45 protein-coding genes and 2 tRNA genes (1 of these 47 running past the window's edge) are annotated in these 57,671 nt (G+C 49.7%); 12 read left to right on the top strand and 35 right to left on the bottom strand.

Going from position 1 to position 57,671, the window contains the following annotated elements; translation table 11 throughout:
- Positions 1-767, top strand: partial view of an Rpn family recombination-promoting nuclease/putative transposase gene (locus I6E38_RS00235; RefSeq protein WP_235392089.1) — the 3' portion only. Its footprint begins 139 nt before the window's first position; only the last 767 of its 906 coding nucleotides appear in the window; its start codon lies off the left edge, out of view; it ends in the stop codon at positions 765-767.
- A gap of 79 nt (positions 768-846) precedes the next feature.
- On the opposite strand, the gene I6E38_RS00230 is transcribed toward I6E38_RS00235, so the two are convergent.
- From I6E38_RS00230 to priA, 3 genes are all read right to left on the bottom strand, one after another.
- Positions 847-2,409: an ATP-binding protein gene (locus tag I6E38_RS00230; RefSeq protein WP_235392088.1), complete on the bottom strand. Its 1,563-nt coding sequence runs from the start codon at positions 2,407-2,409 to the stop codon at positions 847-849.
- Positions 2,410-2,957: 548 nt separating this feature from the next.
- Positions 2,958-4,988: a M13 family metallopeptidase gene (locus I6E38_RS00225; protein WP_235392087.1), complete on the bottom strand. Its 2,031-nt coding sequence runs from the start codon at positions 4,986-4,988 to the stop codon at positions 2,958-2,960.
- A gap of 166 nt (positions 4,989-5,154) precedes the next feature.
- Positions 5,155-7,428, bottom strand: coding sequence for a replication restart helicase PriA (priA, locus tag I6E38_RS00220; protein WP_235392086.1), 2,274 nt, complete (start codon positions 7,426-7,428; stop codon positions 5,155-5,157).
- Positions 7,429-7,574: 146 nt separating this feature from the next.
- Between priA and I6E38_RS00215 the strand changes: the two genes are divergently transcribed.
- A complete protein-coding gene (locus I6E38_RS00215; protein WP_235392085.1) occupies positions 7,575-9,692 on the top strand; it encodes a prolyl oligopeptidase family serine peptidase in 2,118 nt (705 codons plus the stop codon).
- A gap of 104 nt (positions 9,693-9,796) precedes the next feature.
- Here I6E38_RS00215 and I6E38_RS00210 read toward each other — a convergent pair whose 3' ends face one another.
- Positions 9,797-13,102 (bottom strand): glycoside hydrolase family 2 TIM barrel-domain containing protein, encoded by a 3,306-nt coding sequence (locus tag I6E38_RS00210; protein ID WP_235392084.1) that lies wholly within the window; start codon positions 13,100-13,102, stop codon positions 9,797-9,799.
- Between the two features lie 162 nt (positions 13,103-13,264).
- Between I6E38_RS00210 and I6E38_RS00205 the strand changes: the two genes are divergently transcribed.
- Positions 13,265-13,346: transfer RNA gene (locus tag I6E38_RS00205), tRNA-Tyr, on the top strand.
- Positions 13,347-13,439: 93 nt separating this feature from the next.
- Positions 13,440-14,066, top strand: coding sequence for a NanQ anomerase/TabA/YiaL family protein (locus I6E38_RS00200; protein ID WP_235392083.1), 627 nt, complete (start codon positions 13,440-13,442; stop codon positions 14,064-14,066).
- Between the two features lie 128 nt (positions 14,067-14,194).
- Here I6E38_RS00200 and asnS read toward each other — a convergent pair whose 3' ends face one another.
- From asnS to I6E38_RS00135, 13 genes are all read right to left on the bottom strand, one after another.
- Positions 14,195-15,622: an asparagine--tRNA ligase gene (asnS, locus tag I6E38_RS00195; RefSeq protein ID WP_235392082.1), complete on the bottom strand. Its 1,428-nt coding sequence runs from the start codon at positions 15,620-15,622 to the stop codon at positions 14,195-14,197.
- 144 nt (positions 15,623-15,766) lie between these two features.
- Entirely contained in the window at positions 15,767-17,242 is a 1,476-nt protein-coding gene (locus tag I6E38_RS00190; protein ID WP_235392081.1) for a pseudouridine synthase, read from the bottom strand.
- A gap of 192 nt (positions 17,243-17,434) precedes the next feature.
- On the bottom strand, positions 17,435-18,781 hold the full coding sequence (gene purB, locus I6E38_RS00185) for an adenylosuccinate lyase (protein ID WP_235392080.1): 1,347 nt from the start codon (positions 18,779-18,781) through the stop codon (positions 17,435-17,437).
- A 208-nt stretch (positions 18,782-18,989) separates the two neighbouring features.
- Positions 18,990-19,064: transfer RNA gene (locus I6E38_RS00180), tRNA-Val, on the bottom strand.
- Between the two features lie 230 nt (positions 19,065-19,294).
- Entirely contained in the window at positions 19,295-19,774 is a 480-nt protein-coding gene (gene ispF / locus I6E38_RS00175; RefSeq protein ID WP_235392079.1) for a 2-C-methyl-D-erythritol 2,4-cyclodiphosphate synthase, read from the bottom strand.
- A 154-nt stretch (positions 19,775-19,928) separates the two neighbouring features.
- Positions 19,929-21,107: a type IX secretion system outer membrane channel protein PorV gene (gene porV / locus I6E38_RS00170; protein ID WP_235392077.1), complete on the bottom strand. Its 1,179-nt coding sequence runs from the start codon at positions 21,105-21,107 to the stop codon at positions 19,929-19,931.
- 52 nt (positions 21,108-21,159) lie between these two features.
- Positions 21,160-24,711, bottom strand: a complete 3,552-nt coding sequence (gene porU, locus I6E38_RS00165; RefSeq protein ID WP_235392076.1) for a type IX secretion system sortase PorU — start codon at positions 24,709-24,711, stop codon at positions 21,160-21,162.
- A 15-nt stretch (positions 24,712-24,726) separates the two neighbouring features.
- On the bottom strand, positions 24,727-25,344 hold the full coding sequence (locus tag I6E38_RS00160) for a fumarylacetoacetate hydrolase family protein (RefSeq protein WP_235392075.1): 618 nt from the start codon (positions 25,342-25,344) through the stop codon (positions 24,727-24,729).
- Between the two features lie 132 nt (positions 25,345-25,476).
- On the bottom strand, positions 25,477-26,472 hold the full coding sequence (gene tsf, locus I6E38_RS00155) for a translation elongation factor Ts (RefSeq protein WP_235392074.1): 996 nt from the start codon (positions 26,470-26,472) through the stop codon (positions 25,477-25,479).
- Between the two features lie 143 nt (positions 26,473-26,615).
- Entirely contained in the window at positions 26,616-27,404 is a 789-nt protein-coding gene (rpsB, locus tag I6E38_RS00150) for a 30S ribosomal protein S2 (RefSeq protein ID WP_235392073.1), read from the bottom strand.
- 282 nt (positions 27,405-27,686) lie between these two features.
- Positions 27,687-28,073, bottom strand: coding sequence for a 30S ribosomal protein S9 (rpsI, locus tag I6E38_RS00145; protein ID WP_235392072.1), 387 nt, complete (start codon positions 28,071-28,073; stop codon positions 27,687-27,689).
- A gap of 10 nt (positions 28,074-28,083) precedes the next feature.
- On the bottom strand, positions 28,084-28,545 hold the full coding sequence (rplM, locus tag I6E38_RS00140) for a 50S ribosomal protein L13 (protein WP_235392071.1): 462 nt from the start codon (positions 28,543-28,545) through the stop codon (positions 28,084-28,086).
- Between the two features lie 329 nt (positions 28,546-28,874).
- Positions 28,875-29,045 (bottom strand): 4Fe-4S binding protein, encoded by a 171-nt coding sequence (locus I6E38_RS00135; RefSeq protein ID WP_007897308.1) that lies wholly within the window; start codon positions 29,043-29,045, stop codon positions 28,875-28,877.
- 203 nt (positions 29,046-29,248) lie between these two features.
- Here I6E38_RS00135 and porT point away from each other — a divergent pair, with 203 nt between their 5' ends.
- Entirely contained in the window at positions 29,249-30,004 is a 756-nt protein-coding gene (porT, locus tag I6E38_RS00130; RefSeq protein WP_235392070.1) for a type IX secretion/gliding motility protein PorT/SprT, read from the top strand.
- 8 nt (positions 30,005-30,012) lie between these two features.
- On the opposite strand, the gene I6E38_RS00125 is transcribed toward porT, so the two are convergent.
- From I6E38_RS00125 to I6E38_RS00050, 16 genes are all read right to left on the bottom strand, one after another.
- Entirely contained in the window at positions 30,013-30,480 is a 468-nt protein-coding gene (locus I6E38_RS00125; RefSeq protein WP_235392069.1) for a gliding motility lipoprotein GldH, read from the bottom strand.
- 93 nt (positions 30,481-30,573) lie between these two features.
- Entirely contained in the window at positions 30,574-31,998 is a 1,425-nt protein-coding gene (locus I6E38_RS00120) for a PSP1 domain-containing protein (protein WP_235392068.1), read from the bottom strand.
- A complete protein-coding gene (locus I6E38_RS00115) occupies positions 31,999-33,096 on the bottom strand; it encodes a DNA polymerase III subunit (protein WP_235392067.1) in 1,098 nt (365 codons plus the stop codon).
- A 221-nt stretch (positions 33,097-33,317) separates the two neighbouring features.
- Entirely contained in the window at positions 33,318-34,274 is a 957-nt protein-coding gene (locus I6E38_RS00110) for a methylenetetrahydrofolate reductase (protein ID WP_235392066.1), read from the bottom strand.
- Between the two features lie 51 nt (positions 34,275-34,325).
- Positions 34,326-35,546 carry a sugar MFS transporter gene (locus tag I6E38_RS00105; protein ID WP_235392065.1) on the bottom strand — a complete coding sequence of 407 codons (1,221 nt, stop codon included), beginning with the start codon at positions 35,544-35,546 and terminating at the stop codon, positions 34,326-34,328.
- Positions 35,547-35,680: 134 nt separating this feature from the next.
- Complete coding sequence (locus tag I6E38_RS00100) at positions 35,681-37,225, bottom strand: arylsulfatase (RefSeq protein WP_235392064.1); 1,545 nt, start codon at positions 37,223-37,225, stop codon at positions 35,681-35,683.
- A 153-nt stretch (positions 37,226-37,378) separates the two neighbouring features.
- Complete coding sequence (locus tag I6E38_RS00095; protein ID WP_235392063.1) at positions 37,379-38,341, bottom strand: hypothetical protein; 963 nt, start codon at positions 38,339-38,341, stop codon at positions 37,379-37,381.
- Positions 38,342-38,399: 58 nt separating this feature from the next.
- Positions 38,400-39,137 carry a hypothetical protein gene (locus I6E38_RS00090; RefSeq protein ID WP_235392062.1) on the bottom strand — a complete coding sequence of 246 codons (738 nt, stop codon included), beginning with the start codon at positions 39,135-39,137 and terminating at the stop codon, positions 38,400-38,402.
- Between the two features lie 57 nt (positions 39,138-39,194).
- Positions 39,195-39,692 (bottom strand): RNA polymerase sigma factor, encoded by a 498-nt coding sequence (locus I6E38_RS00085; RefSeq protein WP_235392061.1) that lies wholly within the window; start codon positions 39,690-39,692, stop codon positions 39,195-39,197.
- Between the two features lie 213 nt (positions 39,693-39,905).
- On the bottom strand, positions 39,906-41,330 hold the full coding sequence (locus I6E38_RS00080; protein ID WP_235392060.1) for a tetratricopeptide repeat protein: 1,425 nt from the start codon (positions 41,328-41,330) through the stop codon (positions 39,906-39,908).
- A gap of 69 nt (positions 41,331-41,399) precedes the next feature.
- A complete protein-coding gene (locus I6E38_RS00075) occupies positions 41,400-42,371 on the bottom strand; it encodes a PstS family phosphate ABC transporter substrate-binding protein (RefSeq protein ID WP_235392059.1) in 972 nt (323 codons plus the stop codon).
- Positions 42,372-42,509: 138 nt separating this feature from the next.
- Positions 42,510-43,340 carry an energy transducer TonB gene (locus I6E38_RS00070; protein ID WP_235392058.1) on the bottom strand — a complete coding sequence of 277 codons (831 nt, stop codon included), beginning with the start codon at positions 43,338-43,340 and terminating at the stop codon, positions 42,510-42,512.
- 34 nt (positions 43,341-43,374) lie between these two features.
- Positions 43,375-44,022 (bottom strand): ExbD/TolR family protein, encoded by a 648-nt coding sequence (locus tag I6E38_RS00065; protein WP_235392057.1) that lies wholly within the window; start codon positions 44,020-44,022, stop codon positions 43,375-43,377.
- Positions 44,023-44,025: 3 nt separating this feature from the next.
- Positions 44,026-44,646, bottom strand: a complete 621-nt coding sequence (locus I6E38_RS00060) for an ExbD/TolR family protein (protein ID WP_235392056.1) — start codon at positions 44,644-44,646, stop codon at positions 44,026-44,028.
- Between the two features lie 30 nt (positions 44,647-44,676).
- Complete coding sequence (locus I6E38_RS00055) at positions 44,677-45,516, bottom strand: MotA/TolQ/ExbB proton channel family protein (protein ID WP_235392055.1); 840 nt, start codon at positions 45,514-45,516, stop codon at positions 44,677-44,679.
- A 168-nt stretch (positions 45,517-45,684) separates the two neighbouring features.
- Entirely contained in the window at positions 45,685-46,878 is a 1,194-nt protein-coding gene (locus I6E38_RS00050) for a pyridoxal phosphate-dependent aminotransferase (protein ID WP_235392054.1), read from the bottom strand.
- Positions 46,879-47,057: 179 nt separating this feature from the next.
- On the opposite strand from I6E38_RS00050, the gene I6E38_RS00045 reads away from it, so the two are divergent.
- From I6E38_RS00045 to I6E38_RS00020, 6 genes are read left to right on the top strand one after another with little or no spacing between them, the layout of a single operon-like run.
- A complete protein-coding gene (locus I6E38_RS00045) occupies positions 47,058-47,450 on the top strand; it encodes a PH domain-containing protein (protein ID WP_235392053.1) in 393 nt (130 codons plus the stop codon).
- 44 nt (positions 47,451-47,494) lie between these two features.
- A complete protein-coding gene (gene dacB, locus I6E38_RS00040) occupies positions 47,495-48,712 on the top strand; it encodes a D-alanyl-D-alanine carboxypeptidase/D-alanyl-D-alanine endopeptidase (protein WP_235392190.1) in 1,218 nt (405 codons plus the stop codon).
- A gap of 9 nt (positions 48,713-48,721) precedes the next feature.
- On the top strand, positions 48,722-49,882 hold the full coding sequence (locus I6E38_RS00035; protein WP_235392052.1) for a mechanosensitive ion channel family protein: 1,161 nt from the start codon (positions 48,722-48,724) through the stop codon (positions 49,880-49,882).
- 45 nt (positions 49,883-49,927) lie between these two features.
- Positions 49,928-51,451 (top strand): ATP-dependent DNA helicase, encoded by a 1,524-nt coding sequence (locus tag I6E38_RS00030; protein ID WP_235392051.1) that lies wholly within the window; start codon positions 49,928-49,930, stop codon positions 51,449-51,451.
- 29 nt (positions 51,452-51,480) lie between these two features.
- Positions 51,481-52,044 (top strand): peroxiredoxin family protein, encoded by a 564-nt coding sequence (locus I6E38_RS00025; RefSeq protein WP_235392050.1) that lies wholly within the window; start codon positions 51,481-51,483, stop codon positions 52,042-52,044.
- The gene (locus I6E38_RS00020) at positions 52,041-52,706 is read left to right on the top strand and encodes a SprT-like domain-containing protein (RefSeq protein ID WP_235392049.1); all 666 of its coding nucleotides are present in this window, start codon (positions 52,041-52,043) and stop codon (positions 52,704-52,706) included. The genes I6E38_RS00025 and I6E38_RS00020 overlap by 4 nt, the downstream gene beginning before the upstream one ends.
- Before the next feature lie 198 nt (positions 52,707-52,904).
- On the opposite strand, the gene I6E38_RS00015 is transcribed toward I6E38_RS00020, so the two are convergent.
- Positions 52,905-53,972, bottom strand: a complete 1,068-nt coding sequence (locus I6E38_RS00015) for a glycosyltransferase (protein WP_235392048.1) — start codon at positions 53,970-53,972, stop codon at positions 52,905-52,907.
- Positions 53,973-54,005: 33 nt separating this feature from the next.
- Positions 54,006-55,055, bottom strand: coding sequence for a glycosyltransferase (locus tag I6E38_RS00010; RefSeq protein ID WP_235392047.1), 1,050 nt, complete (start codon positions 55,053-55,055; stop codon positions 54,006-54,008).
- 712 nt (positions 55,056-55,767) lie between these two features.
- Between I6E38_RS00010 and I6E38_RS00005 the strand changes: the two genes are divergently transcribed.
- Positions 55,768-57,450: a hypothetical protein gene (locus I6E38_RS00005; RefSeq protein WP_235392046.1), complete on the top strand. Its 1,683-nt coding sequence runs from the start codon at positions 55,768-55,770 to the stop codon at positions 57,448-57,450.
- The last annotated feature ends 221 nt before the right edge of the window (positions 57,451-57,671 follow it).

Genomic DNA, 57,671 nt, shown 5'->3' with positions numbered 1-57,671 from the left:
CGGAGCTTGTGCCCGACACGTACGTAGGCAAGAACAGTATTGTGGACGTTAGGTGTCGTGACGTAAAGAACCGACAGTTTATTGTGGAAATGCAGATGTTGTGGACTGAAGCGTTCAAGCAGCGTGTGCTGTTCAATGCTTCCAAGGCTTTCGTACGCCAGCTTGACAAGAAGCGTAAGTATGAGTTTTTGCAACCAGTCTACTCGCTCAATCTTGTCAACGAGATTTTCATGAAGGAATATCCCGATGAGTTTATACATAACTATAATGTTGTGCACGAGTTGCATAGCGATGAAGTGATAGAGGGACTGCATTTCACATTCGTGGAGCTTCCTAAGTTCCAGGCACATTCCATCAGAGAAAAGAAAATGGCTGTGCTGTGGCTTAGATTCCTGACAGAAATTGACGAACATACAAAGGAAGTGCCTCAAGAACTACTGGACAATCCTGATACATCCAAAGCCTTAAAGGCTGTAGAGGAATCTGCTATGTCAAAAGACGAATTGCTTGCTTATGAGGACTTTTGGGATAAACTCGGTGCAGAACGCTTGTTGTTTGTCGATTCTAATAAGCGAAGCATGGAGGAAGGCAGAGCCGAGGGACGTAAAGAAGGCAGAGCTGAGGGCCGTAAAGAAGGTTTGATAGAAGGTCTTGCCAAGGGACGAGCTGAAGTAGCACGTAATCTACTGAACATGGGAATGTCAGTTGAAGACATCTCTAAAGCGACGGGAATATCTAAAGACGAAATAGAGCTATATTCTTTATAGGAAGAAGAAACATCGGTCAAGCAAAGAGCTAACATTCATTGATTAGCCTTTGTTTGACCGATGTCGTTTTTATTGTCCATCACTCCACTCTCCACTCCGTGATGTTTCGTTCATCTTTTATATCAAACCCTATCCCTACTTTAATAATCTTCTTGCCGCTCATCGCGAAAGCGTCGGCATAGTGATTTGCGTTGATCTGGGCAAGAGCCTCATCGGCTGTCTTGCCGAATTTCAGTTCCATGATGTAGATGTAGTCCTCAGTCTCCATTGTTATGTCGGTACGACCCTTAGCCGTTCGCTGCTCCACAAGGATACGATAATCTGTAAGAAGAGCGAATATGATGTAGAGCATCTGCTGATAATGTCCCTCGTATTTGGTGTTCTCGCAATATGGAACAGTAGCAAGGAAGGCCTGAAGCAGATTTAATGCTCCGTCAATATCGCCATTCTTTATCAAAACAGACATTTGGGCTATGGCTACCTTTCCCTTCTGTGAACTTCGCGACAGATAGTTGGGCAGCAGACTCTTAAACAACCCTATGCGTATTTCCTTGTTAGGAATACCCAATTCATAGAGATTGGTTGCTTTGTCATAGTCCTTGATAGTAATATATCCACTCTGATAAAGCAGAGGTACTATCGATTCCATCGTTTCTGTGGGAGCGTCAAAGTCGGATACGTCAGCCATCTCTCTTTCGCCTATCTCTATTGGAGTAGTGCCAAACTTGCGCATCATCTCTATCAGGAATGTCGGGGTGCCGGAGCCGAACCAATAGGAACCTATACTCTGCTTTGAGAAACAATTCAGCAGACTGTAAGGATTGAATATGTCAGGCGACGGCCATGTGAAATGGTAACCGTCGTAGTTGTATTTCAGCATTTCGATTGTTTTCTCACGAGTCAACTCCAATTTGTCTGCAAGACGGTCAATGTCTGCCGACATCTCGCTGAGCAACTCTTCTTCTGTAATTCCACAAATGCCGGCATATCCCTCATCCATGCTTATATTGTTGATGTTGTTCAGCTCGCTGAAGATGCTGAGTTGCGAGAATTTTGTAATACCAGTCATGAACACGAAGCGCAACATCGGCTCACACTGCTTCAACGGACTGTAGAAGTTGCGCATAAGATACCGCAAACCTTCGAGCTTCTCGTCCTGATGAACCACATCAAGCAACGGAGCGTCATACTCGTCGATAAGCACAACCACTTGCTTGCCCGTCTTATTATAGACGGAAGAGATGAGATTTGCAAGGCGCACATTGGCATCCACAGCGTCACACTCTATGCCAAACCTACGCTCGTTTTCTTTAAGAATATAGTCAAGATATCTGTTCAGCTGGTCTTCTTCCTGATGCTTGCCACCCGAAAGGTCGAAATGAAGCACGGGATATTCCGTCCACTCCTTTTCCAACTTTTCCATTGCCAATCCCTTGAAGAGTTCCTTGCGACCTTCAAAATAGCTCTGCAATGTAGAGACAAGAAGCGACTTGCCGAATCTGCGCGGACGACTCAAGAACACGTATACACCATTTGTATGCACCATATTATATATGTACTCTGTCTTGTCCACATAAAAACGGTCTTCTGTGCGTATCCGCTCAAAAGTCTGTATGCCTAAAGGATATAATTTTCGTGCCATGCTCGTGGTTGTTTTCTATTACGATGCGAATATACAAAAAATATCTGATAATACAAAACGAAGCGAATAAGGCAAACAATATTTGCATTTCTAACCGCTCAAAACTGCGTGCTGAGCGCACAAAGAAATCTTTGGCTCGAAATTCTCGAGTTTTTAGCGATTTTAGTTAAACCGCTAATACTCAGAAGATTATAACGACAGACTGAAAAATCAGCAAAATACACGAACGCAAAAAAGCTACATTTCGCTGCAAAAGGACAACTTTTGCACTCCCAATGTACCCCTTTTGCATTGCAGGTGTACTCGTTTTGCAATGCAAGTGTAGTCCTTTTGGACAAGAAAGAGGCTTAGAATGATGAAAAAAGCGATGATGAAGGCTTGGAAATGCAATAAAACCGGCAATAGAAATCTCTAGAATCGATTTTTCATTTGTAACACTTTTTTACCACATGTACGATATTTGCACAAAAACGGCGGACTCCCGTAAGGAGCCCGCCGTTTCTGTTTTTAGGTTCATCCGGCATTTGGAGTGATAATGTTACTTGCTATTACCAAATCTGTGCACGCTTGTTCTTCGGGATGAAGAGCTTGTCGCTCTTCTTCACGTTGAATGCCTTGTACCAGGCATCAATCTGCGGAAGGGCAGCGTTGACACGAGCCTCAGCAGGCGAGTGAGGGTCGGTGTTGATCTGACGGTCGATGAATTCAGGACGTGCATTGCCTGCCCAAACGGTAGCCCATGACAGGAAGAAACGCTGCTCGGGTGTGAATCCGTCGATGGTCTTGGCTGCCGACGGGTTGGCCTTGAGTTCGTTCTGCAAAGCGCGGAATGCGATGTTCAGTCCACCGTTGTCGCCGATGTTCTCGCCAAGTGTAAGCTTGCCGTTGATGAACTTGCCGGGCAGAGCCTCAACCTTTGAGAAGTAGTCGACCAATACCTTTGTACGTGCATCGAAGTTCTTCTTGTCGGCTTCAGTCCACCAGTTCTTCTGGTTGCCGTACTTGTCGAACTGTGAACCCTGGTCGTCAAATCCGTGCGACATCTCGTGACCTATCACGCCACCAATACCACCATAGTTGACAGCCTCGTCGACGTTGGGGTCGAAGAAGGGCGGCTGCAGGATGGCTGCCGGGAAGCAGATTTCGTTGGTAGTTGGGTTGTAATAAGCGTTGACAGTCTGCGGAGTCATGTGCCACTCGTTCTTGTCGACCGGCTTGTTCACCTTGCGTAAGATGTAGTCGCGTGTCATAAACTCAGACACGTTCTGCATGTTCTCAAGGAGTGAGAGCGACTCGTCGATGTTGAGGTTTGTATAGTCTTTCCATGTGTCAGGATAGCCAATCTTCACGATGAAGTTGGCGAGCTTGTCCTGAGCCTGCTCTTTGGTAGCCGGCGACATCCATGTTGCCTCGCTGATGCGCTGCGACAGAGCTGTCTGCAGGTTCTTTACGAGCTTGAGCATCTTCTCCTTGCTCGAAGCAGGGAAGTATTTCTCGACATAGAGCTTGCCGATTGCCTCGCCCAGCACACCGCTTACGAGTGATGTGGCACGCTTCCAGCGCGGACGATCCTGCTGAACACCCGACATTACGCGGCTCAACTCGAAGTCAGCCTTGCGGAAATTATCGTCGAGATAGCCCGAAACGCTTGATATAGCGTGTGCTTCGGCATAAGCCTTGAGGTCGTCGAGCGGCTCGTCGGCAAGTATCTTCTCCACCTCGTGTATCGGTTCAATCTGGCTTACGTCGACGTGCGAGAATGCGGGGAAGCCCTGCATGAGGAATATGTTGCCCCAGTCGATGCCCGGGAATTCCTTCACCATTGCGGCGTAAGTCATCTTATGGTAGTTGCCTTGAACGTCGCGCAGCTCCACTTTGCCCTTGCTTGCCTTGGCTATGCGTGTCTCTATGCGCATTGTGGCATCGGCCTTGCGCTGTGCGTCGGCCTCGCTGTTGCCGGCAAGGAGGAGCACCTGCTTCAGATAATTGGCATAAGCGGCACGTACGGCCTTCACCTGAGCGTCGTCAGAGAGATAGTAGTCGCGCTCGCCCAGACCCAGTCCGCCCTGGCCTACGCTTACAAGGTTGTTGGCGGCATCCTTCATGTCGGCTCCTACGCCAACACCGAACATTGTGCAGCCTACGCCACGCATGTCGAGCTGTGCTGTAACGACCTGATACTCGCGACGGTCCTGAATGCCGTTGATGGTCTTCAGAATCGGCTTCAATGGCTCGGCTGCCTCACGGTTGCGGCGCACGCTGTCCATAGCGAGATTGTAGAGCGAACCGATTTTCTGCCCGAGCGAACCCTTGGTCTGCGGCTTTGACGAATACTCCTGGATGAGTTCGAAAATGCGCTTCTGATTCATCTCGTCAAGGTCGATGAACGAACCGTTGCGCGCATGCTCTGCATCGAGCGGATGGGCCTTGCGCCAACCACCGATAGCATACTCATAGAAGTCGTTGCCGGGCTTCACTGCCGTATTCATATAGGCAGGATTGATGCCCTTAGATGTCTGCGCTCCTGCCGACATTGCGGCTGCGAGCGAAGCTGCTAAGATTAATGTTCTTGCTTTCATTTTGTATTTTTTATTTAGTAGAGTTCTCTTTGTGTGTTACTCTTTTCACTTATTTGGTGACTCAACTCACTTATTTAGAGTGCAAAAATAATGAATTTACTACACATTAAGGCACTTTGTTAGGAATCGTTAACCTATTCAAGCCTCAGCCCTACGATTACACGGGCTACAGCGGGTCGACATCGAAGAAGACGCTCATGGCTGCATAGCGCTTGTCCTGGAGCAATGCCGTGCGCGACGCCGACATGCAACGGCGTGCAAGGGCGAGGTCGATGCCCTGCTCAAGCTTGACCACTATCTTGCGTATCGACTCGGTCTTGACGCGCGCCACGGCGGGTTTGTCGGGTCCGAGCACCCGTTCGCCAAACTGCTGGCGCAGGCGTGACGCCATCTCGATGGCTGCCGACTCTACCACAGGTTCGTTGCGATAGCGCAGATAGACATACACAAGATGATAGAAGGGCGGATAGTGGAACATACGACGCTCTTCCATCAGGTCGGAAGCGAACGTCTTGAAGTCGCCGCTCACCACCTGTTGTATCACGGGCAGGTCGGGACTCTTGGTCTGAAGTATAACGAGTCCGCGCTCGCCACGTCGTCCGGCACGTCCGCTAACCTGCGTCAGCATCATATAGGCGTGTTCGTAGGCACGGAAGTCGGGATAGTTGAGCATGGTGTCGGCATTGAGTATGCCCACAACCGTCACGCCCGAGAAGTCGAGTCCCTTGGAAATCATCTGCGTTCCGATGAGTATGTCGGTGCGACCCGACGAGAAGTCGCCTATAATGCGCTGATATGCACCTGCCGAACGTGTAGTGTCAAGGTCCATACGTGCTATGCGTGCTTCGGGAAACAGCTCGCGCACGCGGTCTTCTATCTTCTCTGTGCCATATCCTCGACCCAGAAGTTCGGTACTCTCGCAGTTGGGGCACTGATGGGGCACGGCGTATGTGTAGCCGCAATAATGGCACGTGAGCACGTTCATGGAGCGGTGATAGGTGAGCGAAACGTCGCAGTTCTTGCACTTGGGCACCCATCCGCACACCTTACACTCCACCATAGGAGCGAAACCGCGGCGGTTCTGGAACAGAATGACCTGCTTGTGCTGCTTCAAGGCGGCACGCATGGCGTCCAAAAGTTCGGGCGAGAAGGGTCCGCGCATCATCTTGCGGCGGTAAAGGTCCTTAATGTCAACCACATGTATGTCGGGCAGAGCCACGTCCTTGTATCGTGTTGTCAGGCTGACGTAGCCATACTTGCCCGTGAGCGCATTGTTGTAGCTCTCCATCGAGGGCGTGGCTGTGCCCAACAGCACCTTGGCTCCGTCGTACATGCGTGCCAGCATGATGGCAGCCGAGCGTGCATGATAGCGCGGAGCGGGGTCTTGCTGCTTGAAGGATGTCTCGTGTTCCTCGTCGACTATGACCAGTCCGAGACGGCTGAAGGGCAGAAACACAGCCGAACGTGCACCAAGTATCACGTCGTATGGCTCGTCTGATAGTTGCTTCTTCCATATCTCTACACGCTCGGCATCGCTATATCGCGAATGGTAGATACCCAGTCGCGAACCGAACACACGCTGCAATCGACGTGTCATCTGCACGGTGAGGGCTATCTCGGGCAAGAGATAGAGCACCTGGCGGCCCTCTTCGATGGCTTTCTGAATGAGATGGATGTATATCTCGGTCTTGCCGCTCGACGTGACGCCATGCAGCAGCACCACATTCTTGCCCATAAACTGCACTCCAATCTTGTTCATTGCGTCCTGCTGTGCCTCACTCAGCGGCTGGATGTTCTCGGGTGAGTATTCTCCCCCACCCCCTATGCGTCCCACCTCGCGATGATACACCTCAAGAAAGCGTCGCGACGTGAGCTGGCGCAATATGGCATCAGAGGCATTGGCGGCATTCTGCAGTTCGTCGCAAGCCACCTCCTGTATGTGCTCGGGAGGCTTCTCGCCGTCAATCTGGTTCCAGTGCGACAGTTCAAGATACTTGCAGAAGGTCTGCTGCTGCTTCAGCGCACGTGACAATGCGGTCATGGAGATGTGCAGCGAATGCTCGGAGCGCAGATTGGCAGGCAAAGTGACGCAGCGCACTGTCTTCGGGCGATAGCCGTCTTCGGCCTTCAGTCCGGCTGGAAGAGCCGCCTTGAACACGTCGCCAAGCGCACACATATAATATGTGGAAATCCATTGCCACAACCGGAGTTGGCGTTCGGGCAGCACGGGACTGTCGTCTACCACCTGTATTATGTCGCGCGTGTCAAACTCGGGTTTGTCATTATGTGTACGAACAGCCATGGCTGTGTACGTCTTGGAGCGTCCGAGTGGCACGACAACACGCACGCCCATGCGCACCTGTGGCGCAAGCGTGTCGGGTACAGAATATGTGAAGGTGCCCTCAAGCGGAAGGGGCAGAATAACGTCGACGTATAGCATAGAGTGGAAAATACATTATTGAAAGTGTATGCAAAAGTAGACAAAAATTCAATAATCTCCCAATAAATCGCTAACTTTGCACAATATGATACGAACGAAACAAATACATTCACTAATAACCTCTAACAAAACAAAAGCGTAACACTATGAACAGAAAACTGATTTTATCGATTGCAGCTGCTGCTATGCTGTCGTCGATCGACGCAGTGGCGCAAGTGACCTATCCGAAGGCTCCTAAGGACAACACTGTAGACGTGTACTTCGGCGAGAAAGTGGCAGACCCGTACCGCTGGCTCGAGGATGACATGAGCGCACAGACTGCCGAGTGGGTGGACGCCGAGAATGCCGTGACACGCAAATATCTCGACAACATCCCCATGCGCAAGAACATCCTGAAACGACTGAAGGAGACTGCCAACTACGAGAAGATTGGCATTCCGTTCAAGCGCCAGGGCAAATGGTATGTATACCGCAACAACGGACTGCAGAACCAGAGCGTACTCTACCAGATGGACAGCCCCACTGCCGACGCAAGCAAGCAGCGCGTATGGCTCGACCCCAACGCTCTCAGCACCGACGGCACCGTGGCTCTGAAGGGTATATACTTCTCGCACAACGGACGATATATGGCTTACGTTATCTCGCGAAGCGGATCGGACTGGGAGGAGATATACGTAAAGGACTGCCAGACGGGTCGCGACATCGACGACCATATAGTTTGGGCTAAGTTCACAGGCGCCACTTGGCTCGGCGACGGATTCTACTACAGCGCCTACGACGCTCCGGAGAAGGGACGCGAGACTTCTGCCAAGAACTCGGTTCAGAAGATTTACTATCACAAGATTGGAACTCCGCAGAGCGAAGACCAGCTGTTCTTCATGAACCCGACACAGCCGCTGCGATTCTACAATGTAGACATCGACCACGACGAGAAGGTGATGACGCTGAACGAGGGCGGTATGGACAACGGCAACAATCTGTACGTACGCGACCTGACCAAACCCAACTCGCAGTTCATACAGATGTGCTCGGACACCCGATTCAGATACTCTACCGTGGAGACTGTAGGCAAGAAGATGTACATCCTGACCAACGCCGGTGCACCTAAGTATCGTCTGATGGTGGCTGACGTAGACCGTCCGGGCTACAACGACTGGAAGGAAGTGGTGCCTGAGGGCGAAAGCGTGCTCACCGACGTGACATTTGCTGACGACCGCATGATTCTGCAGTACTCGAAGGACAACTGCAACCAGATGTACACCTACACTACCGACGGCAAACGAATAGGCGAAATCAAGCTGCCTACTTTCGGCTCTACTTCAGCAAGCGGAATGCGCGGACAGAAGGAAGTGTTCTACTCGTTCACCTCGTACACAATGCCTAACACCGTCTACTCGTACGACTTAAATACTGACAAGAGCACCATTTGGGCTGCACCCAAAATCAATTTCCGCTCTGACGACTACAAGACCGAGATGGTGTTCTACACAAGCAAGGACGGCACCCGCGCCCCGCTCTTCATCACATACAAGAAGGGCATGAAGCTCAACGGACGCAATCCGCTGTTGCTCTACGGCTACGGCGGTTTCAATATCACTTATGCTCCGTTCTTCGTGTCTAACTATATACCCTTCTTGGAGCGTGGCGGCATATATGTACACGCCGTATTGCGCGGTGGAGGTGAGTATGGCGAGGACTGGCACGTGGCTGGCACAAAGCTGCAGAAGCAGAACGTGTTTGACGACTTTATCGCTGCTGCCGAGTATCTCATCAACAACAAGTACACATCGAGCGACCGTCTGGCCATTCAGGGTGGCAGCAACGGTGGATTGCTTGTAGGCGCTTGCATGACTCAGCGTCCCGACCTCTATCAGGTTTGTCTGCCGGCTGTAGGCGTTATGGATATGCTGCGCTATCATAAATTCACTATCGGATGGAACTGGGCACCCGACTATGGCACGTCTGACGACTCGAAGGAGATGTTTGAATATCTGCGTGCCTACTCGCCGCTGCACACTCTGAAGCCTGGCGTGAAGTATCCTGCCACACTCGTAAGCACCGCCGACCACGACGACCGCGTTGTTCCGGCTCACTCATTTAAGTTTGCAGCACGTCTGCAGGAATGTCAGGCTGGTACAGCTCCTACACTTATCAGCATCGGAAAGGATGCCGGACACGGTGGCGGTAAGCCTCTGGCAAAGCGTCTTGCTGAGCAGGCCGACATTCTGAGCTTCACATTGTGGAATATGGGAATCAAGAAGTAAGTTAATAATTTATTAATACAAAAAAATAGGAGGCTATGGCGAAAATGCCATAACCTCCTTATTTTTTTTGCATTACTGCTAATTGATGTTGCCTTACGGTGCGATTACTTCACCGAAGGGGTGAAGCGCAATGTCACTACGTGCTCGCCAGTAGGTGTCTGATACTGTGGCAGGCATGAGTCGCCACCACATGAGCGGTTGCCAATGCCACGCTGCCAGCAGTCGAAGTGGGCAAAGATCTGACGGCTCGGTGTGAGGTCGTAAGGATGCTTGCCTCCGTAGAACACGTCGTAGTTGAACTGACGGTCGTCGATGTGCGAGAGTGAGAAGGCTACCTGACCCTCTGTCTGCACGTTGAGATTAAGGCCATTGCCCGAGAGAGTAAGGTCGCGCAGTCCCTGACGGTCGCCCATTGTCTGCGGTGCACTCTGCTCCTCAAACATTCCGGCTACGGTTGTGGTGTAACGGCCGAGCAATGAGCCGCGCTGGCGGTCGATATAGTTCGACCACGGACCCTTGGCATAATACTCTACATTCTCCAGTTCCGGAGCAAACTGCATCGTTACGCCTACACGACGTGTCTCAGTGCTTGAGTTATTGAATGCTATACGCATGTCAACACGTCCGTCAGGATAGATAGTGTACTGTATGTTGTGAGTGTCCTTGCCGTTGCTTACCGATGTCTGGGCAACCACATTCTTGCCAACACGCTTCGGAGCGCTGACGAGATTCTTGCTGCCGGTGAGAGCACCTTCCTCCTTGTTGTCATTCTCGGCAACACCACCTGTAGCTCCAAGCGAAATGTTGTCGTTGGCAATACGGCGGAATCCGTTGAAGTCGGGACCCGTGCCAGACTCAACGAGGCTCTTGCCATCGTACAGCCATTCGGCTATTGTGCCGTCATCGGCAAAGCTTATCTTGAAGCGTTCGCCCGTTACGCTGTTGCCCTTTACCTTAAGCTTGCCCTTCTCGGCAATAGCCGGCAACTGACGGTGCTGCTGCTGTACGAATGTCGGGTCGGCTACAGATACACAGCTTGCCTTGGCGTCGGCATTGAGCTTGAACTGCTGCTCTACTACAGCATATCCGCGCTTCACCCATGAGCAATCGTTCTTCAAGCGAAGGCTGAATGTGATGATATACTCGCCGTCGTTCTTCACCTCTGTAGTGTAAGGAATGCTTACGTTGCAGGTTTCGCCAGGAGCACAGTTGGGCAACTGCAGGTTGCCATGCTCTACTGAGCGTCCGTCCTTCAGAACTTCGTAAGAGAGATAGAGAAGGTCGGCAAGGTCAGTGAAGTTGTACTTGTTGCGGAGCACAAGGTTGTGGTCCTTCAGGCTCTCGAAGTTGACGTAACGATAAACGTACTTCACCTCGGTGAGCTTTGCAGTCCATTCACGTCCAGGAGTGATGATTCCGTTAGACATAAAGTCGCCCTGGAAGCCCAGATGTCCATGATTCATCTTTGTATAGTCGTAACCAGAGGTATAGTAATGGAGTCCGGTCTGTGGGTCGACGAGCGGCTGACGTGCCTTGATGCGGCGTGTGTCGTAAATGCCCTGGTCTACCCAGTCCCAAATACATCCACCGGTGATGCCGTTAGAACCCTCGATAATGTCCCAGTATTCTTGCAAGTTGCCTACAGCCTGACCCATAGCATGTGCATATTCGCAAATGAAGTATGGCTTGCCGTTGAGTCCGTCGCGGTGCTTGATTACGTTCTTGATTATAGGATACATATCCGAACCGAAGTCAGAATACTTAGCGCCGTGCTTATAGCCCTCGTAGTGAACCCATGCGTCGCGTCCGGGAAGGAGTCGCTTCACCTCGTCGTAGGTGGCCTGGAAGTTCTGTCCGCCTCCCGACTCGTTGCCGAGCGACCAGAATACTACGCTCGGATGGTTGCGGTCGCGCAATACCATGCGGCGTGTACGGTCTACATAAGCGGCCTGCCATGTAGGATTGTCAGATAGAGAGTGGTTGTTATGGCACTCAACATCAGCCTCATTCATGCAGTAGAGACCATAGTAGTCGAACATTGCATACATCTTGGGCTGGCGCGGATAGTGGCTTGTGCGCACGGTATTGACGTTGGCGAGCTTCATAAGCGTCACGTCCTTGAGCATTGTGGGCACGTCGATGGCGTGGCCGAGAAGCGGATGGATGTCCTGTGTGTTTACACCCTTGAAGTATTCGCGCTTGCCGTTGACGTAAATCAGATTGCCACGCTGCTCTACTGAGCGGAAACCGTAGAGTGTAGAGAACACCATCTCCTCCTGACCATTGTCGAGCTTCTGACGTACAATGACGGTGTAGAGGTTAGGATGTTCTGGCGACCACGGCTTCAAATTGCTGAGGTTGTCAAACTTAACATCCAACTTCTTCTCAACATCGGCTGCTGCAAATGCCAAGGCAGAGGTCTGGCTTGCCACACGCACACCGTTCTGGTCGAGCAGTTCCACCTCAACTGTCTTTGTGCCCTTCTGATGCTCGGCATTGTTGAGCGTCAACTCTACGTTCATCGAGCCTGAAGTATAGCCTTCGTTGAGATGTGATGTGATGTAGTGGTCGTTGATGAATGCCTTAGGTGTGGCAACAAGGTAAACGTCGCGGTGAATACCGGCGAGGTGCCACATGTCCTGACCCTCAAGATATGAGCCGTCCGACCAGCGGTAAACGCGTACCGAAACATTATTTTCGCCACCACGAACAAGAGCGGTTACATCAAACTCGGCATCGGTGTTGGCTCCCTGCGAATAACCAGCATAGTGACCGTTCACCCATACCATGATGGCGCTGCAAGCTCCATCGAAATGAAGGAACACGCGCTTGCCGCTCTCCCAGCCCTTAGGCAGGGTGAAGGTACGACGATAAGAACCTACGGGGTTCTTGTCGAAATTGTCGTCGAAAGCGGTGATGCGGGGAGGCTCGTTCTTGAACGGATAGCCCACATTATTATATACAGGCACATCGTAGCCAGCCATCTCCCAGTTGAGAGGCACAGCGATGTTGTCCCAACCACTCACGTCGGCCTTGTCGCCGTAGAAGTTCTGCTCCTCGGGCACGCCCTGCGACTTCCAGTCGGCTGTGTAATGGAATTTCCACTGACCGTTGAGCGACAGCCAGTCGGCATGGTCGGGAGTAAGCCAGGGGAATCGGAAATACTCGTCCTTCATCATTTCCGAAGTCGACGAGTAGGGCATAAAGGTGGCATGCGCCTTCTCTTTGCGGTCTTCAAACTTGGTCTCATCCTCGACCCACGCCACTGAAGGGCCTGCCGCCTGCACGGTGTAGGTCTTCGCTACCATTGTTTTTCGTGCCGCCTTGCGTGACTTTGACTGCGCACTGGCTCCCTGCCATGCCATCAGGCCCAACATTGCTGCGACACAGAAAATAAGATTCTTATTCATGTGAACTTAGGTTTTATGTGGTTTGTTTATTAAAATATGGCTTATTTTCTTGCAAAGATAGCGCAAAATAACTAAAAACACTACTTTTAATGCATTTTTTTAATGAAACATGCGGTAATATCCAATTTATTTCATACCTTTGCACTCGCTTTTAAGAAGCAAGGGTGGTTACCAGAGTGGCCAAATGGGGCAGACTGTAAATCTGCTGGCGATGCCTTCGGTGGTTCGAATCCATCACCACCCACTACGAACATAAAGGTGTGTCATTTAAATGGCGCACCTTTTTTCGTATAAACATATTCGAAAAGCATTTTCTAAAAACTAAAATCACAGTATTATGAACAGACTATTGACATTGATGGCAGCTGTACTGCTATCGCTCAGCGCAATGGCTCAAGGCGTGTACACACAGCCGTGCCAGAACAAAAAACTCGAGAAAAAGGCTATCAAATGGAAGAACTCCAACAAGTGGCGCAACGGATTTACGGCAGCTTCGCCTCACGAGACTGTCAACGCTGCCGAATTCTACACACAATACAAGCGCAATCCGCAATGGAAAGCCCTGTTTGCATGGCTCGCAAAGACCGACCTTATGGCTCTGCCCGCAGGCCAACACCACATTCCCGGCACAACAATGAAGGCCAATGTGGAGGATGGCGAGAACGGCGACCTTGAAAAACGTGGCACCGAGAGTCATCGTCAGTATGTCGACTTCCAATATGTCGTGAAGGGCAGCGAGCGCTTCGGACTGCTCGACCACGTTACAAGCCGAGCCAAGGCACCGTATCGTCCCGACATCATCAACTACGATTACGAGGTGGACAAGACCAAGTTTGTGGATTCTACTCCTGACAAGTTCTTCATCTTCTACCCTGGCGACTGGCACATTGCCAAAATAAAGACCGACAAGGCCGACCAGAAAATACGCGTAGTAGTAGTGAAGGTTGAGTATAAGGACAAATAAAAGCAAAAAAGCTAAAACAGCAAATAGGCTGCAAATATAAAAGCACAAAAAAAACTTCAAATTGAATGTTTCAATCCATTCAATTTGAAGTTTTTTGTGTATTTATCAGAACTATATATTCCGTTTTTTTAGAACTCTGCGCTCTTCGGTGTACGTGGGAACGGGATGACGTCGCGAATGTTCTGCATACCCGTTACGAAAAGAATGAGACGCTCGAAACCAAGTCCGAAACCAGCGTGTGGGCATGATCCGTACTTACGTGTATCGAGATACCATGTCATATCCTTCATCGGGATGTTGCGCTCCTCAATCTCGTTCATCAGCTTATCGTAGCTCTCCTCACGAACCGAACCACCGATAATCTCGCCAATCTGCGGGAACAGTACGTCGGTGCCCTGAACAGTAGCGCCGCTCTTGCCACCGAATCCAGACTCCTCAGCATCTATCTTCATGTAGAATGCCTTGATAGCCTTAGGATAGTTGGTCATGATAACCGGCTTCTTGAAGTGCTCCTCAACGAGGAAGCGCTCGTGCTCAGAAGCAAGGTCGTCGCCCCACTCGCATGGGAATTCAAACTTCTTGCCGTTCTTGATGGCCTCCTGAAGAATGCGGATACCCTCAGTGTAAGGCAGACGAACGAAATCAGAGTTCAACACACCCTCAAGACGCTCAATAAGTCCCTTGTCAATCATCTTGTTGAGGAACTCGAGATCGTCCTTGCAGTGATCCAAAGCCCAACGGATACAGTACTTGATGAAGTCCTCCTCAAGATCCATCAGACCAGCGAGGTCGAGGAATGCTACCTCAGGCTCAATCATCCAGAACTCTGCCAAGTGGCGCGGAGTGTTTGAATTCTCGGCACGGAATGTAGGACCGAATGTGTAGATGGCTCCAAGAGCTGTGGCACCAAGCTCGCCCTCAAGCTGACCAGACACAGTCAGCGAAGTCTGCTTGCCGAAGAAGTCGTCACTATAGTCAATCTTGCCATCCTCTGTCTTCTTGAGGTTGTAGAGGTTCTTGGTTGTCACCTGGAACATCTGACCTGCACCTTCGCAGTCACTGGCTGTGATGAGCGGAGTGTGGAAGTAGAAATAGCCGTGCTCGTGGAAGTATGTGTGGATGGCCATAGCCATGTTGTGACGAATACGCATTACGGCACCAAAAGTATTGGTGCGAAGACGCAAGTGAGCATACTGGCGCATATACTCGAACGACTGACCCTTCTTCTGCATCGGGTAATCGCTGCCGCAGAGTCCGTATATCTCAAGGCTCTCGCACTGTATCTCTGAGCTCTGACCCTTGCCCTGGCTCTCTACGAGAGTACCTACAGCGCTGATACAAGCACCAGTAGTAATCTGCTTGAGTTGCTCAGCATCGAACTTAGCAGGATCAACAACAATCTGTATGTTCTTGATGGTAGAACCGTCGTTGAGTGCAATGAAGTCAACAGCCTTTGAGCTGCGGTGGGTACGTACCCATCCCTTCACGTTGACGGTAGCGCCAAAGTCGGTGCGCTGAAGAGCGTCAACAATCTTTGTTCTCTTTATTGTTTCCATTATTTAATTGATTAATATTCAGTGTTTAATGTTTAATCAAGAAAGAGTAATGCTTAATGTTGCATTACACACATCTATATATGTACTATTACACATAAAGATATGTACAATAAAAACATTAAACATTACTCAACTCATTAAACATTATTCAAACGCTCCCATGCGAAGCATCTCTACTTCCTTCTCAGTGAGGAAGCGCCAGTCGCCACGACGGAGGTTCTTCTTTGTAAGTCCTGCAAACTGTACGCGGTCGAGCTTAACAACGCGATAGCCGAGGTGCTCGAAGATACGGCGAACGATACGGTTCTTGCCGCTGTGAATCTCGATGCCTACCTGGCTCTTGTCTGTATCGCTTGCATACTCGATAGCGTCTGCATGTACCTCGCCGTCCTCAAGCTCAATGCCATCGGCTATCTGCTGCAAGTCGTGAGCTGTAACGTTCTTGTCGAGGTATACATGGTAGACCTTCTTCTTGAGGAACTTAGGATGTGTAAGCTTCGAAGCCAAGTCGCCATCGTTGGTGAGCAGGAGCACACCGGTGGTGTTGCGGTCGAGACGTCCTACAGGGTAGATACGCTCGGGGCATACGTTCTTAACCAAATCCATTACAGTCTTGCGCTGCTGAGGATCGTCGCTTGTCGTAACGCAATCCTTCGGCTTGTTGAGCAGCACATAAACTTTCTTCTCAAGATTTACCGGCTGGTCGTGGAATTTGATTTCGTCGGTGCGCTTTATCTTTGTTCCGAGTTCGGTAACTACTTCTCCGTTTACCGACACAACGCCTGCCTGGATGAACTCGTCAGCCTCACGGCGCGAGCAAATGCCTGCGTTGGCAAGGAACTTGTTGAGACGTATCGGCTCGTTGGGATCGATGTTCTCCTCCTTGTATTCGATACGCTTCTTCATGCTATACTTAGCATTGGGATCATAATCGGCCGAACGCTGACGGTAGCCGCCCTGCTGATAGCCACCACGCTGCTGATAACCACCACGCTGCTGATAACCGCCACGCTGCTGATAGCCACCCTGGCGCTGCTGATAGCCGCCACGCTGCTGGTAGCCACCCTGACGCTGCTGATAGCCGCCCTGCTGCTGGTCGTCGCCCTCCTGATTGTTGTAGCGAGGACGATAGCCCTGCTGGGGACGCTGCTGATAACCACCACGCTGCTGGTAGCCGCCCTGACGCTGCTGATAGCCGCCCTGGCGCTGCTGATAACCACCACGCTGCTGGTAGCCACCCTGCTGCTGGTCGTCGCCCTCCTGATTGTTGTAGCGAGGACGATACCCCTGCTGAGGACGCTGCTGATAACCACCACGCTGCTGGTAGCCGCCTTGGCGCTGCTGATAACCACTCTGACGTGGCTGATAGCCGCCGTTGGATGAAGCACCACTCTGAAGGTTGCTGCCAAATCCCTCAGGACGGAAACCGCTATCCTCGCCCTGTGCCTGGCTTGTACGCTCGGCATTGTAAGGACGCTGTGTGTGGATGCGCGGACGGCGTCCGGTCACACTGCGATACTCTCTCTGATAATTTCCTGCGGGACGACCGTAGCTCTCGCTATTGCCTGTAGTTTGATCCGCTGTTCTCTGTTCCTGACTCTTTTCCAATTCTGAATCCATAATACTTTACTTTTTTCGCCTCACGGCAAGTGACACCCATTCCCTCCCGTTTGTGGATCTTGTTTAGGGTTGGGAAGGATAGATGCACTTCTGTTCTTGAATAAAATTGTTACTTACTACTAATAGTCTATATTTTGAAACCTGTTTTGCCAAGTGCCGCCCTATATGCGGCACGCAATACATAGGCCGAAATTAGATGCCTGTATAATTAAGCGGTGTGATGGCCATAAGCTCTGCCTTAACGGCATCGCTAACGTTGAGTGTCTGAACGAACTCGTGTATGGTCTCTTCCGACATCTTCTTGTTGGTACGTGTGAGTGCCTTAAGCGCCTCGTAGGGGTGCGGATAGGCCTCGCGACGCAGGATGGTCTGAATGGCCTCAGCCACTACAGCCCAAGTATTGTTGAGGTCTTCCTCAATCTTCTCTTCGTGAAGGATGAGCTTGCGCAGACCCTTGAGTGTGCTCTGCATGGCAATCATACCATGACCGAAAGGTACACCAACGTTACGCAATACTGTTGAATCAGTAAGGTCGCGCTGCAAACGGCTTACCGGCAACTTCATGGCGAGGAACTGCAGTACAGCGTTTGCGATACCGAGGTTGCCCTCTGAGTTCTCGAAGTCGATTGGATTGACCTTATGAGGCATTGCCGACGAACCTACCTCGCCTGCCTTAATCTTCTGCTTGAAGTAGTCCATTGAGATGTACATCCAGAAGTCGCGGTCGAGGTCGATGATGATTGTATTGATGCGACGCATGGCATCGAACACTGAGCCAAGGCAGTCGTAGTTGCTTATCTGTGTTGTATACTGCTCGCGCTCCAATCCAAGCTTCTCGCTCACGAAGCGGTTGCCGAAGGCTTTCCAGTCGTACTGAGGGTAAGCTACGTGATGGGCGTTATAGTTGCCAGTTGCGCCACCAAACTTAGCAGTCATGCGGCACTCCTTGAGCTGGCGCAACTGCTCGGTGAGACGGTATACATATACCATAATCTCCTTGCCAAGGCGTGTAGGAGATGCCGGCTGGCCGTGAGTCTTGGCGAGCATAGGCACGTCCTTCCACTCGTCGGCATACTGCTGCAACTGTGCGATGAGCTCCTCAATGAGCGGATAATATGTCTCTTCGAGAGCCTCCTTGATTGAGAGAGGCACACTGGTATTGTTGATGTCCTGCGATGTGAGTCCGAAGTGGATGAACTCCTTGTAAGCGTCGAGACCTCCAATCTTGTCGAATTCCTCCTTGATGAAGTACTCTACAGCCTTAACATCATGATTTGTCACCTTCTCGATGTCCTTAACACGCTGTGCGCTCTCCTCATTGAAGTTGAGATAGATGCCACGCAATGTTTCAAACAGGGCATGATCGAAGTCCTTGAGCTGCGGCAATGGCAACTCACACAAAGTGATGAAATATTCGATTTCTACGCGCACTCTGTAACGAATGAGTGCATACTCTGAGAAATAATCGGCAAGCGGCTCTGTCTTGCCTCTGTAACGACCGTCGATTGGTGAAATGGCTGTCAGCAAATCAAGTTTCATAAACTAAATCTTTAAAATATGATTTTTGTGCAAATTTACGAATTTAAATTGACAAGTGGATATCGTACGGTGATTTTTTAGACATTATTATAATGTATAATGCCTCAAACTAATTGTTGGGGTGAATACAGTAAAAAAAGCAGAAAAGTATAAACAAAAAAAATCCCCGCAGTCTCTCCGAAGAGAAGACCACGAGGAAACACCCCTGTGGGCGTTGACGGATTCGAACCGCCGACCCTCTGCTTGTAAGGCAGATGCTCTAAACCAGCTGAGCTAAACGCCCGATTACTTTAACTGTTACTCTTAGCAGTATTGCTTAGTTCTTTAAAGCGAGTGCAAAGGTATGGCTTTTTTATGTAACCTCCAAATGTTTTTGCAAGAAATTTATCAAAAACTTCAAAAAATCTTGTTTTTTCATGTTTTTAGGGGTCAAAAACACGAAAGACAAGGGGTTTTATCGTTTTCCATACCCAAACAATATCATTCCTATTCTATCAGCATACCACAACTTTATCAGTCCTTCTCTATCAAAACAGTGGCATATGCCGATATTCCTTCCATACGACCGGTAAAACCAAGTCGCTCGGTTGTGGTGGCTTTGATTGAAACATTGTCTATATCCGTATTCATCACTTCGGCAAGACAGCTCTGCATTGCAGGAATGTGCGGATTGAGTTTTGGACGCTCAGCACACACCGTAGCATCGACATTGCCCAGACGATAGCCCTTTGTGGCAATGAGTTCGATGGTCTTGCGTAGCAAAATCTTGCTATCTACATTGAGTGTCTCGGCTGCTGTGTCGGGGAAGTGATAACCAATATCACGCATATTGGCAGCACCAAGCAGTGCATCACATATAGCATGTATCAGTACATCGGCATCGCTATGGCCGAGAAGACCAAGCTCGTAGTCGAGCTTTATTCCTCCGAGCCACAAGTCGCGACCCTCTACTAATTTGTGGACATCATATCCGAAACCAGTTCTTATTTTCATGAGTGTTTGAATTTTCTTTAAATTAGGAATTACGAGTTATTTTAATTACGAATTAGGAATTACGAATTACGAGTTGTTTTAATTACGAATTCTAAATTCATAATTTATAATCGGCAAAGCCGACTAATTCCTAACTCCTAATTCCTAACTTCCATTATCTTCGCTTGAAGATATCCTTGATACCGTCCATATCGAACGCCAAAGTGAAGCGCAAGGTCTGGTCGAGCGGGTTCGACTTGGCTGTAGCGATAACGTAGCCGGCATCAAGCGAGAATACGTTCATCTTGAATCCGGCTCCCACGGTGAAGTATTTACGATTGCCCTTGCTCTCTGCCTCATTGTGATAGCCGGCGCGAAGGGTGAACTTATCATTGTAGGTATACTCGGCTCCGATGCTCCACTGCACCTCCTTCAGCTCCTCCTTGAATCCGCCGGGGGCATCGCTGAAACTCTTGAAGATACCACTGATTGACGAAACGTCATAGTAGTCGCGTTGAACACGGTCCTCATAGTCCTGCGTGTCCTCACCTTCCTCCTGCTTCGGATAAGTAGGCACAAGCAGTTTGTTGGCATCGGCTGCAATGGTGAGTCGGTTGTATTCGTCGAGCGGAATCATGAGCGAGGCTCCCAGACGCATGTTGGTAGGTATAAATTCCGCACGGTCGTCGCCACCGAAGGTTATCTTCGAACCGATGTTGGATATGTTCAAGCCCAATCCCAACTGACATTCACGCTGTCCAATGTTGATATAGTTCTGATAGTAGGCGGCAAGGTCGACTGCAAATGCCGAGCCCGGCGACGTGTCGTCAGTATAATTATACGTAAGATCGGAGTAAATCCATCGCACTGCGGCTGCAATCGAGAACTTTTCGCTGAGCATAAGCGAGTAGGCTACGTCCAAAGACATCTCATACGGATTGATAGTCATTCCGTCGTCACTCTCGTTTGTACTTGTGAACACTTCGCCCAACGAGAAGTAGCGCAGTGAGGCCGATACAGCCGAGTAGTCACCTATGCGATAATAGCCGGCAAGATAAGCCAAATCGATGTCGTTGACAAGGCTGCGCAGCCACGGCGTATAGTTCAGGGCAACTCCGGCACGCGATATTGTGAACGGATATTTGGCTGGGTTCCAGTACTGTGACACTACGTCCGGGTCGGTGGCAGCGCCCACATCGCCCATACCGGCGGCTCGTGCGTCGGGCGCAATGGTCTGCGATGTCACCGATGTCTTTACCGGGTTGAACATCTCTTTTTTGTAATCCTGAGCCGAAGCGTATGCCGACAGCATTGCGAAGGCTGCAAGCAGGATGTATCTTATTCCGTGTTTCATTCGTTGTATATATTTATATTGTAAATGCTTATTATGCAAACGACTTTTTAATTTATTTATTGCCCACTACTATCAGTTTCTTGGCTTTCGACATACGCGACGCTCCGTCGGACGAAAGACGTACACGATAGAGGTAGACTCCGGTGTCGAGCTGCTGGCCGTTGTCGAGCTTCAGGTCCCAATTGACGGTATAGGCAGAGGCCGTTGACACTCCGCTCTCGTCGTGACGCCACAACAACCGTCCGCTCATGTCGAGCACTTCAATGCGCACATCCACATTGCTGCCAGTGCGGTCGTTGGCTATGACGAATGTGGTAGAGGTCGTTGCGGGGTTGTCTGTGCACGAAATGATGAATGTAGGTTTCAGTCCTCTTGCCACACGGAAGCGGAGTTCCTGCGTAGTGGGATTGTTGAGTATGTCCCAAGCGGTAAACTTCAGGCGGTGTTCACCCTCCGCAAGTTCCGGCAGACAATAATATGTAGAGCCTGTGGTGTACGATCCGAAGTCGTACTGGAAGTTGTCGTTGAGCGTATATGTCAGTTCCGTCTTGCCGTCGATTACGAGTTGCATGTCGTGTCCCACTCCTGCTCCGGCGGCGTTGATGCCGTCGCGGTCGGTTATCTCAGCCACAAAGTACGGCGTAGAGTTCACTCTGTCGCCATTCTGGAACGAAGGCGAGTTCAGATAGCAGTACACGGACGGACCAATAGAGTCGTTGTCGGCAATGTCGCTGCCTCCTACGGTGAAGCTGTTGCTGTAGCCGTTCACCACCATTGTATGTTCGTCATCGATGGCAAAGACGTTAATGAGTCCCTCTTCGCCAGAGTAACTGATATCCTTGGGTACCGCAAAGGTGAATGCAAACTTACCGTCCACAACCTTACTGTCGCCACTATAGAGCACAGCCTTGCGGTCGGTGAACTCCATTGGGTCGTCGGCAGCATTCTGATTGTTGTAGCATACCACCGTCTCTTTACGGTCGCGCACCAGAAGCGTTGCAGTACCTGAGAAATTTTCCATTCCTTCAATATGGCCTTTTACCTTTACCAGTGCTCCGGCACGCATCTCAGCCTTACCTCCCTTGGCCACATCTACATCGCCGATGGAGTCAACTACTATAAGCTGGCGCGGTGTCCAAAGTCGCATTGCAGGGTCGCCAAGAAGTGAGAACTGTCGCGAGTTTTCTGCCAAACGCTTGTATGAGGCAGTGTTCTTGGCACGACGCAACGCTTCACCAACCGGCATTGCACGTCCGTCGTCGTCGTGCGAGAGCAGGAAACGCATCAACGGTGAGTGTAACTCAGCATTGTATGTAGAATATACGGTGCGCGTCGAGCCGATGAATGCAGCTACTCCACCCTTTTCGTTGAGTACCGCTGTTACTCCGATATTGTCCACCGGGGCGTCGAAGGGCATGAAGTCGCAGCCCACCGTTACCCACAGCGGCATGTTGGTATTCGAAAATTCTCTGAAATCTTTAAGGAACAACACGTTCTCATGCGAGAACTGGTGTTCCGAACCATGACCGGTGTAGTCCATTATGAGCGCTCCCTTGTTCTGTTGGCGCATTATAGCCTTGCTGGCATAGGGATATGTCACTCCCGAAGTCTGTATAACGGCTGGATAAGAGTCCCACATCACCTTGTTGACACGCAACGCCGGATTCTCGGCTATCACCTGTTCGGCTACGGCATCGGCATCCTTCATGTGGCGGTTGTCATCGCCGTCGTCGCCCATGAACATTATTTCGTTGAGCCATGCCGCTCCTCCGGCATTCTTCATGTAGCTCTCTATCTTGTCAACCATTGTCTTGGCATCGGCAGCTGTGGTCACGGGGAAACGTCCGACTGCCACATCCACCTTGTCGACATACAACGGGCGCAGTCCTTCGCCGTCGTCAAGCATGCCGTAAAACGAATCGTCGATATAACTAAGTCGCTTGTCGAACGATTCCTCGCTTTCGTATGCCAGCAAATAATCGTCAGCCTTCATTTGTCGGCATTCGGACGTGAGCAGGCGGTTGTCCCACATGCAGCTGCCGAAAAGCACGAGATACTTGGGCTGGTCGGCTGCGGTTGTGGCGCGGTCGTACAGCATCTTCAGATAACGGCGGTATGCCGAGGCGTCAGGCGTGCCGCTTGAGAACTCATTATACAATTCGTCGGCTGGCACTATATTGACACGCATACCATCGGCATTCTCATGTAGTTGCTTCAGACGACGTGCCTGGGCAAGCAGTTTTTGCGATGTGGGGATTATTATCACCATGTCAGCCTGAGGGTCAGCATGATGGTCCTGATTGGTTATGGCATAAACATATTCCGGAACCGGCAGAGCGTCGGTGGCAAGATTGCCAAGCTGATGGGGCACAGACCATGTTAGCGACACGAAATCGAGTCGCATAGGTTCGCCATTGAGCACATGCAGACTTACGGTCTGCTGTTCACGCGACTTGTCACTCTCTATGTCATAAGTACCGCTACTCTGAAAACCAAAAACATAAAGCGGTTCACTTACTGTTGTATTGAGCGTGCCTAGTCGACGGCCATTCAATCTCACCTCGACAGACATAGCGCCGCCAGACGTGACATTGACCATCATACGCCCTGTCGCAGTTTTATTAGGGGCATTAAAGTTTAGAACGAGCGAGTCGCCAGACTGCACCTGGCGCGAATCGTACAAGTTCCGGCCGCCATGATGCCAACTGAAACCGTCCACTTCGTATAGGTCGTGATAATAATCAGCCGACGGATAAAAAGAAGAAACAAAGTCTGCCGAATCTATCTTTTGCGGTTCAGTACCATCGTCGGTCAAAAAATAATAGCCATAGTCGGAATATGGGTTGCGTGTACGGCATGTTGCGTTATTACTGTTCCACGACACAGGACCACGAGCAAACATCAACCTACGCGAACCAATGGTACATGTGGACACTTCGTGCAAATCGTCGGTGGCAATAAGATAATCGGGGTCAAGAGTCTCGCTCTGCAAGTTCCCTCCATAACCATACACTTTCACACGGTCGGGATTGCTGAATCCGGCTTTGCGCATAAGCTCGGAAGTGAGCTGATACACACCGGTTGACGGCACGCGTATCTTCACCCAACGTCCTTCGCGCAACACGCTGTGCTGAGCATAACGGTCTTGTGGAGCTACGACATCAGCAAGAGGCGACTCACCATTACGAGTCAGCGAAGTGACACGGCTCATACGTTCTACAGTGGCCGAACGGCGCAGCATAAAGCTCACCAACACCTGCCAGCGGCCGCCACGCAACACTACGGGACAGAACGTTGTGAGCAGCGACGGCTGCTTGCGGTCCATCACAACGCTTGTTTCGAGGCGCGGTTCAGCTGACGGTAGCTTGCTTTCTATACGTTGGTATGCCTCAATGTCGGCATGCGGCATGTCGGCATATTCGGCATAAGCAATACTAAAAGAATAAACCGAGTCGCGGTAATTGACAGGCAGCGACTCGGTATGGCAGAATACGGGCAATACAGAGTCGACCCTCACCTCCTTGGCTGTGAGATTATAGAACTTCTGGGCACTTGCCTGAACAGTGGCAAGAAGCAGGGTCAAGACTATGTATATGTTGCGCATATTCGTTTAATATTGTTATTTACAATTGAATTCGAGCACCTTGCGGTCTTCTATATATCCCTCAAGATGATCATCGATATGTACGGGACCTACTCCTGCAGGCGTTCCGGTGTAGAGGATATCACCGGTCTTTAGTGTGAAATACTGTGATATATAAGCTATCAATTGATCGACACGATAGAGCATATCGCTCGTACATCCCTCCTGAACGGTATTGCCGTTGATGTCGAGATGAAAATGGATGGCCTGTATATCACGGAATTTGTCCAGCGAAACCCATTCGCCCAGGGCTGCACTTCCGTCAAATCCCTTACACAAATCCCAAGGTTTACCCTCAGAACGCAGTTTTTTCTGCAACTCGCGAGCAGTAAAGTCGATGCCGACGGTAACGGCGTCGTAATAGCGATGGGCAAAACGCTCGGAAATATTCTTTCCCAACTTGCTGATTCGCACTACGATTTCTGTCTCGTAATCAATGCGTCCCATGTGGTCGGGAATAAAGAATGGTTTATGGTCCTTGAGCACTGCCGAGTCGGCCTTGGTGAAAATCACCGGTTCCTCTGGTTTAAATAACGAACCATGGAGCTCTTTATTGTGTTCAAGGTAGTTCATACCTACGGCAAAAATCTTCATTTTATCTAAGTTGACAAGATGACGTGCTGACGAAACCCTTCGCAACAACGTCGATATTAAACAAAAAGCCGTGAAAGAGTTTTCACTCTTCACGGCTCCTATATTAATTATATGTGTAATTGATTATTCCAATTACTCAGCAGCAAGAGTGAAGCGCTTGTAAGCAACAATCTTCAGCTCCTTGTCCTGCTTCTTCAGGTAGTCAGCAACGCTCTGCTTGTCGCCGTCACCGAACTGGAACTCCTGGCAAACGAGGCAGTTCTCCTTAAGGAACTTGCCAACACGACCCTTAGCGATGTTCTGGATCATATTCTCGTTGAGGTTAGCAGCCTTCTCAGCAGAAACGGTCTCCTTGATCTCGCGGAACTTAGCAACGTCCTCAGCTGTGATCCAGCCCTTGCCCTGGTTAGACTCGATGTGGTCCTCAGAGTCGAAGTGGTTAGGATTGAGACCAGCCTTCTTAACAGCTACCTCTACAGCCTTCTCGATCTGCTCTTCCTTAGTCTTCTGAACAGCAACCTTGTACTCTTCCTCCTTAACTTCCTCAGGTACTGAAGCCTCGTCAAGAGCGATAGGCTTCATAGCAGCTACCTGCATAGCTACCTTATGACCAGCCTCCTCATTGTTCTGGTTGAGCTGTACCATTGTGCAGAGAGTGTGCTTGCCCATGTGGTCGTAAACCTCGATGTTCTCACCCTCGAGTACGTTGTAGCCGTCGAGCTCCATCTTCTCGCCAGTGATACCAGAGCGCTGTGTAACAGCAGTCTGAACGTCAGCCTCACCAAGCTTGAGAGTCTTAACCTCGTCGAGAGTATGAGCCTTGGCAGCGATAGCAGCGTCGAGGATATCAGATGTCAACTTGATGAAGTCAGCACCGTTAGCAACGAAGTCAGTCTCACACTTCAAAGCGATCATTGCAGCAAAACCGTCAACGTTCTTAACGAGTACACAACCGTTTGCAGTCTCGCGGTCTGAACGCTTAGCTGCGATAGCGAGTCCACGCTCACGGAGCAACTCCTTTGCCTTATCGAAATCACCTTCAGCCTCTGTCAGAGCCTTCTTTACGTCAGCAAGACCAGCACCTGTCATGGCACGAAGTTTCTTGATGTCTTCAATTGAAATAGCCATAGTTTTTTATTCTTTATTAATTATTAGTTATTAATTATTGCTTGATTTGGTATAATCCCCTTTAACCCAAAAATCGGAAATTCTCCATTCTAAAACCTTGGATTTACGAATTAAAGAATTTCCGATCTTTATGTTATGTAAGATTACTCTGCTGCATTCTCAGCAGGAGTTTCCTCCTTGCGAGCCTTGCGGGGAGCCTTGCCCTCCTTCTGCTCAGCAGCTGCCTTCTCGTCAGCCTTCTCTACCTTACGCTCCTCAAGACCCTCTGCGATAGCACCGCAGCAAGCTGAGAGAACTACGTCGATAGAATCCTTAGCGTCGTCGTTAGCAGGGATGATGTAGTCGATGTTGCGTGGGTCAGAGTTGGTATCTACCATAGCGAACACCGGAATGCCGAGGCGGTTAGCCTCCTTAACGGCGATGTTCTCCTTCATCACGTCAACAACGAACAAAGCGCTCGGGAGGCGAGTCAAGTCAGCGATAGAACCGAGGTTCTTCTCCAACTTAGCACGCTGGCGTGTCACCTGCAGAAGCTCACGCTTAGAGAGCTTTGAGAAAGTTCCGTCGTTCATGAGCTTGTCGATGTTCGCCATTTTCTTAACAGCCTTGCGGATTGTCGGGAAGTTGGTGAGCATACCGCCCGGCCAACGCTCGATAACGTAAGGCATATTCACGCTCGCTGCCTTCTCGGCTACGATGTCCTTAGCTTGTTTTTTAGTAGCGACGAACAGGATCTTCTTGCCTGACTTTGCGATCTGCTTCAAAGCCTCAGCAGCCTCGTCAACCTTAGCTACGGTCTTGTGCAAATCGATGATATGAATGCCGTTGCGCTCCATGAAGATATAAGGAGCCATTGCGGGATTCCACTTACGACGGAGGTGGCCAAAGTGACAGCCTGCCTCTAACAACTGGTCAAAATTAGTTCTTGACATTTCTTTGTTCTTGTTAATTTGTTTACTTTCCTTTGAGTTAAATTGAACCAGCCCACGAGTAACGAATGTCGAGTTTTGAGTTTTGAATTTTGAGTTTTGAATTGGTCGGCTTCGCCGATTTTGAATTTTGAATTATAATTCTAACTCACAACTCCTAATTCGTAATTCCTAATTCGTAATTCCTAACTCACTCTTTCGGTCTTGCGGGTTTGGATGCTAAACTTTGGAGATATGCTAAGCCACACATATATATAATAAGGTGTCCCAGCCGTTCTCCATATTTTAACGCTTGCTGAACTGGAAGCGACGGCGAGCCTTCGGCTGACCCGGCTTCTTACGCTCAACCTCACGTGAATCGCGAGTGAGGAAGCCCTGACCCTTAAGAGTCTTCTTGTCCTCAGCGTCAACCTTTACAAGTGCGCGGGCGATAGCGAGACGAAGAGCCTGGCTCTGACCGGTGAAACCGCCACCGTCGAGGTTGCACTTGATATCATATTTCTCTTCCACACCGAGCAGGAGCAGCGGCTGCTTAACCACATACTGCAGAATTGCTGATGGGAAATACTTTGCGAGTTCTTCCTTGTTGATTGTGATCTTACCGGTGCCCTCTGTGAGATAAACACGAGCTACGGCACTCTTACGGCGACCAATTGCATTTATCATTTCCATCTTCTATTCTTTATTTATACTGGTTAATATCAATTGCCTTAGGCTGCTGAGCCTCGTGCTTGTGCTCTGTACCATCGTAGATGTAGAGATTGTCAAGCAGGTGACGGCCGAGAGGACCCTTGGGGAGCATACCCTTCACAGCGTGACGGATAATCTTGTCCATTCCGTCAGGACGCTTGCGGAGCTCTGCCGGAGTGTTGAAGCGCTGTCCACCAGGATAGCCAGTATAACGTGTGTAAACCTTGTCTGTTTCCTTCTTGCCAGTGAAAACAGCCTTGGCTGCGTTGATAATGATAACGTTGTCACCACAGTCCACGTGGGGAGTGAATGACGGCTTGTACTTTCCGCGGATTAGCTTTGCTACTTTAGAGCAGAGACGACCTACTACCTGGTCTGTGGCATCGATTACCACCCACTCCTTCTTAGCTGTTTCCTTGTTTACGGAAATAGTCTTGTAACTTAAAGTGTTCATTGTTTAATTTAAAAATTACTACTAAAAAACGTTTTATTTTTGTTGCACGAGCGATTCACTAACCACGCCGTTTGGCCTTTTCTATAACGAGCGCTATTAACACCCTCATGCAGGGGACTCTAAGTGTATCCCCAAATAATCGGTCCGCAAAATTACTCATTTTTTATTATATAAAGAAATCATGCTTTTAAGCAGCCCGCTTATTTACATTTATTTAACAGAAAAACAATACTTTAGCAACATCTGTACCCAACAGAACACGAAAAGGCGGCAAACTACGAGCACAATATGCTGCAATTTGCCGCCTTTAATATTTCTGTAGTAAATCCTTACTCGCCGAGGCTGATAGCCTCCTGAGGACATACGCTAGCGCATGTACCACACTCTGTGCAGAGATCAGGGTTGATTGAATACTTTTCGCCTTCAGAGATAGCCTCTACCGGGCACTCACCAATACATGTACCGCATGCGATGCAGTCGTCGCCAATTACATAAGCCATAATTAAATTCTATTTAAATGTTATTAATGTTATACTACCTAAAATTAGATGATGCAAAGATAGCGTTTTTCTTCGAAATACCTACAAATGGGTAGTGATTTTAACTTATTTACACATTCCACTCCATTTTGCTATATCCGTATTGCATTTTTTTGGTAATAAGCCAAAGCAATAACATTGGGTTAATGTCGTTATATATTATTATGAGACTCGCAGCTATACTGATATTTTTAGCGGCTATGCCATCTATGTTAGGCGGCATGGCTCACGCACAGCAACGTACGGTACAAAACCGCCCGTATACCGACTTGCGTCCGTTTCACTTTGGTGTCGTAGTAGGCACTCACTTGCAGGATGTGGAGCTGACCAACGTCGGGCAGCAGACTTATATCGGTGAAGACGGGCAGGAGCACCAGGCACTTGTCACCGTCGACCAAAGCCGTTGGGATCCCGGCATTAACGTCGGTGTGCTCGGCGAGGCACGCCTTACAGAGCATTTCCAGGTGCGCGTGGCACCGATGATGTATTTCGGCTCACGCCATATCGTATTCCACGACCTTAACAAGTTGGATGCCGACGGACGTGCCGAGGAGTCGCGTCAGGACATCAAGTCGGCTTACATATCTTGCTCAGCCGACTTGATTTTCGCCGCACCTCGCTTCAACAACCATCGTCCATACCTTATGGCAGGTCTGGCTCCGATGCTCAATCTCAACACCAAGCGCAGCGACAACCTGCGTCTGAAACGCTACACCATGGCAGTAGAGGCTGGTGTAGGATGCGATTTCTACCTACCTTTCTTCAAGCTGCGCCCCGAGCTGAAATTCGTCTACGCCCTTGGCAATTCGCTCGACACCAAACATGCCGACGAACTGCGCGACAAGAACATGCTCAAGTATGCACAGGCTGTAAGCAAGGCAAGCTCAAAGATGATTGTGCTGAGCTTCTACTTCGAGTAGCTTCTACCCTACTTGCGATTAAGCGATATGCCTACATCGCTTATACCCGGCAATATCTCACGCTTCATGTCGTGACGTACACGTATATGTATTGAGTCGCCTTCCTGCAATTGCAGTGCGGCTACGGGGAAACGGTACTGGTGGAAATTGACGCCAGAGCCCGATGCGTTGCCATGTCGGTCGGTAATCTTACAGTTCACCGTGTCGTTGATAATGGTATCTCTCGGATAGATATGCTGCTCAACGATTAGTGTGATGGCAGTGAACGGATAGGCTTCGCTGGTTCGCAGTCCAAGCCACATATCGTATGTGTCCGTACCGTCAACAGGACGTATGTCGAACGACAGCGTATCATTTTTCTCCCACCCTGATATTGGCGTTGATGCGTAGCGGTCGTACACGAGCCGGCTATTGCATGCCGATAAAATCAGTAGCGACATCACGACCAACAGTGCAAAACATTTGCTATTCTTCATATTTCCTTCCAAGTATCTTTTTATATTAGCTTTATAAGCAATGACTATTAACGGAATGAGGGTGTGCCATAAAAAACACACCCTCATCCTATTTTATTTCTGTACATCAGCATTGGCCTGAGGCTGCTGCTTTGGCTGCTGTGCCTGCGGTTTTGCAGGATGCTGCGGTTTAGGTTGCTGCTGACCCTGCTGATTAGCCTGCTGTTTTTGCTGCTGACCTTGCGGCCTGGGCTGCTGTGGATGTTGACCCTGTGGTTTAGGCTGCTGACCCTGTGGCTTATGGTATTGCTGTGCCTGTGGCCTTGGCTGTTGCTGCATATCGGCAGGAGCCGACTTTGGCTGTCGCTGTTCGCGCTGCTTCGGCTGCTTTGGCTCACGCTGCTGATTATTGGCAGGCTGCTGCTGACGATTCGGACGATTCTTTGCCTTCTTCTTTTTCTTAGCCTTATCAAAACGGCTGATGTCTGCATCCGCCAAAAGGTCGGCAGGACGGTCGGATGTGCTCACTGAATCTCCCTCATCAAGCGCCTCAGGCTTCTCGCCACGACGGTTCATCTCTATGACAGCACGCGCACGTTCTGCCGAGATTGTAATAAGATTGGCAGCTATCGACTTATCAGTTGAATATGTCACGAGACCAGCCAGTATATCGGTCTTGAACAGATACCAGTCGCCGTCGGCAGTCTGCAATACGACATCGCGAGCAGGCATCTTGCGTCCAGCCTCAACATAGTCGTCAACCTCATAGTTGAGACAGCACTTCAGCTTAGCGCACATTCCGGCAAGTTTCTGCGGATTGAGCGATATGTCCTGGATGCGTGCCGCATTGGTGCTGACGCTCACAAAGTTCTTCATCCATGTAGCACAGCACAGCTCACGACCACACGGTCCAGTACCGCCAATGCGTCCAGCCTCCTGTCGAGCACCAATCTGTTTCATCTCAATGCGCACGTGGAAGGTGTCAGCCAGAACCTTGATGAGCTGTCGGAAGTCAACGCGCTCGTCAGCGATGTAGTAGAATATGGCCTTGTTGCCGTCGCCTTGATACTCCACGTCGCCTATCTTCATCTGCAGCCCGAGGTCTTTGGCTATCTGACGGCTCTGTATCATTGTGCCGTGTTCGCGGCTCTTTGCCTCATAATACTTGTCCATATCAGTAGGCTTGGCTATACGGTATACGCGCTTTATCTCATCAGGCGACTTCAGATTGGCTTTCTTCACCTGCAGCTTTACAAGGCGTCCGGTCAGCGTCACAACACCGATGTCGTGTCCAGGGTTTGCCTCAACAGCCACGGTATCTCCTTTTTGAAGGTCAAGGTGATTGACATTGTGATAGTAACCCTTACGTGTGTTCTTGAACTGCACCTCAACGAGGTCTGTATCCTCCTCGTTGCCAGGCACGTCATACAACCAGTCGTAGGTGTTGAGCTGTCTGTCCTGCCTACCGCAAGCGCAGTGGCTGAGCCCGCGGTCGGTGTCGCGGGATATATGGAATTGCATGTCCTTGAATTCTTTCATCTATTTGCGTGTTATATATATTATTGATTGTAGAGCTATGTCGAAAAACACCATCTTTGAATTGGCGTTCTGTGTTATGTCGCGCAGTGCACGTTCGAACATCTCGCTAAACTCGAAGATGTTGCGCTCGTTGATGAACGGTGCGAAGCGCGACGCAAACTGTTCCTCATTGACAGTCATATAGGTGAGTCGCGGGTCGTGGAAGTTGTACATGAAGTTCTCGCGTATCATACGGCTGAAGTACACGAGCAGTCGCTTTTGTTTCTCACGACCGAAGGCAGCAATACTTTCACTCCATTTCTTGAGTTCCTTGACGCGCTTGGCGTATGCCAGTCGCATGAGCATCGTAAACAGGTCGAAAAACATGTTATTCTCATTGCCTGCCTGCAACGCTCCTGTGGCTTCTGTCCACGAACCGCCTGAAATACGTGCTATACGATGTGCGAGGTCTTGCTCGATTCCGCAACGCGCCACGAGAGCCAGCTCTATTGCGTCGTCGGCAATGCGCTTGAAGTCGAATCGCTGCGTGCGGCTGCGTATTGTTTCGAGCAGTCTGCCCGGGTCTTCGCTCACAAGGATAAACACCGTTTGCGCTGGTGGTTCCTCAAGCAGTTTGAGCAATTTGTTGGCACTCGTCTGGTTCATGCGCTCGGGCAACCAGACTATGCACACCTTATATCCGCCCTGACTCGACTTCAGACTCAGCTTGCGCGACAAGGCGTCGCTCTCAGCACCCGTGATTACAGCCTGCTGGTTCTCGGCATCCATCTGCGCCATCCATTGTTCGAGCGTGAAATACGGTCCGCGCATTATCATCTCGCGCCACTGACTGGCGTAGTCGTCGCTCGTGGGCTGATGTTCCGACCCCATGCTGGGCTTCTTTATGGTGGGATAGCTGAACACAAGGTCTGGGTGAGTCCATTGGTTCAGCAGTCGGCTATGACCAAGCAGTTCCGAGGCGAAAGCCATGGCAAGCGCCATCTTGCCGCAGCCCGTCGGACCGCAGAACAGCATTGCATGTGGCACGCGCCCCTCGTCAATGAGCTGGCGCAACTGCCTTTTGGCCCCTTCCTGGCCTATCACTTCGTCAAACTGCATATTTTGAGTTTTGAATTTTGAGTTTTGAATTGTTGCCGATGGCAATTGTGAGTTTTGAGTTTTGAATTGTGAATTATTACGACTTCTATCGCAATTTTGAATTTGGAATTATGAGTTTTCGGTATTGGATTTTGAAAAATTCAACATTGAACAATTCAAAATCGCAGGCGAAGCCGAGAACAATTCAAAACTCAAAATTCACAAATCAAAATTCAAATATCTTACAGCAACCTCTTTGCCACCTCCCTAACCGAGTCGACAGCCGACACGGTATAGAAGTGAATGTTGTGAACTCCGGCAGCATAGAGTTGTCGACACTGCTCGGTGGTCCACTCAATGCCCAACTGTCGGGCGTCGTCGTCAGTCTTGCACTTGAGCACTTCCTGCGCCAACTCCTGCGGGAGGTCGCAATGGAACGTCTTGGGCACTACCGTAAGCTGCGACAACTTGGCAAACGGCTTCAGTCCAGGAATGATTGGCATCGTTATGCCCATTTCGCGGGCACGCTTCACAAAGTCGAAGTACTTCTGGTTGTCGTAGAACAGCTGCGTCACGGCATAGTCGGCTCCGAGGTCTTGTTTCAGCTTGAGATACTCCATATCCATCTCGATGTTGGGTGCTTCTTCGTGTTTCTCGGGATAGCACGCCACACCGAATCCGAACTTTCCGCCAGGATTCTTTATCGGCGTTCCGTCGTTGAAGAATCCTTCATTGAACTTATTCACCTGCTCTATCAGCTCTGTCGTGTGCGAGTAGCCGCCTGGCGTAGGCACATATCGGCTGTCTTCCTTGGCCTTGTCGCCACGCAACAGCAGCAGGTTTTCAATACCGAGAAACTGAAGGTCGATGAGTTCATACTCTATGTCGAAGGCACTCGCTCCGCTGCATATCACGTGCGGGATGACGGGTATGCCGAACTTGTTCTGTATGGCGGCAGCTATGGCTACCGTACCTGGCCGACGACGCAAGCGCAAACGCTCATACTGTCCGCCCTCCACCTCACGGTACACATACTCGCTGTGGTGGGTGGTGATGTTGATATACGCAGGGTTGAATTCCTTAAACTTCTCTATCGTCGAGAACAGACGCTCTGTTCCGGTGCCCTTCAGCGGCGGCAGCACCTCAAACGAGAAGTGTTTGCTTCCGTCTGTGCTGTTCAGTATCTCCTTGATGTTCATTTTTCGTTGATGTATTGATTATCCTAAAAAACCTTGTGTATTTCCCTTTTTCTATTTCTTCACCGTGCTCCTCACTGTGCTCCAGGCATAAGCCATCACAATAGCATATCCTACGAGCGGAATGAAGAACGGCAGCACGAAGTTGCCTGCATGGTCGGCAGCGTAGCCCATCAGCAGGAATCCGCATCCGCCTACCGGAGTCATCATGAGTATCGACGAGGCACTCTTGGTCAGTCCGCCGAGTCCGCGCAGGGTGAGTGCAAAGATGGTCGGAAACATGATAGCCTCGAAGAAGTAGTTCATCATCAGCGCTGCCATAGAGATATTGCGACCCATGTCGAGCAGCAGCACGGCAATACAAGCTACCGTACCCACTGCACAGATGAGCAGATATTTCTCGGCTGCTATATTACTCATCACGGCTGCACCAATGAAGCGCGCCAGCATGAACAGTCCCAGACCGACGGTCAGCACCGTAGAGGCTGTGGCTGGCTCCATCCATCCCTGTCCTGTGACATAGTTGATGAAGTATGAGTTGATTGAAATCTCTGCCACCTCGTAAGCGAGCAAGGCTGAGAGTCCGAATACGAAGCAGCGGTTCTTGAACAGGCGCGAGATGTTATGTCCGCCCTGTTGCGTCTCCTTATCGTCGGTGTGCTTTATTTCGGGCAGGTTTACACGTGAGAAGATTACGGCAATGAGCAGCACAAGGGCACCCATTATCGAGTATGGTATCACAGCATTGCTGCCGTCGCCTGCCGATTCGCTCTGAAAGAGGAAGCTGCCAACAACGAGTGTAGCAAACATCGAACCTACTCCGTTGAACGACTGCGAGAAGTTCAATCGTGCAGTAGCAGTCTCTTTAGGTCCCAACTCCGTAACGTATGGGTTGGCAGACGTCTCAAGAAACACGAGTCCGCAACCTATGACGAACAGCGCCACAAGATATGGATAGAATGTTCCCGCCATTGAGCACGGAATGAAAGCCAGCGAACCAAGTCCGAACAGCACCAATCCCGTCACAACTCCGCGGCGATAGCCCATACGATTGATGAACAATCCTGCCGGAATGGCCATGAGGAAGTAGCCCATATATGTTGTCACCTGTATCAGCGACGACTGGGTTATTGTAATGTCAAGCTCGGTCTGAAAATGCTTATTGAGCACGTCGAGTATGGCGCGAGCAAAGCCCCACATAAAGAATAGTGAGGTGATGAGAATGAACGGCACCGCATACTGCTTGCTGCTCAATGATATCTTATTTTCTTTCATAATGTGCAAAATTAGACAAAAATACTGAATTATAAGTGTTTTGTCCGAAAAAGATACTTAATCTTTTAGACAATAAAGCCCCGACTTGTGCAAGTCAGGGCTTTATTGTAATATCAAATCTGCCTATTGATAACTTAGTAGGGCAGTGTAACTTTGAACATCGGGTTGTCAGTATGCTCCTTCTTTATTACGTCGATGAGCTGCTGTACTATTTCGGGGTGCTTGTCTGACACGTCAATGTCCTCGTGCAGGTCGTTGGCGAGATTGTACAGGCGTGGCTTGCCCTTTACTACTATCAGCTTCCAGTCGCCTCGGCGCACACCAATCTGATCGGTCTCGTGGAACTCCCAGTACAGATGGTCGTGCAGCTGCTGCTTGTCGGCATTGCCCAAGAGTGTCGGCGCGATGCTGATGCCGTCAAATCCGTCGCCCGGCAGAGCACGGTTGGTGTAGCGCTTGCGGAAGTTCTTCACACCGGCAAGGTCGCAGAATGTAGGCATAAGGTCATAGAATGCAAATTGCAAGTCGCTTGTTGTGCCAGCCTGAATGCGTCCGGGCCACCATGCTATGAACGGAATGCGTATGCCACCCTCGTAGCATTGGCGCTTCAATCCGCGCAGTTTGCCGTCGCGACCGAAGTATTCGGGATCGGCTCCACCCTCCTCGTGAGGTCCGTTGTCGCTGGTGAAGATAACGAGCGTGTTCTTGTCGAGCCCCTTCTCCTTCAGTTTGGCCATCACCTCGCCTACATACGAGTCCAGACGGGTTATCATTCCGGCGAAATGGGCGTGTGTATGCTCTACGGAATTATAGCGCGAGCCTTCCTGTCCGCCCCAGGTCTTGTCGACGAAGAACTTCTTCTTGTAACCTTCGAGTATCTGGTCGTCGGGCTGAGCCAGCTCGGCATGGGGCAGAGTGTAGGTGAAGAAGCCCACAAACGGATGCTCGGCATCCTGACTGTCAATCCACTCCAGAGCCTTGTCGTGTATCATACGTGCCGAGTACTGGGTGCGCTTGAAGTAGTCCTTGCCGAACATCGGATACTTGATGTTCTCCTCCATCACCTCACGCACAACGGCTGTGTCGCCCTGCGAACGCGAGAAGCGGTTGAGGAAGTTGGGATAATACAGATGAGCCTGGAACTGGCAGATGTAGCCATAGAACTCGTCGATGCCACGCTTGTCGGGTGTTGAAGCCGAACCTTCATAACCTCCTGCCCACTTGCCGAACACGCCTGTGCGATAGCCGCGGTCCTTGAGCATTTCGGGCAGAATCTTATGGGCAGGGTCGTAAGGCTCCTGACCTACTACGGCGAAGTCGACGTTGTCGCCATACTTCACGGTATTCTTGTACGACCAGTACTCCTTGTTGCCACGCACATGCGAGTGTCCCGAGTGCTGACCGGTCATAATGGTAGCTCGCGACGGTGCCGATACGGGCGAACCGGCGTATGCCTGAGTGAAGCGCATGCCCTCGCTTGCCATACGGTCGATGTTGGGCGTAGAGATATAGGGCTGTCCATAGCATGCAAGGTCGCCATATCCCATGTCGTCGCACAGTATGAATATGATGTTGGGGCGTGCAGGGTCGTTGGCCTTAGCGGCCTTTGCTGTCTTAGCCGCAAGCAGCGTTGGCACGCAAGCAATGCCTGCCGAGGCTAATAGAAGAGATTTGTTCATATCGATTGTTGTTTGTTTTCCTTTGCAAAGTTAATGCTTTTTATTGAGACCCAAAAGCCCTCCGGCAATCATCACGATGCCGAAGGGCTGAAAATATATTAATTCAAATATATATAGAGAGAGAAATTCGATAGCTGCAGTACAGCATTCTGCTTATTTGCCGTTAAGATACTTTTGGGCAAGATTTAGCATTTCGCGTATACCATTGTCGCGTGCGCTCTGCTTCATGTCGTCAAGTATTCCTATGCATGATAAGCGCTCGTTGTGGAGCAGAAGCTTGCCGTGCTCACGACACAACTGCAGCATCTTGTTGACGGGCGGCATTATACGGTTGGCGAAGAAGGTCTGCTCCTTGCCCGCAAACTGCACCATCTGTATATACTCGGTGCGCAGATCGTTGAACCGCTGTATGAAGTCGCCGCTGTTCTTTATGGGCACATCGATGCTGCTTGCCTTCTTGTTGTCCTGCGGACGATACACTATGCTGTTGCCCGTGTTGCGGTCGTAGCGTATGATGGTGCCGTCGGAGTTGACCGTAATGGACGTGTTGGTGTCGTCGGAATTGACGGTAGTAGTGGTCTTGGTTATGGTCTTGGGCAGCGACCTCACATATTCGGGGTTCAGGCTGTATACACGTATGATGTCTACACACCACATTTCCTTTTTCTTCTTGTCCTTCTTGCTTTCATACCATGCCAATGCATAGCACGTGCGACGCTTCGAATCGGCAGGGTCCTTAAAGTAAAGCACGAAGTAGTTGCGGTCGGAATATTTCATAAACACTATCGTCTTTTCCGAATTCTTGCCGTAACCTATTTTACTGGCAGAGCCGCCATAGCCTGCCATACGCTTGTTCACAGAGTAGGCATTCGTCTGCTCGTCGTTGAAGACATCCATCAGCTGCTTGAACTTGCCGCTGTTCTTTGCCACAAGAAATATATTTCTTTCATAAACGCATTGCTTGCCGTCGGTGTCGGTGTCGGTTTCCTTGGAGGTTGAAATTTCTTCAACAGCGCCTTTCTTGAACTGCTCCACTACGCGGGCAATGGTGGTCTGCGCTGCCGCAAATGCCGGAACGAGCGCAAGGGCGATAATCATTGTGAATATCTTTTTCATAATCGTCAATGTTTTATTAGGTGTATTTATTCGATGCGAGTATATTATTCATCCGATGTCAATACAGTTCGTCGTCGGCTTCGTCGTCGATTTGGTTGAGCATATCTACTGCAAGCAGCGTGTTGCGCACCTCGTCGACAAGCCTAAGCGACTCCCTTATGTCGTGCTCTATGCTCTGGCGCTCTGCCTCGGGCAACTCGTGTATGGCTACAAGGCAGTCGGTGGCAGAGCCGTTCACGTTGGCATCGGCTTGGTGCGTGGTGCTGTCGGTGGCGGCGGCATGTGCCAGATAGGTCTTGGGCGGAGCAATGTAGTAGCGGCGGCGTACGCTTGGGCGACGACGTTGGGGCTGTGGCTTGAGCTTTACTGAGTCGGTCACGACGTTCTGTTCAGCCTCAACACCTGTAGACGTGCTGCACGTGTCGCTCACTACTACAGCCGATGCTATGGGCTGGACGGGTGCCGACGGGCGATACATTATCAGCAACAGAGCCACGGCTGCTGCCACTGCCACTGCCCCACTCCACCATGCTGCCATGCGAAGGCTGTGTCTGCGCGGAGCGACAACCTTGCTGCTGTCGGGCGCGACACGAGTCTCTGCCTGCCCGGCTGAACCGTCAAACTCGGGCAAAGCGCCTAAGGGCATAACTTCGTCAAAGTAGGCGAACATGTCGCGATAAGGCTGCAAGTCGTCAGGCAAGTCGGTAGCCGAACGGAAGTAGCGCGCAAGAAGCTGCTCCTCGTCAACGGTTGTCTGACCGTTCATATATCTGTCTATGAGTTGCTTGATTTCCATAGCTGTCATTTTATTGTGATTAAAACATCTTACAAGTTACATTACCAATTATCCGAATTACTCAACCCGTTGTCGGGCTCGCATTGCTTCCAATAGCTTACGCCTGGCTCGTGACAGGAGCGTTGGCACCGAACCTACACCGATACTGAGTATCGCGGCTATCTGCTCGTCGGACTTGCGTTCCACCTGACGCAGATGCAGCACCTGATACTCGGTGGATGGCAACGCCTGCATCTTACGTTCAAGCCAACGCTCATCGTCGGCTACTTCCATAAGAGTGTCGGGCTGAGTGTGGAGTTCGTCGACGACAGGTCGATTGTCCATCGGAATAGTGCGGCATCGCCGGTGGAAGTCAACTGATAAGTTGCGTGCCACAGTAACGACAAGGGCTTCGATACGCTCCACCTTCAACTCGCCACGCAGCGACCACAGCTTCAGCAGCGCATCCTGCGCCACATCCTCTGCATCGTCTGCGTCGAGACCAAGGCTACGTGCTGTAGCCACCGAGCGGCGGCGCAACACTGGTGCTATATGTTCAAACTCCTTGTCTTTCATTCTTTTGGTTTTCTGATATATAAACGTACAAAGGCTCGATTTATGAACGAGATTAACTTTTATTTATATTTGAAGGCCACAACTTCGCCAAAAATACACATAGATATATGAAAACAAAAAAAGACGGCGAACCGAAGCTCGTCGTCTTTAATTATTATTTGTTATTTCCTTGTCGACTTGTATATTGTCTAATTGTCAACAGTTTCTTAAGTATTACTTAATAGAGAGAATCTGCTGTGCATTGGGATCGTCCGGACGAATCTCAGCGAGCTTCTGTGCCCACTCCTTTGCCTCAGCCTTCTTGTCGTTCTGAATATAGTGAACGGCAAGATAGGTGTAAGAGATAGCAAGCTTGTTGAGCTCTGAAGCAGTCTTCTCAGCCTTCGGCTCTACGAGCGAGATGTACTGCTGATAGTAAGGCAGAGCGCGACCTACCTTAACATCAGGGTTAATCTGATGGTTCATAAGAGCACGCTTCCAAACTGCGTAAGTAGCAGCATAATCGTACTTCTCAGCCATGCGAGCGTATACCTTATCAGCATTCTCGAATGCAGCCTTCTTAACAGCATCAGTAGCTCCCTCTACAGAAGCCTCGTCGATGTAGATGTCGGCAAGAGCGTCAAGCTCCTTGTATGTAGCATTCTCGCCAGCCTCTGTGATGTACTGCTCCATAGCGGCAACAGCCTCAGGGAAGCGATGAGCCTTAACATAGAGACCAGAGATGAGCTTGTTAGTCTCCTTGTTCTCAGGGTCAACCTCAGGAATGTGCTTGTAAGCAGCGATAGCCTCGTCAAACTTGCCAGTGTTCATAAGAGCCTCGGCATAGTAGATGTAGTCGTTGGCTGTGTACTTGATAGTATCAGTTGTGTTGAACAACTTGTTACCATAGTTAACAGCGTCCTCATACTTCTTAACCTTGTCCGAAGCATACATACCTACACGGTAGAATGAAGAGTAATGAGGATACTTCTGAACACCAGCAGCGGCAAGCTGCAGAGTCTTGTCATAGTCCTCAAGTACGTATGCTGTAGAAGCATAGTCGAAAAGGATATAGTCGTCGAGCGAGTTGATGTTCTGAACCTTGCCGTAGTACTGGAGAGCTGTCTTCAACTTATTGTTTGAAGAGTACATATAGCCAGCTGCAGCGTCAACAGGATAGTCAGGCTTTACCGAACGAAGCTTCTCAAGCATAGCTACAGCACCGTCAGCGTCAACCTTCTGATATACGCGAGCGTACTTTACATAAGCTGTAGGATCCTGAGGGTCCTGCTGTGTAGACATTTCATAGTAAGAAGCAGCCAAACCGCCGTCATCCTCAGCCGAAGCGATGTCGCCACGAAGGATATAACCAGCCGATACATTCTTGCCAACCTTCATTGCCATATCGGCATAAGTCTTGGCCTGCTCATAATTCTTTGCAACAAGGAATGCGCGACCAAGACCTGCAATAGCCTGTGCATTCTTCTTGTTCAACTTCATGAAGTCCTTAATCTGCGCCTTAGTTGCGACAGCGTCACCCTTGGCGTCAACTACTACTTTTGTGATGGCATCAACCTGCGATTTAACGTCCTGTGCCATTGTTGGAGCGGCGATGCTGAGCATCAAAGCTCCTGCTACGAGATATTTAATTGCTTTCATAATTCTGGTTGTTTAATTGTTCAATTGTATAAAGCCGCGGGGCAAAAGCTATTGTTTAATTAAAGGATTCTAATACGGTTTGTTGTTCACATTGACATCGCGGATTGCAATCTCACCACGAGTAGGCAGCAGACCAGCCTTGAACACGATGAGCTGTCCACGTGGAGACTCAATAAAGTGAGCAAATCCCCATGGGAGTCCACGCTTGGGGTCGTTGAGCAGAGCATAAATGGTGCGTACAAACGGATAGCGACCGTTGAGCAACCATGCCTGATACGGTTTCCACGAATTCATTGGAGTGGCCTTATCGAGTTTTGACACCGACATTACGGTGATAGCCTTGTTCCAAGTAGTATTTGTTGAGTCGCGCTTGTCGTTAAGCCAGTTGCTTCCTATCACGCCAATGGCATTAGGAGTGCGAGCTACATAGTCGATAACATCTTTTGAGTCCTTAGCTGCAAACACGTTCGGACTATTGATTGGCTTGCCACCGAGAATTGAGTCACAGCAATAGTCGACAGCTGCCGACTTCTTGTTGTCGAAACATACCCAAATCTCACCGAGCTTTGAGCCTGGGTTAACCTCACTCCAACGTGTCTTCTTACCAGAGAGAACAGCCTTTATATCATTGACTGTGATGCAAGAGTCGAGGTTTTTATTATTGCAGATGAGCGCCATACCATCATATGCGAGAGGCACAGCCTCGGGCAATTGGTCGGTTCCCTTCAGATAATCATATTCTTTCTTAGTGAAGTTGCGTGCCGTAATGGTGAGCATCACCTTATTTTTTAGAAGCATGTTCACACCGTCTACCTCATTAGTATAGATAGGCTTTACCATTGCTTCAGGGCACTGCATCTCGAATACCTGCTTCAGTTCGTCAACAATCGGACTGAAACTCTCGTCGGCAGCGAAGCTAATCACACCCGATGAGTTGGTGTCTGTACGGCCATCCTTACGCTTCTGCTGTCCGCACGAAACGAAAACGAAGGCCACGAGGGCTAATCCTACGATGAATTTGAAGGATAAGTTCTTTCTCATTATTCCTATGAATAAAAATAATGGCGTTATTCTGATATTTGAAATAACGCCGCTGTGTCTTGTTGTTTTTAAATGTTGCCACCGGGCAACCTCTCCAAGAATGGAGAGATTGCTCGGCTGCAACTATATCAGTTATTATTACTGTAAGCGGAATGTTACAGGTACCTGGTACTTAACACGAACAGCAGAGCCGTTCTGCTTACCAGGAGTCCAACGTGGCATACCCTTAACCACGCGCATAGCCTCACGGTCGAGTGACGGGTCAACCGAACGCAATACGTTAACGTCGGTGATAGAGCCGTCACGCTCTACAACGAAGCCAACAACAACACGTCCCTGTACGCCGTTCTCGGCAGCTACAGTCGGGTAGTGGATGTTGTCACGAAGATAAGCCATAAGAGCTGCATCGCCACCAGGGAAGAGAGGCATCTGCTCTACTACGGTAAAGATCTTTGTCTCCTCCTCATGCTTTGGAGGTTCTGGAGCCTTGATTTCTTCCTTAGCCTTGAGCACAGCACCACCAACCTCGTCGTTACCCTCAACATTGAAGGAACCGATAGCCTTGGTACTCTTCTCTACTTCCTCGAGCTTGATCTCGTCCTCTTCCTTTACCTCTTCGTCCTTCTTGATGACAGGAGCGGTAAACTTGACTGAAGACTTAACCTGCTCAACAACCTTTTCAGGTTCGGTACGGATAACTTCCTTCTTTTCTACCTTAGCTTCCTTCTTCTTCTCCTGGAGACGAGCCAGCTCGACAGCCTGAGTATTCTCAACAGTCTTGTTGGCCTGTGCCATTTTCTGAAGTTGGAGTCCGAGGAAAAGGAGTACTGCAGCAAGGGCTACGATAATGATGGACCACACGTTACGCTTGGTAGTACCCTTGCGCAACTTGTAGGCTCCATATGCCTGGTTTCTGCCCTCAAAGACGAGGTCAGTCCATTCATTGGATATCAAATCTATTTTTGACATTTCTTTGTCCTTTCTTTAATTATTAGTCATTGAATTACTTAATGCCGCGTTTTGCAAGCAATGCTTCATCCTGCGGATTAATCTTGTCAATGACGTACGTACCAATACTGCAGATAGTCATTTCGTCCAAAGCGTCTACCATATTCTTGTAAGAAGCGCCATCAGTACACTTGATAATGATGGTCATGGTAGGAACCTTACCGTTGTCGAGTTCACCCTTCTTGATCTTGCTCAACATAGCGTCATAAACGCTGTCAGGATAAGCTGCCGGATTGGCGAGCTTCTTCTGGTCGAGGCGAATCTTAGCAGCCATGATGTCAGCTACAGGAGTAGAGCCGTCCTCAGTAACGTGCTTGATAAGCACCTCACGGATTCCGTTCTTGCCCCATGAAGTCTCCTTCAGGCATGAGGGATCGTCGTAGTTAGGTATACCATCGACATGGTAGATTTTGTCATTACCGCATACAAAGATAGTAACGGTCTGAGAAGCTTTGGCCGCGTTGCGGTCCTTGTCAGAGATGTTCTCATCGTTCGAAGGCATAGTCAAGTTCATCGTCTGGGGTTTAGCCAAAGATGTACAGAGCATGAAGAACGTGATAAGAAGCATCATCATGTCCACCATAGGCGTGAAGTCCACGCGGGTGTTCATCTTTTTCTGTCTGCTTGCTTTTTTCTTTGCCATGTCTTACTCCTCCGAATTTGATTTAAGCGACGTAATCAGGTAGTAACGGTTCTCGTTCATATCCTGAAGCTCAGACATCATTTTCTTGATGACCTTGTACGGTGTGCCAGCGTCGGCCTTGATAGCCAACTTCATGTCAGAACCGTTGTTGTCGCGTGCCATTTTTACCCAGTCCTGGAACTGGCTCATCATCGAACCAGTCTTGGTGCTGTCGGTAGGAATACCCTTGACAGCCTGGTACTCATTCAATTTGTCGCCCAAGCTCAGTGCGCTTGCCAAATCCTGCATATCAACGCCTAATGAAGCAGCGCCCTGTGCGGTCTCAAACTGCTTCTTAGTAAGCTGTACGCCATACTGATCGGCCATGCCCTGAACGAGGTCGCCCATCTTCTTTGGGTTATCCATACCCACGAAGATACGGCCTTCCTTATCGCAGAGAATTGTCAGGACGTTTGTCTCCGGTACCTTGATTTCAGATACCGAGCCCGGTGTAACGACCTTCACTGCCTCGTTCTTCACGAATGTTGATGTCAACATGAAGAAGGTAAGCAAGAGGACCATCACGTCGGACATAGGAGTCATATCTATCCAGACATCCGCTTTCTTAACTTTTACTTTACCCATAATGATAAATGTTTTAAAGGGTTAGTAAAATTAAGCCTCGTCTCCGTGATTTGCTTCGTATGTCTGAGCAATAGTGTAACCTACTTCGTCAAGCGCGTATGTCAGCTTATCAATCTTGTTTGAATAGTAGTTGTAAGAAACTACAGCGAACCAAGATGTCAAAATACCAGATGCGGTATTTACAAGGGCCTCAGAAATACCCTCAGAGAGCTGGAGTGAGTCACCACCACCACCTGAAGCAAGAGCGGCGAATGAACGGATCATACCTACTACAGTACCGAAAAGAGCGGTAAGAGTACCGAGAGTAACGATAGTAGCAAGGATAGGCATGTTCATCTGGAGTGTAGGCATCTCGAGCTGAGTAGCCTCCTCGTGAGCCTGCTGAATCTTAGCTACCTTAGCAGCACGCTTGAGGTTAGGAGTATTCTCCATTTCCTTGTAAGCAGCAATAGAAGCGCCTACTACGTTAGCAACACAACCCTGCTGCTTGTCGCAGATCTGCTGAGCCTTAGCCATATCGCCAGCAGTGATAGCCTGCTTAACAGAGATAACGAACTTGCCGAGTGAGCTCTTACCGAAAGCGGTACGAAGAGCGAAGAAGCGCTCGATAGAAAGAGCGATAACAGTAAAGAGCAATGTGATGATCACAGGAACGACGATACCACCTTTGTACACAGTACCGAGAAGGCTACCGTCCTTAACAGCGTTTGCAGGATCTCCACCTACGAAGTTGTCAGGGTTTCCAAGTACGAACTTGAAGAAACATACTGCGAGGATGAAACATGCAACGATAATCCAAATTGCGTCTCTAACTCCCTGGAATCCTGAAGATTTCTTCTTAGGATTCGCTTTAGCTTGTGTAGTTGCCATAATTTTTTGTAGAATTTAATAAGTTATTAATGGTTAAAAATTTATCCAATATTTAAATGGTTAATACATTGTATGCGCAGTTTATAAACTATTGTATTTGCGTTGCGCTTTGGCAAAGTTAGCAAATAATGGCAAATAAACATACGCTTACGCGGTATTTAACATTTTTTATTTCAATCTAGTCAATACTTCCTTGATGCGTCGCATTGCTTCGCGGATATTGTCATCGCTTGTAGCGTAGCTCATGCGGAAGCACTCAGGGTCGCCGAATGCGTCGCCACCTACAGTAGCAACATGTCCTTCCTCAAGAAGATACATAGCCAAATCGGTTGAATTCTGTATTGTACGCTTGCCGTCTGTCTTGCCGTAGAAGCTTGAGCACTTGGGGAACAGATAGAAAGCGCCCTCTGGCTTGTTCACCTCCAGACCCGGAATCTGCTTTGCCAATTCGACGATAAGGTCGCGGCGACGTTCAAAAGCCTTACGCATTGTTTCCACGCACTCCTGCGAAGTAGTATATGCAGCCTCAGCAGCCTTCTGGCTTACAGAGCAAGGACCTGATGTATACTGTCCCTGCAGCTTGTTGCAGCCCTTGACAATCCATTCGGGAGCGGCGATGAATCCGATACGCCATCCGGTCATTGCGTATGCCTTCGACACACCGTTGACAATGATTGAGCGTTCCTTCATGCCCGGGAACTGAGCGATGCTCTCGTGATGACCTATATAATTAATGTGTTCGTAAATCTCGTCGGCAAGCACATACAAGCCTTCATGGCGCTTGATTACCTCGGCGAGAGCCTCAAGCTCTGCCTTAGAATATACGCTTCCAGTAGGATTGCTCGGCGAGCAGAGAATGAGCATACGTGTCTTGGGGGTTATTGCGGCTTCGAGCTGCTCTGGAGTAATCTTGAAGTCCTGCTCAAAACCTGCGTTAACAATGACCGGATTACCACCTGCGAGCTTCACCATCTGCGGATAGCTTACCCAATACGGAGCAGGAATTATCACTTCTTCACCGTCGTTGACAAGTGCCATCACTGTGTTGCAGACACTCTGCTTGGCTCCGTTCGACACGAGAATCTCAGCTGTTGTATAGTCGAGATTGTTCTCGTTCTTAAGTTTTGCTACAATAGCCTTACGCAAATCGATGTATCCCGGAACTGGTGAGTAGCGCGAGAAGTTCTCGTCGATAGCCTTCTTGGCTGCTTCCTTGATGTGGTCAGGAGTGTTAAAGTCGGGTTCACCGACACTGAGGTTGATAACGTCTACACCTTGTGCCTTCATTTCGCCACTCTTCTGCGACATAGCGAGTGTCGCTGACGGAGCGAGGCGATTAAGGCGATTTGATAATTCTGCCATAATTTCAAGTCTCGTTATTATTTCTTGCAAAATTAAAAATAAATTCTGACTTATGCGAAGTTTTTCATTACAATTAGAATACAAAAGGTTAAAAAAAGTTCTTATTACGTTGCTTTTAATTTTGTTGAGTCTGTTCAACCCGTCGGTTCGGATAATTATGCTTAACTTTGCACTTGATTATGGACAGAACATTTCATCAACGATTCAGCCCGCAGGCTTTCGCTGCCATACTGCTACTGGCAGTATGCGCCTTGTGGTGCTTTCTTGTGCGCACCGGCGTGACACCACTGATAGGCTTGGCTTGCATGCTGGTGGGCGCAGCCGGTGTCGACCATTCGATCAACACCACATACACATTCACAGCCGACGGACAGCTCGTCATTGCACGCGGCCGTCTGGGCAAACACCTCGTCATACCCGTAGGCGACATCATTTCGGTACGCAAAATCAGGGGCACGCTGATTGTGGCGAGCCACATCGTCATCGAATACGGTGCCGGACACATCACTTATGCACAGCCGTCTGAAGCAGACGGATTCATCAGAGAGATAAAACGCAGACAGGAACAATGATTACACATTATAACATTATTACGCGCGCGACACTTATTATATGCATGATATTTGCCGCCAATTTCACCACGCACGCACAGGAAGACATCAGCGACGACGAGGTTGTGACCGACTCGCTGCTCACCGATACTCTTACAACATCACAGCACGCCCTGCCATGGACCGACCAGGTGCGCACACACATCAACCGACTGCTTGAGAGCGACATGTTCAGCACATCACAAGTGGGAATAATGGTATACGACCTCGATGCCGACTCTGCCATATACACCCACAACGAGCGCCAACTGATGCGCCCGGCTTCGACCATGAAGGTGATAACAGCCATAACAGCAATTGACAAACTGGGCGGCAGCTATCGCTTCAAGACAGAGCTTTGCTATACAGGCGATGTGAGCAACGGCACACTCAACGGCAACGTCTACTGCGTGGGAGGATTCGACCCACGATTCAACATCGACGACATGCGCGCCTTCGTGGAGGGCATACGCAAAATGGGAGTGGACACAATACGTGGCAACATATATGCCGACAAGACTATGAAGAGTGCCGACACACTGGGCAGCGGATGGTGCTGGGACGACGACAACCCTATACTCTCGCCTCTGCTCATCAGCCGTCGCAACGTGTTCGTAAAGCGGTTTGTCGACGAACTGCGCGAGGCGGGCATCGTGGTGGAAGCCACTCTGGGCGAAGCACGCAAGCCCGATGATGCCTACTGCATAGCAAGCCGCTTCCACTCTATCGACCAGATACTGATGCGCATGCTCAAGGAGAGCGACAACCTATATGCCGAATCGATGTTCTATCAGCTGGCAGCCTCTACGGGCAACCGACGCGCTACCGCCAAAGATGCTGCCACGGTGATAGGCCGACTTATAAATAAGGTGGGGCTCAACCCTCGACGCTATCAGATTGCCGACGGTTCTGGACTGTCATTATATAATTATGTGTCAGCCGAACTGGAAGTGAAACTGCTACGCTACGCATTCCGCAACAATAATATCTATCTGCATCTGCATCCAGCCCTGCCCGAGGCTGGCGTCGATGGCACACTGCGCCGACGCATGCGCGGCACATTCACGCAGGGCAACGTGTTTGCCAAGACTGGTACTGTCAAAGGCATCTCGTCGCTTGCTGGCTACTGCACAGCAGCCAATGGCCATCATCTGGCATTCGCCATTATCAACCAGGGTGTGATGCACCATTCCAACGGACGTGCATTCCAAGACCATGTATGCACCATACTGTGCCAACCATAACCGATTATTATGAACGAAATAACAAAATACATAGAGCAGTTGCTTGCCTCCACCTCGCTAACAGGTGGATGGTTATCGTTTGTCACCCTCTCTATGCTATTCGCCACCGTAGCACTCATAGCATGGCTTGTCTACTTGCTGTGCATCAAGGTGGTGTCGCCACTTGCCGCACGCATCACAAGTCGTACCGATGTTGTATGGGACGACTATCTGTTTAACCCACAGATAATCAGGGCTGCATGCAACATTGTGCCTGCCATTATCGTTTGGATGCTTATGCCTCCAATATTTTCCGACTACCCGATAATACAGAGCCTCATCCTTAAGGCTACGGCTATATACATTACCATAGCCACAATGCGACTGGCTACCACCTTTATCAGTTCGCTCAAGCTCTTCGACAACAACGACAAGCGTTCTGCCACACAACAATATCTGCATTCCTTCTGCGGTGTATTGAAGATTATAGTGATTTTTCTCGGTGTCATCGTCATCATTTCTATCATCATCGACCGCAGTCCGCTCACTCTGCTTGCCGGACTCGGTGCCACATCGGCTGTACTTATGCTCGTGTTTAAGGACACAATAACGGGTCTTGTAGCGGGCATCCGCCTTACGAGCAACAATATGGTGCGCAAGGGCGACTGGATTACAGTCAGCAAGACTGGTGCCAACGGTACTGTCGAGGACATCACGCTCTCGACTGTCAAAGTGCGCAACTTCGACAACACCATTGTCACCGTGCCTCCGCAGAAACTCATCGAAGACTCGTTCCAAAACTGGCATGGCATGGAGGAAAGCTCGGGCCGACGCGTCACTCGCGCCATATACATCGACTTCCGCTCTATAACCATTGCTTCCGACGAACTCAAAAAGACTCTTGCTGCCGAAGGCTTGATGAAGATGGAGGAGATGAATGGCGACGTTATCAATCTTACGCTGTTCCGCCGCTACATGGAGCACTGGCTCGAACTACGCGACGACGTCGTCACAAACGCTACATTCCTTATGCGCCAACTCGACCCCACCGAAAACGGTCTGCCCATCGAGATTTACTTCTTCCTCAAGCAGAAGGAATGGAAGGCTTACGAACATCATCTCGCCGAGATAATGGAGTGGATGTACGCCCTCGTGCCAAAGTTCGGACTGAAGATTTACCAGAGAATTTAGACATCCACATTTCACTCTTGAACACATTATAATCATAAGGCCACTGTGCTACAAGACGAACTAATATACCAGATACGACAGAGTTTCGGATTTGAGCCGACGCTCGACCAAAACCACGCACTCACGACATTCGCCGCGTTCATGACCGACCGCGACGACCGTGCCGTCATGATATTGCGTGGCTCTGCCGGAACGGGCAAGACATCGCTGTCGGGCGCCATAGTACGCACTATGCTACGACTGAAGCAACGCGTGGTGCTGCTTGCACCTACCGGACGCGCCGCCAAGGTGTTTGCCATCAATTCCGATACTCCAGCCTCAACCATCCACCGCCGCATCTACCGACAGAAATCGCTCGAAGGCAACTTCTCGCTTGCACCCAACATGCACGCCGACACGCTGTTCATGGTCGACGAGGCGTCGATGATTGCAAACGAGGGACTGCAGGGTTCGGTGTTCGGCACGGGCTGTCTGCTCGACGACCTCGTGCAGTTTGTATATTCCGGACGCAACTGCCGACTGATGCTTATCGGCGACAAAGCGCAGCTTCCACCCGTGGGCGAGGAGGAATCGCCAGCCCTGTGTGCCGACTTCATGAGCGGCTACGGACTGACCACATACGAGAGCGACCTCAACGAGGTGCTGCGCCAGAGCCAGGAGTCGGGCATACTGTACAACGCCACCGTGATACGCCAGATGATAACGCACGACGAAGCCACAGCTTTGCCACAAATACGATTCCACGGTTTTGCCGACATCGTCAACGTTCCGGGCGACGAACTCATCGAGTCGCTTGCCACAAGCTATTCAGAAGTGGGAATGGACGAAACGATGGTGGTGACACGAAGCAACAAGCGCGCCAACATATTCAATCAGGGCATACGCAGCCAGGTGCTGTGGCGCGAGGAAGAACTGACATCGGGCGACTGGCTGATGATTGTCAAGAACAACTACTTCTGGACTGAGCAGGATGCCGCCTTGAACAAAGCCGGACTCGCCAAGGACCCGACTTCGCACAACGCCAACCATTCTGCCGCACCCGCACCCAATACCCCTGCAGCCGACAATCAGCAGCAAACCCCTACCCCATCATTCATAGCCAACGGCGACCGTGCCGTGATACAGCGCGTGCGCAACCGCCGCGACCTGTACGGATTCCACTTCGTCGACCTTTGGCTTCGATTCCCCGACTATGACAACTACGAGTTGCAAGTCACGGCAATGACCGACTCGCTGTCTACCGAAGCGCCTGCACTCACACACGACCAAAGTCAGCAGCTCTTCGAACAGGTGATGCTCGACTATGCCGACGTGCCCTCAAAGCCCGAACGCTACAAGAAGCTGAAGAAAGACCCCTACTACAACGCTCTTCAGATAAAATACGCCTATGCCGTGACCTGCCACAAGGCACAAGGAGGACAATGGGCACACGTATATGTAGACCAAGGCTACATGACCGACGACATGCTCACGCCCGACTACATCCACTGGCTGTACACCGCCTTCACACGAGCCACCGACAAACTGTTTCTCGTCAACTGGCCCAAGACGCAGACCGAGAAGCAATGACACGTTCTATTATTCCAATACATAAACATATGAAACACTTTAAGCTTTTCTTATTGGCATTGGCTATGACCGCCATGCCACACGCCATTAACGCTCAGGCGCAGACAAATGCACAAACTACGGCTGCCGACCTCGACGCCAAGTACGCCACCGAACTTCTGAAGCCCGGCACCGAGGCTCCCGAGATTGCACTCAGCACTATCGACGGCAAGCAGTTCTCGCTGAAGAGCCTGCGTGGCAAATACGTAGTGCTCGACTTCTGGGCTTCATGGTGTTCCGACTGTCGCAGAGACGCGCCCAACATCGTAGCCCTGTACAACAAATTCCATCAAAAAGGAGTGGAGTTTGTAGGCGTTTCGTTCGACAGAAACAACGAGTCATGGAAGAACGGAGTGGCTAAACTTGCACTGCCCTACACCCAGGTGAGCGACCTCAAAAACATGCGCGAGTCGCCCGTATCATTGGCTTACAACATCAAGTGGATTCCTTCGGTCTACGTCATCGACCCCGAGGGCAAGGTTGCATTGGCAACAGTAATGTCCGAAAAAGTCGACGCATACCTCACGTCAGTATATCCCGACTGCGCCGAATGACCCTTACCACCGACATACTACGTACTTGGTTCAGGCAGTTCAACGCCGATTATTTCGGCGATGAGCTGCCTGTGCCTCGTCTTGTGCTGTCCAAGGCACGCACCCGACTGGGCACTATGGTGTGCAAATGCCAACGCCGTCTGCTGAAGCGTGTGTACACCGACTTCACCATACGCATCAGCATCTATTACGATTGCAGCGAGCGTGAATATCAGGAGACGCTGCTTCACGAGATGATACATTATTATATTATGTACAAGCGCATCCCCGACACGTCGTCACACGGACGGGTGTTCCGCGAGATGATGCAACGCCTCAACAGCCAGTACGGCTGGCACATAACGGTGTCGTCGTCGATGCGCGGTCACAAACTCACCGACCCGTCTGCCGACAAGGCTGTCAACACCTACGTAGTGCTTGCCATCGTGCTGCGCAACGGTCAGCGTATGCTGTCGGTAGTGAGTCCGCGCTCGGCTCGCAAGATTGACCTCATGGCCCAGAGGGCGAACGAGATAGCGTCGCATTGCTGGTATATGACGCAAGACAACTACTTCCGCGACTTCCCCAAAGTGCGCAGTCTGCGCGCACGACGTGTAACTAAGGAAGTGTATAACGAAAAAACGGCTGCAATGCAGCCGCTGAGTTTTAAGGGTATGGGGTAAGGATTATTTATAGTTGAGAGTTGAAAGTTGAGAGTTTAGAGTTATGATTACCTTTATAGCATTATCAACAACAAAGTTATGTTGTATATGCATATCATAACTCTAAACTCTCAACTTTCAACTTTCAACTCTCAATTCTCAACTTTCAACTCTCAATTCTCAACTCTCAATTCTCAACTCTCAACCCTCAACTTTCAATTATCTCCCAACCGTTTCCTTTATCACATTCGCTATTTCCTCAGCATCGCGCTTGTCATTAAACAAGCGCTCAGCTATTTCCCGTCCGCGCTGCCCCATTCGTCGCGCCTCTTCGGGATGCGTAGCTATATATTCTATGGCACGCTGCCAACCCTCCACATCACCATATTCCACTGAAATGCCGCAACCCTCGCGGTCGAAATCTACGGGTATCTGCGGATTTCGGCTGCATATAATGGGCTTACCGAGGGCGAGAGCCTCAACCACTGTGGTCAGTCCGGCGGTGTAACGTGTCTTGTGACAGCATATCACCACGCAGTCGGCATGAGCCACGTCTATTGCAATTTCGTAGGGCAACAGTCCGCAAATCTCCTTCACCTCGATGTTATCGGCTGGCTTACAGCGGCGCACGGCGTCGAGATTGGGATTGGGCACGTTAGGGTCGGGGTTGATTCCGATGAAGAGTCGCAGGTGGCGGCGGGTACGGTTGAACGCCTCGATAAGCGTAGGCTGGTCGCGTTGCTCCTTGCCCGTAGCTATGAATGTAAAGGTGTCGTTGGCAGGACTGACGGCTATCGAGTCGTAGAAGTCGAGGTCGGCACCCCAATGGCCCACAACCATGTGCGCAGGTCGGGCTTTGCGCGATAGCAACGAGTCGTCGAAGAGCTTCTTCGAGAAGAATATCATGCGGTCGAGACCACGATAGAAGAGTCTGCCACAGAGTTCGCGCAGACGGCTTGCCGACTTCACTACGGGCTGATGGTGCCACACCACGATGGGGCGGCGATAGAGTCCGATGGCTCGCAGCAGCACAATCAGCTCCAGTCCTTTGTAATGCGTAGCATAAATGGCGTCGAAATGTTCGCGACACGTCAGTATGCGCCACGCCGTATACAGCGCTGTGGCAATGCGTGAGCGGTCCTTGCGGGGCGAGCGGTGCCACACTACGTCGATGCCATGGTCGGGCAGATGGCACGCTCCGTACAGAAAATGCGACGGAAACTCGCCCTTGCCCATTCGCCCAAGGCAGTATTGTATGTTTTGGGTATGATAAAAGTAAACCTTCATTTTATTCTTTCTTTCCGTAGTTTTTGCCCATGCCTACTGGCGCTGGGCAAGATAGCGGTAGTTGTATATCTGCATGAACGGATGCACCATGGCACGCAGCAGAGCCACGGGGTCCTTCTCGCGGGTATAGAACAGCGTGTGTCGGTATTTTATGTAATAGCGCTCAATGCCCAGCAGTGCCGTCAGTCCGCGTCTGCACTCGTTGTGCAGCAGACGTATTCCGTCGGCAAAGATGCGGTTGTCGGCTGTAGGCATACTGCCCGGAGCCTCACAATGGGCAGCCATCGACTTGCGCCACACCCACTCAAGGAAGTCGCGGCGTGCGGCAAAGTGGGCGTTCATCCATGGCTTGACACGACGATAGTTGCGCACGCCATACCATATCATATACAGAGCGTTGTCGGCACGGCGCACACGATGATGGTCTACGCGCACATAGGTGGCAGCCTGCTCATATCGGCGCTGCTTCACCAGCAGGCGGTCTATAAGCACAATGCTGTCCAATGCTGCAGCGGCTGTGGCTGTCATCACGTCGTAGCACGTGCGGCGGTATATCTCGGGCTGCTCCTGTTCGGTAGGAATCACGTCGAGCAGTTGTCGGCGCAGCATCTGGCAGTGGCCCATCATCGAGGCATAGAACAGACGTATGAGGTTGCAGTTGGGTCGGCGGCGGTCGAAACGTATCTCCGCTCCCGAGTCGGAGAAAGGCTCCGAGCGGCACACGCACATCATGCGCGAGCCTATAGCGCCGCGCTGCTCCTCCAGTTTTGTGGGCATCCAGATGTCGTCCTGGTCGCTCACGGCAATCAGTTCGCCCTCCGCCCGACGCATGGCAGAGAAGAAGTTGGCGTTGATGCCCATCTGTGCTGTGTTCTGAACAATGCGCATCGCCACGCCCTCGGGCGCACGCTCGGCATACTCGCGCAGCACCTGCATGGTGTTGTCTGTGCTGCAGTCGTCCTGCACTACTATCTCGCCTGGCAGCAACGTCTGTGCGAATATCGAGTCGAGCTGTTCGCGCAGATGGCGTGACGCACCGTTGTAGGTGCACATTACTACTGATATGGTCTTGTCCTGTTTCATAAACATCTGCAAAGGTACTGCAAATTATCCGTACAAATATAAGACAGGCAGTAAAAAAGTGTTACAAATAAAAAATCGATTCTAGAGATTTCAAAAGGCATTTTTGAAGGTTTTTATGGTGACAAACGCCTCCCCACTCACCAGTTTAGGCTTCTTTGCATTGCAAATGTAGTCCTTTTGCAATGTAAATGTAGTCGTTATAGAAGGTAAATGTACTACAGTTAGACTGCAAATGTAGTACATTTTAAATTAAAAGGAGCTTTTTTATTTCGCAAGAATCAACGTCAGAGCGTCCTAATCCGCATAACTCACTGTGTATTAACAACATAACAAAAGCCTCTCAAAACTCGAGATTTTCGCATCAAAGATTTCCTTGTGCGTTCAGCTCGCAGTTTTGAGCGGTTAGAAATGCAAATATTGTGTAAGCGTATCCGCGATGCAGCCATGTTCTATTCGCTTGCATGCTCCTGCAGACTGCAAGGTGTCAACTTCTTTGAATATATATCTATTGGGTCGGTAATTAGGGCGGTTATCATTAAGGGATAATGAAAATAATTAATTATCTTTGCACCCAGTTTTTGATAGTCCAATGCGGAATGTTAACAGACAAAAAGTAATCCTGACTTAGAAGTTTGCTTCAGTTGGATGTGAACGCTCTATATGATAAAATGATTGTCAGTGACATCAGCGAGGGCATAGGAGCATATGAAATATGATTAAAAGAATAGGACATTTTATAAATATTATCCTGTTGTCGCTAGCTGTATTGACAATAGGCAGTTGCGACCGGCACGGAACGGCTTGGAATAAAATGGATAAAGCGGAGAACCTTATGGATACCAAGCCTGATTCTGCCCTTGTCGTATTGGAAAACATACCGTCCTCAAGTGTCAATGGGAAAGAGGCGGCGGCCAGATATGCGCTGCTCAAATCCATTGCATTGGACAAAAACTACATTGACACGACAACTTTCGATGTCCTTCAGCCTGCCATTGACTATTATGTCAAGAACGGAACCCCCGATGAGCAGTTTCGGACATATTATTATCAAGGCAGGATTTATCAGAATCAGGGGGATGATGATTCGGCAATGCAGTCTTTCATGAATGCTTGTGATTTGAGAAAACAGGTAACGGACTCTTTGTTACTGTCCCATACATTGGTGGCACAGGGCACTTTGTATCTCAAGCAGTACAAGATAAACGATTTTGTACATTATAATATGGAAGCAGCCAAACTATATAAAACCATTGGCAAAGACATCCTCGCAATAAAGAGTTATACGAATGCGCTTGATGGATACGTTATGCAGAACAACAAACCAGCGGCAGACAGCCTTATGTCCATTTGCGTACCGATGGTTAAAAAGAATCCCGAGGGAGAAGCTTTTCTGTTCCCTTCCTTATTGTCATATACTGTGAATTTCTGTTCATCCGATGAGATAAAAGAGGTCTTGACAGAATATCAGAACATGGAGCTAACAACCGATGAGACCATGATCTTTGCTGAAGGGTATTCAAAAATCGGAGAGTATGACAAAGCCATGGCCCTCATTTCGAATATTAATCCGGCAGAAAACACCTGGGACTCGCTTAAATATGCTTCGATAAAGATTGATATTTTAGAGAGACAAGGCAAGTATAAAGAAGCCTTTACTCTATATCGGGATTACTCCGCCTCCCTTGAGCATTACCAAAAAGAATTGCTTTCGCAAGATTTATTGTTCTCAGACAAAAAGCACCAACTTGAAATGAAAAGCCTTATGGAGATTCAAGACCGGGACAGAATTATTTGGGGAACACTTTGTGGTATATTTGCGTTGGTCATCATTATTGGCTGGTTATATTACCGAGGCTACCGTAGTAAAACTAAGCACATTCTGACAGAAAAAGAGAATAAAAATCTAAGACTTGAGCAAGAAAACCTCAGATTAGAAATTGACCAGCTGGAAGATGAGCGTGACAATCTGAAGGAATTGCAAAAGGAACAGTCGGAACTGTCAAAACCTATTAAAGACGTGATAAAGAACAGGCTTGATTTGCTCAACGGTCTGCTGGCAAAAGAGATAACCAATAACGACCGCTATGCAGAGCCGTACAACAAATGGATTGATACTGTACGTAATGACAAAAAGAAATTTATGGACTCCACACGCCTTGCTTTCGCGGCGTCGCACCCAAAGTTTATTGAGCATCTCGAACAGCATGGATTGTCTGCCAATGAAATCAATTATCTCTGCTTGTATGCAATAGGATTGCGTGGCAAGGAAGTAGGAGAATACATCCAAACGAAACGCCATTATATCGTAAGCCATGAAATCAGAAAGAAGCTTGGCATTGACGAACACGAAACCAACATCGGTCCTTATATCCGTAAACTTTTAAGGGCTTTGTAAAACTTTGAATGGCTTTGTAAAACTTTTTCATCACACTGTTTTATAACACATTGTATATCAACAAAATAAAAACTACTAAGTAAAACTTTTATACTTGCTTGAAAACTTTATTTGTTGTAAATTTACATATGTTTAATCAATGATTATAGGTTCTTCCGTTAAATGCATAGATAGAAAAAAAATATTTATATTATGATAAAAATAAAGCTGGCATCATCTAT

It is taken from the genome of Leyella stercorea (genome assembly GCF_021531355.1).
Lineage (GTDB): Bacteria > Bacteroidota > Bacteroidia > Bacteroidales > Bacteroidaceae > Prevotella.
This window is presented reverse-complemented; position numbering and strand designations above follow the sequence as displayed.

What these genes read in the sequence shown, in the direction of transcription:
- I6E38_RS00230 (WP_235392088.1), bottom strand. Translation starts at nt 2,409, where the DNA reads ATGGCACGAAAATTATATCCTTTAGGCATACAGACTTTTGAGCGGATA.
- I6E38_RS00225 (WP_235392087.1), bottom strand. Translation starts at nt 4,988, where the DNA reads ATGAAAGCAAGAACATTAATCTTAGCAGCTTCGCTCGCAGCCGCAATG.
- priA (WP_235392086.1), bottom strand. Translation starts at nt 7,428, where the DNA reads ATGCTATACGTCGACGTTATTCTGCCCCTTCCGCTTGAGGGCACCTTC.
- I6E38_RS00215 (WP_235392085.1), top strand. Translation starts at nt 7,575, where the DNA reads ATGAACAGAAAACTGATTTTATCGATTGCAGCTGCTGCTATGCTGTCG.
- I6E38_RS00210 (WP_235392084.1), bottom strand. Translation starts at nt 13,102, where the DNA reads ATGAATAAGAATCTTATTTTCTGTGTCGCAGCAATGTTGGGCCTGATG.
- I6E38_RS00200 (WP_235392083.1), top strand. Translation starts at nt 13,440, where the DNA reads ATGAACAGACTATTGACATTGATGGCAGCTGTACTGCTATCGCTCAGC.
- asnS (WP_235392082.1), bottom strand. Translation starts at nt 15,622, where the DNA reads ATGGAAACAATAAAGAGAACAAAGATTGTTGACGCTCTTCAGCGCACC.
- I6E38_RS00190 (WP_235392081.1), bottom strand. Translation starts at nt 17,242, where the DNA reads ATGGATTCAGAATTGGAAAAGAGTCAGGAACAGAGAACAGCGGATCAA.
- purB (WP_235392080.1), bottom strand. Translation starts at nt 18,781, where the DNA reads ATGAAACTTGATTTGCTGACAGCCATTTCACCAATCGACGGTCGTTAC.
- ispF (WP_235392079.1), bottom strand. Translation starts at nt 19,774, where the DNA reads ATGAAAATAAGAACTGGTTTCGGATATGATGTCCACAAATTAGTAGAG.
- porV (WP_235392077.1), bottom strand. Translation starts at nt 21,107, where the DNA reads ATGAAACACGGAATAAGATACATCCTGCTTGCAGCCTTCGCAATGCTG.
- porU (WP_235392076.1), bottom strand. Translation starts at nt 24,711, where the DNA reads ATGCGCAACATATACATAGTCTTGACCCTGCTTCTTGCCACTGTTCAG.
- I6E38_RS00160 (WP_235392075.1), bottom strand. Translation starts at nt 25,344, where the DNA reads ATGAAGATTTTTGCCGTAGGTATGAACTACCTTGAACACAATAAAGAG.
- tsf (WP_235392074.1), bottom strand. Translation starts at nt 26,472, where the DNA reads ATGGCTATTTCAATTGAAGACATCAAGAAACTTCGTGCCATGACAGGT.
- rpsB (WP_235392073.1), bottom strand. Translation starts at nt 27,404, where the DNA reads ATGTCAAGAACTAATTTTGACCAGTTGTTAGAGGCAGGCTGTCACTTT.
- rpsI (WP_235392072.1), bottom strand. Translation starts at nt 28,073, where the DNA reads ATGGAAATGATAAATGCAATTGGTCGCCGTAAGAGTGCCGTAGCTCGT.
- rplM (WP_235392071.1), bottom strand. Translation starts at nt 28,545, where the DNA reads ATGAACACTTTAAGTTACAAGACTATTTCCGTAAACAAGGAAACAGCT.
- I6E38_RS00135 (WP_007897308.1), bottom strand. Translation starts at nt 29,045, where the DNA reads ATGGCTTATGTAATTGGCGACGACTGCATCGCATGCGGTACATGTATT.
- porT (WP_235392070.1), top strand. Translation starts at nt 29,249, where the DNA reads ATGAGACTCGCAGCTATACTGATATTTTTAGCGGCTATGCCATCTATG.
- I6E38_RS00125 (WP_235392069.1), bottom strand. Translation starts at nt 30,480, where the DNA reads ATGAAGAATAGCAAATGTTTTGCACTGTTGGTCGTGATGTCGCTACTG.
- I6E38_RS00120 (WP_235392068.1), bottom strand. Translation starts at nt 31,998, where the DNA reads ATGAAAGAATTCAAGGACATGCAATTCCATATATCCCGCGACACCGAC.
- I6E38_RS00115 (WP_235392067.1), bottom strand. Translation starts at nt 33,096, where the DNA reads ATGCAGTTTGACGAAGTGATAGGCCAGGAAGGGGCCAAAAGGCAGTTG.
- I6E38_RS00110 (WP_235392066.1), bottom strand. Translation starts at nt 34,274, where the DNA reads ATGAACATCAAGGAGATACTGAACAGCACAGACGGAAGCAAACACTTC.
- I6E38_RS00105 (WP_235392065.1), bottom strand. Translation starts at nt 35,546, where the DNA reads ATGAAAGAAAATAAGATATCATTGAGCAGCAAGCAGTATGCGGTGCCG.
- I6E38_RS00100 (WP_235392064.1), bottom strand. Translation starts at nt 37,225, where the DNA reads ATGAACAAATCTCTTCTATTAGCCTCGGCAGGCATTGCTTGCGTGCCA.
- I6E38_RS00095 (WP_235392063.1), bottom strand. Translation starts at nt 38,341, where the DNA reads ATGAAAAAGATATTCACAATGATTATCGCCCTTGCGCTCGTTCCGGCA.
- I6E38_RS00090 (WP_235392062.1), bottom strand. Translation starts at nt 39,137, where the DNA reads ATGGAAATCAAGCAACTCATAGACAGATATATGAACGGTCAGACAACC.
- I6E38_RS00085 (WP_235392061.1), bottom strand. Translation starts at nt 39,692, where the DNA reads ATGAAAGACAAGGAGTTTGAACATATAGCACCAGTGTTGCGCCGCCGC.
- I6E38_RS00080 (WP_235392060.1), bottom strand. Translation starts at nt 41,330, where the DNA reads ATGAAAGCAATTAAATATCTCGTAGCAGGAGCTTTGATGCTCAGCATC.
- I6E38_RS00075 (WP_235392059.1), bottom strand. Translation starts at nt 42,371, where the DNA reads ATGAGAAAGAACTTATCCTTCAAATTCATCGTAGGATTAGCCCTCGTG.
- I6E38_RS00070 (WP_235392058.1), bottom strand. Translation starts at nt 43,340, where the DNA reads ATGTCAAAAATAGATTTGATATCCAATGAATGGACTGACCTCGTCTTT.
- I6E38_RS00065 (WP_235392057.1), bottom strand. Translation starts at nt 44,022, where the DNA reads ATGGCAAAGAAAAAAGCAAGCAGACAGAAAAAGATGAACACCCGCGTG.
- I6E38_RS00060 (WP_235392056.1), bottom strand. Translation starts at nt 44,646, where the DNA reads ATGGGTAAAGTAAAAGTTAAGAAAGCGGATGTCTGGATAGATATGACT.
- I6E38_RS00055 (WP_235392055.1), bottom strand. Translation starts at nt 45,516, where the DNA reads ATGGCAACTACACAAGCTAAAGCGAATCCTAAGAAGAAATCTTCAGGA.
- I6E38_RS00050 (WP_235392054.1), bottom strand. Translation starts at nt 46,878, where the DNA reads ATGGCAGAATTATCAAATCGCCTTAATCGCCTCGCTCCGTCAGCGACA.
- I6E38_RS00045 (WP_235392053.1), top strand. Translation starts at nt 47,058, where the DNA reads ATGGACAGAACATTTCATCAACGATTCAGCCCGCAGGCTTTCGCTGCC.
- dacB (WP_235392190.1), top strand. Translation starts at nt 47,495, where the DNA reads ATGATATTTGCCGCCAATTTCACCACGCACGCACAGGAAGACATCAGC.
- I6E38_RS00035 (WP_235392052.1), top strand. Translation starts at nt 48,722, where the DNA reads ATGAACGAAATAACAAAATACATAGAGCAGTTGCTTGCCTCCACCTCG.
- I6E38_RS00025 (WP_235392050.1), top strand. Translation starts at nt 51,481, where the DNA reads ATGAAACACTTTAAGCTTTTCTTATTGGCATTGGCTATGACCGCCATG.
- I6E38_RS00020 (WP_235392049.1), top strand. Translation starts at nt 52,041, where the DNA reads ATGACCCTTACCACCGACATACTACGTACTTGGTTCAGGCAGTTCAAC.
- I6E38_RS00015 (WP_235392048.1), bottom strand. Translation starts at nt 53,972, where the DNA reads ATGAAGGTTTACTTTTATCATACCCAAAACATACAATACTGCCTTGGG.
- I6E38_RS00010 (WP_235392047.1), bottom strand. Translation starts at nt 55,055, where the DNA reads ATGAAACAGGACAAGACCATATCAGTAGTAATGTGCACCTACAACGGT.
- I6E38_RS00005 (WP_235392046.1), top strand. Translation starts at nt 55,768, where the DNA reads ATGATTAAAAGAATAGGACATTTTATAAATATTATCCTGTTGTCGCTA.